The organism is Caldimonas tepidiphila (assembly GCF_003569765.1).
GTDB lineage: Bacteria > Pseudomonadota > Gammaproteobacteria > Burkholderiales > Burkholderiaceae_C > Caldimonas > Caldimonas tepidiphila.
Genome location: NZ_QXMG01000001.1, coordinates 223,878 through 279,344 on the forward strand (window position 1 = coordinate 223,878; position 55,467 = coordinate 279,344).

The 55,467-nt window shown below is 70.7% G+C and carries 51 protein-coding genes (1 of these 51 cut by a window edge); 30 read left to right on the plus strand and 21 right to left on the minus strand.

Going from position 1 to position 55,467, the window contains the following annotated elements; translation table 11 throughout:
- On the minus strand, nt 1-1,006 hold the 5' portion of the coding sequence (locus D3A59_RS05195; RefSeq protein ID WP_119153833.1) for a CobW family GTP-binding protein. The gene continues 35 nt to the left of window position 1, outside the view; 1,006 of the gene's 1,041 nt are visible here — the first part of the coding sequence; its start codon is at nt 1,004-1,006; its stop codon lies off the left edge, out of view.
- A gap of 152 nt (nt 1,007-1,158) precedes the next feature.
- On the opposite strand from D3A59_RS05195, the gene D3A59_RS05200 reads away from it, so the two are divergent.
- The 8 genes from D3A59_RS05200 (at nt 1,159) to D3A59_RS05235 (ending at nt 9,602) form a co-directional block, all read left to right on the plus strand.
- Nucleotides 1,159-2,034 carry an HlyC/CorC family transporter gene (locus D3A59_RS05200; protein ID WP_119153834.1) on the plus strand — a complete coding sequence of 292 codons (876 nt, stop codon included), beginning with the start codon at nt 1,159-1,161 and terminating at the stop codon, nt 2,032-2,034.
- A complete protein-coding gene (gene lnt / locus D3A59_RS05205; RefSeq protein ID WP_119153835.1) occupies nt 2,034-3,554 on the plus strand; it encodes an apolipoprotein N-acyltransferase in 1,521 nt (506 codons plus the stop codon). The genes D3A59_RS05200 and lnt overlap by 1 nt, the downstream gene beginning before the upstream one ends.
- Nucleotides 3,555-3,626: 72 nt before the next feature.
- Nucleotides 3,627-4,571, plus strand: a complete 945-nt coding sequence (glyQ, locus tag D3A59_RS05210) for a glycine--tRNA ligase subunit alpha (RefSeq protein WP_119153836.1) — start codon at nt 3,627-3,629, stop codon at nt 4,569-4,571.
- 2 nt (nt 4,572-4,573) lie between these two features.
- Nucleotides 4,574-6,718: a glycine--tRNA ligase subunit beta gene (glyS, locus tag D3A59_RS05215; protein WP_119153837.1), complete on the plus strand. Its 2,145-nt coding sequence runs from the start codon at nt 4,574-4,576 to the stop codon at nt 6,716-6,718.
- 9 nt (nt 6,719-6,727) lie between these two features.
- A complete protein-coding gene (gene gmhB / locus D3A59_RS05220; RefSeq protein ID WP_119153838.1) occupies nt 6,728-7,348 on the plus strand; it encodes a D-glycero-beta-D-manno-heptose 1,7-bisphosphate 7-phosphatase in 621 nt (206 codons plus the stop codon).
- Nucleotides 7,349-7,382: 34 nt separating this feature from the next.
- Nucleotides 7,383-7,967, plus strand: coding sequence for a D-glycero-beta-D-manno-heptose 1,7-bisphosphate 7-phosphatase (gene gmhB / locus D3A59_RS05225; protein WP_119153839.1), 585 nt, complete (start codon nt 7,383-7,385; stop codon nt 7,965-7,967).
- Nucleotides 7,968-7,971: 4 nt separating this feature from the next.
- On the plus strand, nt 7,972-8,739 hold the full coding sequence (locus D3A59_RS05230; RefSeq protein ID WP_119153840.1) for a lysophospholipid acyltransferase family protein: 768 nt from the start codon (nt 7,972-7,974) through the stop codon (nt 8,737-8,739).
- A 14-nt stretch (nt 8,740-8,753) separates the two neighbouring features.
- Nucleotides 8,754-9,602: a M48 family metallopeptidase gene (locus D3A59_RS05235; RefSeq protein ID WP_240635946.1), complete on the plus strand. Its 849-nt coding sequence runs from the start codon at nt 8,754-8,756 to the stop codon at nt 9,600-9,602.
- A gap of 6 nt (nt 9,603-9,608) precedes the next feature.
- Here D3A59_RS05235 and D3A59_RS05240 read toward each other — a convergent pair whose 3' ends face one another.
- On the minus strand, nt 9,609-10,679 hold the full coding sequence (locus D3A59_RS05240) for an MBL fold metallo-hydrolase (RefSeq protein WP_119153841.1): 1,071 nt from the start codon (nt 10,677-10,679) through the stop codon (nt 9,609-9,611).
- A gap of 130 nt (nt 10,680-10,809) precedes the next feature.
- On the opposite strand from D3A59_RS05240, the gene D3A59_RS05245 reads away from it, so the two are divergent.
- The 8 genes from D3A59_RS05245 to D3A59_RS05280 all read left to right on the plus strand — a co-directional run bounded on the left by D3A59_RS05245 (nt 10,810) and on the right by D3A59_RS05280 (nt 17,977).
- Nucleotides 10,810-11,205, plus strand: coding sequence for a MerR family transcriptional regulator (locus D3A59_RS05245; protein WP_119153941.1), 396 nt, complete (start codon nt 10,810-10,812; stop codon nt 11,203-11,205).
- 128 nt (nt 11,206-11,333) lie between these two features.
- Nucleotides 11,334-11,807, plus strand: a complete 474-nt coding sequence (locus tag D3A59_RS05250) for a PaaI family thioesterase (RefSeq protein ID WP_240635947.1) — start codon at nt 11,334-11,336, stop codon at nt 11,805-11,807.
- 92 nt (nt 11,808-11,899) lie between these two features.
- A complete protein-coding gene (gene can, locus D3A59_RS05255; protein ID WP_119153842.1) occupies nt 11,900-12,583 on the plus strand; it encodes a carbonate dehydratase in 684 nt (227 codons plus the stop codon).
- Nucleotides 12,583-14,388 carry a bifunctional isocitrate dehydrogenase kinase/phosphatase gene (gene aceK / locus D3A59_RS05260; protein ID WP_119153843.1) on the plus strand — a complete coding sequence of 602 codons (1,806 nt, stop codon included), beginning with the start codon at nt 12,583-12,585 and terminating at the stop codon, nt 14,386-14,388. The genes can and aceK overlap by 1 nt, the downstream gene beginning before the upstream one ends.
- Before the next feature lie 70 nt (nt 14,389-14,458).
- Nucleotides 14,459-15,637 (plus strand): acetyl-CoA C-acyltransferase, encoded by a 1,179-nt coding sequence (locus D3A59_RS05265; RefSeq protein ID WP_119153844.1) that lies wholly within the window; start codon nt 14,459-14,461, stop codon nt 15,635-15,637.
- Between the two features lie 11 nt (nt 15,638-15,648).
- Entirely contained in the window at nt 15,649-16,125 is a 477-nt protein-coding gene (locus D3A59_RS05270; protein ID WP_119153845.1) for a hypothetical protein, read from the plus strand.
- Nucleotides 16,122-16,790 (plus strand): SDR family oxidoreductase, encoded by a 669-nt coding sequence (locus D3A59_RS05275; RefSeq protein WP_119153846.1) that lies wholly within the window; start codon nt 16,122-16,124, stop codon nt 16,788-16,790. The genes D3A59_RS05270 and D3A59_RS05275 overlap by 4 nt, the downstream gene beginning before the upstream one ends.
- 50 nt (nt 16,791-16,840) lie before the next feature.
- A complete protein-coding gene (locus tag D3A59_RS05280; RefSeq protein WP_119153847.1) occupies nt 16,841-17,977 on the plus strand; it encodes an acyl-CoA dehydrogenase family protein in 1,137 nt (378 codons plus the stop codon).
- Between the two features lie 26 nt (nt 17,978-18,003).
- Here D3A59_RS05280 and D3A59_RS05285 read toward each other — a convergent pair whose 3' ends face one another.
- Nucleotides 18,004-18,651, minus strand: a complete 648-nt coding sequence (locus tag D3A59_RS05285; RefSeq protein WP_240635948.1) for an energy-coupling factor ABC transporter permease — start codon at nt 18,649-18,651, stop codon at nt 18,004-18,006.
- 127 nt (nt 18,652-18,778) lie between these two features.
- Here D3A59_RS05285 and D3A59_RS05290 point away from each other — a divergent pair, with 127 nt between their 5' ends.
- The 3 genes from D3A59_RS05290 (at nt 18,779) to D3A59_RS05300 (ending at nt 20,508) form a co-directional block, all read left to right on the plus strand.
- Complete coding sequence (locus D3A59_RS05290) at nt 18,779-19,387, plus strand: 2-hydroxychromene-2-carboxylate isomerase (RefSeq protein WP_119153849.1); 609 nt, start codon at nt 18,779-18,781, stop codon at nt 19,385-19,387.
- A gap of 20 nt (nt 19,388-19,407) precedes the next feature.
- The gene (locus tag D3A59_RS05295; RefSeq protein ID WP_119153850.1) at nt 19,408-19,812 is read left to right on the plus strand and encodes a rhodanese-like domain-containing protein; all 405 of its coding nucleotides are present in this window, start codon (nt 19,408-19,410) and stop codon (nt 19,810-19,812) included.
- An 81-nt stretch (nt 19,813-19,893) separates the two neighbouring features.
- Entirely contained in the window at nt 19,894-20,508 is a 615-nt protein-coding gene (locus D3A59_RS05300; RefSeq protein ID WP_119153851.1) for a DUF4126 domain-containing protein, read from the plus strand.
- A 60-nt stretch (nt 20,509-20,568) separates the two neighbouring features.
- Here the strand turns inward: D3A59_RS05300 and D3A59_RS05305 are convergent, their stop codons facing one another.
- Entirely contained in the window at nt 20,569-20,850 is a 282-nt protein-coding gene (locus tag D3A59_RS05305; RefSeq protein WP_157991407.1) for a hypothetical protein, read from the minus strand.
- Nucleotides 20,851-21,072: 222 nt separating this feature from the next.
- Between D3A59_RS05305 and D3A59_RS05310 the strand changes: the two genes are divergently transcribed.
- The 3 genes from D3A59_RS05310 (at nt 21,073) to D3A59_RS05320 (ending at nt 24,031) form a co-directional block, all read left to right on the plus strand.
- Complete coding sequence (locus D3A59_RS05310) at nt 21,073-21,276, plus strand: DUF1289 domain-containing protein (protein WP_240635949.1); 204 nt, start codon at nt 21,073-21,075, stop codon at nt 21,274-21,276.
- A gap of 82 nt (nt 21,277-21,358) precedes the next feature.
- Nucleotides 21,359-23,311 (plus strand): DUF294 nucleotidyltransferase-like domain-containing protein, encoded by a 1,953-nt coding sequence (locus tag D3A59_RS05315; RefSeq protein ID WP_240635950.1) that lies wholly within the window; start codon nt 21,359-21,361, stop codon nt 23,309-23,311.
- A gap of 21 nt (nt 23,312-23,332) precedes the next feature.
- Nucleotides 23,333-24,031 carry a 3'-5' exonuclease gene (locus D3A59_RS05320; RefSeq protein WP_119153854.1) on the plus strand — a complete coding sequence of 233 codons (699 nt, stop codon included), beginning with the start codon at nt 23,333-23,335 and terminating at the stop codon, nt 24,029-24,031.
- Here D3A59_RS05320 and D3A59_RS05325 read toward each other — a convergent pair.
- From D3A59_RS05325 to cyoA, 10 genes are all read right to left on the minus strand, one after another.
- Complete coding sequence (locus tag D3A59_RS05325; RefSeq protein ID WP_119153855.1) at nt 24,010-24,378, minus strand: hypothetical protein; 369 nt, start codon at nt 24,376-24,378, stop codon at nt 24,010-24,012. The genes D3A59_RS05320 and D3A59_RS05325 overlap by 22 nt on opposite strands.
- A gap of 100 nt (nt 24,379-24,478) precedes the next feature.
- Complete coding sequence (locus D3A59_RS05330) at nt 24,479-26,281, minus strand: sodium:solute symporter family protein (protein WP_119153856.1); 1,803 nt, start codon at nt 26,279-26,281, stop codon at nt 24,479-24,481.
- A 9-nt stretch (nt 26,282-26,290) separates the two neighbouring features.
- Complete coding sequence (locus tag D3A59_RS05335; protein ID WP_119153857.1) at nt 26,291-26,551, minus strand: DUF4212 domain-containing protein; 261 nt, start codon at nt 26,549-26,551, stop codon at nt 26,291-26,293.
- A gap of 463 nt (nt 26,552-27,014) precedes the next feature.
- Complete coding sequence (locus D3A59_RS05340) at nt 27,015-27,551, minus strand: response regulator transcription factor (RefSeq protein WP_119153858.1); 537 nt, start codon at nt 27,549-27,551, stop codon at nt 27,015-27,017.
- Nucleotides 27,541-28,914, minus strand: a complete 1,374-nt coding sequence (locus tag D3A59_RS05345; protein WP_119153859.1) for an ATP-binding protein — start codon at nt 28,912-28,914, stop codon at nt 27,541-27,543. The genes D3A59_RS05340 and D3A59_RS05345 overlap by 11 nt, the downstream gene beginning before the upstream one ends.
- Complete coding sequence (locus tag D3A59_RS05350; RefSeq protein ID WP_336470404.1) at nt 28,877-29,674, minus strand: SURF1 family protein; 798 nt, start codon at nt 29,672-29,674, stop codon at nt 28,877-28,879. Before D3A59_RS05350 ends, D3A59_RS05345 begins: the two co-directional genes overlap by 38 nt.
- Nucleotides 29,675-29,676: 2 nt before the next feature.
- Nucleotides 29,677-30,057 (minus strand): cytochrome o ubiquinol oxidase subunit IV, encoded by a 381-nt coding sequence (gene cyoD, locus D3A59_RS05355; RefSeq protein WP_119153860.1) that lies wholly within the window; start codon nt 30,055-30,057, stop codon nt 29,677-29,679.
- The gene (gene cyoC / locus D3A59_RS05360) at nt 30,057-30,680 is read right to left on the minus strand and encodes a cytochrome o ubiquinol oxidase subunit III (RefSeq protein ID WP_119153861.1); all 624 of its coding nucleotides are present in this window, start codon (nt 30,678-30,680) and stop codon (nt 30,057-30,059) included. Before cyoC ends, cyoD begins: the two co-directional genes overlap by 1 nt.
- Before the next feature lie 17 nt (nt 30,681-30,697).
- Nucleotides 30,698-32,701, minus strand: coding sequence for a cytochrome o ubiquinol oxidase subunit I (gene cyoB, locus D3A59_RS05365; RefSeq protein ID WP_119153862.1), 2,004 nt, complete (start codon nt 32,699-32,701; stop codon nt 30,698-30,700).
- Between the two features lie 59 nt (nt 32,702-32,760).
- Nucleotides 32,761-33,819 (minus strand): ubiquinol oxidase subunit II, encoded by a 1,059-nt coding sequence (cyoA, locus tag D3A59_RS05370; protein ID WP_205665120.1) that lies wholly within the window; start codon nt 33,817-33,819, stop codon nt 32,761-32,763.
- A 114-nt stretch (nt 33,820-33,933) separates the two neighbouring features.
- On the opposite strand from cyoA, the gene D3A59_RS05375 reads away from it, so the two are divergent.
- The 3 genes from D3A59_RS05375 (at nt 33,934) to D3A59_RS05385 (ending at nt 38,308) form a co-directional block, all read left to right on the plus strand.
- Nucleotides 33,934-35,301: an MFS transporter gene (locus tag D3A59_RS05375; RefSeq protein WP_119153864.1), complete on the plus strand. Its 1,368-nt coding sequence runs from the start codon at nt 33,934-33,936 to the stop codon at nt 35,299-35,301.
- A 228-nt stretch (nt 35,302-35,529) separates the two neighbouring features.
- Nucleotides 35,530-35,955, plus strand: a complete 426-nt coding sequence (locus D3A59_RS05380; protein ID WP_119153865.1) for a hypothetical protein — start codon at nt 35,530-35,532, stop codon at nt 35,953-35,955.
- Between the two features lie 235 nt (nt 35,956-36,190).
- Nucleotides 36,191-38,308: a 3-hydroxybutyrate oligomer hydrolase family protein gene (locus D3A59_RS05385; RefSeq protein ID WP_119153866.1), complete on the plus strand. Its 2,118-nt coding sequence runs from the start codon at nt 36,191-36,193 to the stop codon at nt 38,306-38,308.
- A 36-nt stretch (nt 38,309-38,344) separates the two neighbouring features.
- On the opposite strand, the gene D3A59_RS05390 is transcribed toward D3A59_RS05385, so the two are convergent.
- Nucleotides 38,345-39,466, minus strand: coding sequence for an ABC transporter substrate-binding protein (locus tag D3A59_RS05390; protein ID WP_119153867.1), 1,122 nt, complete (start codon nt 39,464-39,466; stop codon nt 38,345-38,347).
- A 170-nt stretch (nt 39,467-39,636) separates the two neighbouring features.
- Here D3A59_RS05390 and uvrA point away from each other — a divergent pair, with 170 nt between their 5' ends.
- From uvrA to hepT, 3 genes are read left to right on the plus strand one after another with little or no spacing between them, the layout of a single operon-like run.
- The gene (gene uvrA / locus D3A59_RS05395; protein ID WP_119153868.1) at nt 39,637-45,381 is read left to right on the plus strand and encodes an excinuclease ABC subunit UvrA; all 5,745 of its coding nucleotides are present in this window, start codon (nt 39,637-39,639) and stop codon (nt 45,379-45,381) included.
- Nucleotides 45,381-45,818: a type VII toxin-antitoxin system MntA family adenylyltransferase antitoxin gene (gene mntA / locus D3A59_RS05400; RefSeq protein WP_119153869.1), complete on the plus strand. Its 438-nt coding sequence runs from the start codon at nt 45,381-45,383 to the stop codon at nt 45,816-45,818. Before uvrA ends, mntA begins: the two co-directional genes overlap by 1 nt.
- A complete protein-coding gene (gene hepT, locus D3A59_RS05405; protein WP_119153870.1) occupies nt 45,808-46,245 on the plus strand; it encodes a type VII toxin-antitoxin system HepT family RNase toxin in 438 nt (145 codons plus the stop codon). The genes mntA and hepT overlap by 11 nt, the downstream gene beginning before the upstream one ends.
- A gap of 19 nt (nt 46,246-46,264) precedes the next feature.
- On the opposite strand, the gene D3A59_RS05410 is transcribed toward hepT, so the two are convergent.
- Both D3A59_RS05410 and D3A59_RS05415 read right to left on the minus strand, forming a co-directional pair.
- Complete coding sequence (locus D3A59_RS05410; RefSeq protein WP_119153871.1) at nt 46,265-46,855, minus strand: IMPACT family protein; 591 nt, start codon at nt 46,853-46,855, stop codon at nt 46,265-46,267.
- Nucleotide 46,856: 1 nt separating this feature from the next.
- Nucleotides 46,857-47,471: a YitT family protein gene (locus D3A59_RS05415; RefSeq protein WP_119153872.1), complete on the minus strand. Its 615-nt coding sequence runs from the start codon at nt 47,469-47,471 to the stop codon at nt 46,857-46,859.
- 309 nt (nt 47,472-47,780) lie between these two features.
- On the opposite strand from D3A59_RS05415, the gene D3A59_RS05420 reads away from it, so the two are divergent.
- Both D3A59_RS05420 and D3A59_RS05425 read left to right on the plus strand, forming a co-directional pair.
- Nucleotides 47,781-49,262, plus strand: a complete 1,482-nt coding sequence (locus D3A59_RS05420) for a SulP family inorganic anion transporter (protein WP_119153873.1) — start codon at nt 47,781-47,783, stop codon at nt 49,260-49,262.
- Nucleotides 49,263-49,287: 25 nt separating this feature from the next.
- Entirely contained in the window at nt 49,288-50,157 is an 870-nt protein-coding gene (locus D3A59_RS05425) for a universal stress protein (RefSeq protein ID WP_119153874.1), read from the plus strand.
- Between the two features lie 19 nt (nt 50,158-50,176).
- On the opposite strand, the gene D3A59_RS05430 is transcribed toward D3A59_RS05425, so the two are convergent.
- The 4 genes from D3A59_RS05430 to D3A59_RS05445 all read right to left on the minus strand — a co-directional run bounded on the left by D3A59_RS05430 (nt 50,177) and on the right by D3A59_RS05445 (nt 55,406).
- A complete protein-coding gene (locus tag D3A59_RS05430) occupies nt 50,177-50,788 on the minus strand; it encodes a protein-methionine-sulfoxide reductase heme-binding subunit MsrQ (RefSeq protein ID WP_119153945.1) in 612 nt (203 codons plus the stop codon).
- Between the two features lie 49 nt (nt 50,789-50,837).
- Nucleotides 50,838-51,830 (minus strand): protein-methionine-sulfoxide reductase catalytic subunit MsrP, encoded by a 993-nt coding sequence (msrP, locus tag D3A59_RS05435; protein WP_419187235.1) that lies wholly within the window; start codon nt 51,828-51,830, stop codon nt 50,838-50,840.
- A gap of 94 nt (nt 51,831-51,924) precedes the next feature.
- On the minus strand, nt 51,925-53,271 hold the full coding sequence (ccsB, locus tag D3A59_RS05440) for a c-type cytochrome biogenesis protein CcsB (protein WP_119153876.1): 1,347 nt from the start codon (nt 53,269-53,271) through the stop codon (nt 51,925-51,927).
- Complete coding sequence (locus tag D3A59_RS05445; protein WP_119153877.1) at nt 53,268-55,406, minus strand: cytochrome c biogenesis protein ResB; 2,139 nt, start codon at nt 55,404-55,406, stop codon at nt 53,268-53,270. The genes ccsB and D3A59_RS05445 overlap by 4 nt, the downstream gene beginning before the upstream one ends.
- Nucleotides 55,407-55,467 lie beyond the last annotated feature (61 nt).

Here is a 55,467-nt window from a genome sequence, read left to right on the forward strand (position 1 = left end):
TGTCGCGCGGCAGGTCGATGCCGATGAACACCAGCTTGCTCATCGGCGTCTCGCCCGCGGCCCACTTCGGCCCCAGGTCGCTGCCCATCAGCTGGTGCACGCCCTGGAAGATCACCTTGCGGTCGGTGCCGGCCATGTAGAGCACGCCCTTGTAGCGCAGCATGCGCGGGCCGTAGATCTGCACCAGCGTGCCCAGGAAGTCCTCCAGCCGCGCCGGGTTGAAGGCGCGCTCCGAGCGGAACACGAAGGACTTCACGTCGTCGTCGTGATGGTGGTGGTGCGGGTGGTCGCAGTGCTCGCCATGCTCGTGATCATGGTCGTGGTGCGCGTGGTCGTGCGCGCCCTCGCTCAGGAACTCCGGGTCGATGTCGAGCTTGGCGTTGAGGTTGAAGCCGCGCAGGTCGAACACCTCGGAGATCGGCACCTCGCCGAAATGCACCCGGCGCTGCGGAGCGCGCGGGTTCATGTGCTTGAGCCGGTGCGACAGCGCGTCCGCGGCCGCCTCGTCCACCAGGTCGGTCTTGCTGATGAAGAGCTGGTCGGCGAAGCCCACCTGGCGGCGCGCCTCCTGGCGCTCGTCGAGCTGGCGCTCGGCGTGCTTGGCGTCCACCAGCGTCAGGATCGAGTCGAGCAGGAAGCTCTCGGCGATCTCGTCGTCCATGAAGAAGGTCTGCGCGACCGGGCCGGGGTCGGCCAGGCCGGTGGTCTCGATCACGATGCGGTCGAAGTCGAGCTCGCCCTTGCGGCGCCTGGCGGCGAGGTCGGTGAGCGTGGCGCGCAGGTCCTCGCGGATCGTGCAGCAGATGCAGCCATTGCTCATCTGCACGATCTGCTCCTTCGATTCGGTGACGAGGATGTCGTTGTCGATGTTCTCCTCGCCGAACTCGTTCTCGATCACCGCGATCTTCTGGCCGTGCGCCTCGGACAGCACGCGCTTGAGCAGCGTGGTCTTGCCGCTGCCGAGGAAGCCGGTCAGGATGGTGGCAGGGATGAGGCCTTGGGACATATTGAGACCTTTTTGAATGTGGAAAGCAGCCGCAGGGCCCTGGGCAGATTTTTCAAGTTTACGGAGCCTGTCAAGCATGCGGCCGGTGTGCCTTTTATGCCTTGCCGGCATTCGGGTATCCTAAGCCTCTTTCATCACTCTTCGCGCAAGCGATGTCTGACCCTTATCCTGGTCGAATGTCCCGGCCCGCGGACAAGCGCACCCTGCTGTCTCGCGTGGTCGAATTCCTCTCCCCCGGTCCGGACTCCAAGGACGAACTGATCGAAACCCTCGCGGACGCCGAGGAGCGCGACCTGATCGCGCCCGAGTCGCGCGCCATGCTCGAGGGCGTGCTGCGCATGGCGGACCTCACCGCCGGCGACGTGATGGTCGCGGCGCCGCGCATGGACCTGCTCGACATCGACGCCCCCTACGAGGAGCTGCTGCCGGCGGTGATCGACGCCGGGCACTCGCGCTTCCCCGTCTACCAGGGCAAGCGCGAGAACATCATCGGCATCCTGATGGCCAAGGACCTGCTGAAGCTGCAGCGCGCGCCGGAGCTGAAGCTGCGCACGCTGCTGCGCCCGGCGGTGTTCGTGCCCGAGTCCAAGGGCCTCAACGAGCTGCTGCGCGACTTCCGCTCCAACCGCAACCACCTCGCGATCGTGATCGACGAGTTCGGCCGCACCGCCGGGCTGATCACGATCGAGGACGTGCTCGAGGAGATCGTCGGCGAGATCGAGGACGAGTTCGACGACAAGGACGGCGAGACCGGTCTCTACACGCTCGCCGACGGCAGCCTGCGCGTGGCCGGCGACGCCGACATCGATGCCGTCAACCGCAGCTTCGGCGTGGCGCTGCCGGTCGAGGACTTCGACACCATCGGCGGGCTGGTCGCGCACGAGCTCGGCCACGTGCCGCGCCGCGGCGAGACGGTCGAGGTCGGCGGGCTGCGCTTCTCGGTGATGCTCACGCGCGCCGGCGCGGTGCGCTGGTTCAAGGTCACGCGGGCCGAGCAGGCCGCGCCCGAGACGACGGCCCGCAGCTGATGCGGCGCGGGCTCGAACGCGCCTTCGCCGCCGCGGCGGGCCTGCTGCACGCCCAGTCCTTCTCGCATCCGGCGCTGCATGCGCTGCAGCCGGCGGCGCTCGCGCTGCTGGCCTGGCGCGTCGCTCTGGCGCCGCACGCGGCCTCGGCCGCCTGGCTCGGCGGCCTGTTCGGCTTCGGCTGGCTCGCCGGCGGCGTGTGGTGGCTGTTCGTCAGCATGCACCGCTACGGCGGCATGCCGGCGTGGCTCGCGGCGCTCGCCGTCGCCGCGCTGTGCGCCGCGCTGTCGCTGTATCTCGCGGCCGCGATGGCCGCCCATGTCGCGCTGGTGAAGCGCAGCCGGCTGTGGCCGCCGCTGGTGTTCGCCGCCGCCTGGCTGCTGGCCGAGCTTGCGCGGGCGACGATCTTCACCGGCTTTCCCTGGCTCGCCTCCGGCTACGCGCATGCCGACGGCCCGCTCGGGCGGCTGGCGCCCTGGATCGGCGTCTACGGCATCGGCTTCGTCTCGGCGCTGCTCGCGGCGACGCTCGGCCACCTGTGGGCCCGCCGAGGCTGGCGCAGCGCGGCGATCGCCGCCGCGCTGCTCGTGCTGCTCGGCAGCCTCGCCGGCCTGCTGCCGAACACCCGCTTCACCGAACCCTCGCAGACCCTCTCGATCTCGCTGCTGCAGGGCAACGTGCCGCAGGACGAGAAGTTCTCGGCCGAGCACCTGCCGCAGACGCTGGACTGGTACGTGAACGCGCTGCTCGACGCCGAGGGCGAATTCGTGATCACCCCCGAGACCGCGGTCCCGCTGCTGCCGCAGCAGCTGCCCGAGGGCTGGTGGCAGGACCTGGAGCGGCAGCTGGCCCGCCACGGCAAGAGCGCGCTCGTGGGCGTGCCCCTCGGCAGCTTCGAGGAGGGCTACACCAACTCGGCGCTCGGCCTCGTCGACGGCCGCACCGTCTACCGCTACGACAAGCACCACCTGGTGCCCTTCGGCGAATTCATCCCGCCGGGCTTCCGCTGGTTCGTCGACCTGATGCGCATGCCGCTGGGCGACTTCTCGCGCGGGCCGCTGAACGCGCCGTCGCTGGAGGTGCGCGGCGAGCGCATCGCCCCGAACATCTGCTACGAGGACCTGTTCGGCGAGGAGCTGGCCGCGCGCTTCGCCGACCCGGCGCGCGCGCCGACGATCTTCGCCAACATCAGCAACATCGCCTGGTTCGGCGAGACGGTGGCGGTGCCGCAGCACCTGCAGATCTCGCGGCTGCGCGCGCTCGAGTTCGAGCGGCCGATGGTGCGCGCCACCAACACCGGCGCGACCGTCGTCATCAACCACCACGGCCAGGTGACGCACGCACTCGAGCCGCACACGCGCGGCACGCTCACCGCCCCGGTGCAGGGCCGCACCGGCCTGACGCCCTACGCGCGCTGGATGTCTGCCTGGGGCCTGTGGCCGCTCGTCGCCGGCGCGCTCGCCGTGCTGGGATTGGCAGGGCTGTGGCGCCGCCGCGCCGACACGGAGCGCCCTGCCTCATAGAATCCCGGATTCCGCCCGGCGCCGGCGCGCAAACCGCACGCGGCTCGCCCTTCAAGACCAGAGACCATCACGATGCTGACCTTCCAGCAAATCATCCTGCGCCTGCAGGAGTACTGGGACGCCCAGGGCTGCGCCCTGCTGCAGCCCTACGACATGGAAGTGGGTGCCGGCACCAGCCACACCGCCACCTTCCTGCGCGCGATCGGCCCCGAGCCCTGGCGCGCCGCCTACGTGCAGCCGAGCCGCCGCCCCAAGGACGGCCGCTACGGCGAGAACCCGAACCGGCTGCAGCACTACTACCAGTACCAGGTGGTGCTCAAGCCCGCGCCGGCGAACATCCTCGAGCTGTATCTCGGCTCGCTGCAGGCGCTCGGCTTCGACCTGAGGAAGAACGACATCCGCTTCGTCGAGGACGACTGGGAGAACCCGACGCTCGGTGCCTGGGGCCTGGGCTGGGAGGTCTGGCTCAACGGCATGGAGGTGACGCAGTTCACCTACTTCCAGCAGGTCGGCGGCATCGACTGCAAGCCGATCACCGGCGAGATCACCTACGGGCTGGAGCGCCTGGCGATGTACCTGCAGGGCGTGGAGAACGTCTACGACCTCGTCTACGCCAAGGGCAAGGACGGCGCGCCGGACCTGAAGTACGGCGACGTCTTCCACCAGAACGAGGTGGAGCAGAGCACCTACAACTTCGAGCACAGCGACGTGGACTTCCTGCTGCACGCCTTCGGGGCGCACGAGAAGCAGGCCAGGCACCTGATGGAGCAGAAGCTCGCGCTGCCGGCCTACGAGCAGGTGCTCAAGGCCGCGCACACCTTCAACCTGCTCGACGCGCGCGGCGCGATCAGCGTGACCGAGCGCGCCGCCTACATCGGCCGCATCCGAAACCTCGCGCGCAGCGTCGCGGCGAGCTACCTCGACAGCCGCGCGCGCCTCGGATTCCCGATGGCGCCGAAGGACTGGGCGGCCGAAGTGACGGCGCAGATCGAGAAGAACGAGAAGAAGGCGGCCTGAACATGACGACGAAGAACCTGCTGGTCGAGCTGTTCGTCGAGGAACTGCCGCCCAAGGCCCTGAAGAAGCTCGGCGAATCGTTCGCCGGCACCCTCGCCGCGAGCCTGCAGGCGCAGGGCCTCGCCGCGGCGGACGCGGTCGCGACGCCCTACGCGTCGCCGCGCCGCCTCGCGGTGCACCTCACCGGCGTCGCCTCCAGGGCCGCCGACCGCGCGGTGCAGCAGAAGCTGATGCCGGTCGCGGTGGCGCTCGACGCCGAGGGCCGCCCGACGCCGGCGCTGCTCAAGAAGCTCGCCGCGCTCGGCGCGGACGCCTCCGCGGTGCCCGAGCTCAAGCGCCAGACGGACGGCAAGGCCGAGGCGCTGTTCCTCGACAAGCTGATGCCCGGCGCGACGCTGGCCGAGGGGCTGCAGAAGGCACTCGACGAGGCGATCGCGAAGCTGCCGATCCCGAAGGTGATGAGCTACCAGCTCGAGAGCGGCGAGGGGCCGGACTTCCGGCCGGGCTGGACCACCGTGCACTTCGTGCGCCCGGCGCACGGCCTGGTCGCGCTGCACGGCGCCGACGTGGTGCCGGTCGCGGCCCTGGGCCTGCAGTCCGGCCGCGAGACGCACGGCCACCGCTTCGAGGCCGCCGCCGACCCGGTGGTGCTGCAGGACGCCGACGCCTACGCCGGGCAGCTCGAGCGCGAGGGCGCCGTGATCGCCGCCTTCGAAGCGCGCCGCGCCGAGATCGCGCGCCAGCTCGCCGCGGCGGCCGCGCAGGCCGGCTCCGAGCTGCAGCCGGTGCGCGACGAGGCGCTGCTCGACGAGGTGACGGCGCTGGTCGAGCGCCCGAACGTGCTCGTCGGCCGGTTCGAGGAAGCCTTCCTCGAGGTGCCGCAGGAGTGCCTGATCCTGACGATGAAGGCCAACCAGAAGTACTTCCCGCTGCTCGACCGCGCCGGCAAGCTCACCAACAAGTTCCTGATCGTCAGCAACATCCGCCCCGAGGACCCGTCGGCGGTGATCGGCGGCAACGAGCGCGTCGTGCGCCCGCGCCTCGCGGACGCCAAGTTCTTCTTCGACCAGGACCGCAAGAAGACGCTCGAGTCGCGCGTGCCCGGCCTCGCCAAGGTGGTCTACCACGGCAAGCTCGGCACCCAGGGCGAGCGCATGGAGCGCGTGCGCGCGATCGCCGCGGCGCTCGTCGCCGAGGTCGGCAAGGAGCTCGGCTGCGAGCGGCTGCCCGTGGAGGTGGACACCGCCGCGCGGCTGGCGAAGACCGACCTGCTGACCGACATGGTCGGCGAGTTCCCCGAGCTGCAGGGCATCATGGGCGGCTACTACGCGCGCCACGACGGCCTCGGCGAGAAGGTCGCGCAGGCGATCGAGGACCACTACAAGCCGCGCTTCGCCGGCGACGAGCTGCCGCGCCACCTCGGCGGCGCGATCGTCGCGCTCGCCGACAAGCTCGAGACGCTCGTCGGCCTGTTCGGCATCGGGCAGCTGCCGAGCGGCGACAAGGACCCCTTCGCGCTGCGCCGCCACGCGCTCGGCGTGATCCGCATCCTGACCGAGCAGCGCCTGTCGCTCGAGCTCGAGCCGACGCTGCGCGCCGCCGCGCAGGTCTTCGGCGAGAGGATCACCGACCCGACGCCGGCGCTGTCGGACTTCATCTACGAGCGCCTCGCCGGCAGCCTGCGCGAGCAGGGCTACAGCGCGCAGGAGGTCGACGCGGTGCTCGCGCTGCGCCCGCAGCGGCTGCGCGAGGTCGGCGAGCGGCTTGCCGCGGTGCGCGCCTTCGCCGCGCTGCCCGAGGCCGCGGCGCTCGCCGCCGCGAACAAGCGCGTCGGCAACATCCTCAAGAAAGCCGAGGGCGCGGTCGAGCCGCGCGTGGATGCGGCGCTGCTCAAGGAGCCGGCCGAGGCCGCGCTTGCCGAGGCGCTGGCGCGCGTGAAGCCGCGCGCCGACGCGGCCTTCGAGGGCGGCGAGTACACCGAGTCGCTCAGGGCCCTGGCGGCGCTGCGCGAGCCGGTCGACGCCTTCTTCGACGGCGTGATGGTCAACGCCGAGGACGCGGCGCTGCGCGCCAACCGCCTCGGGCTGCTCGCGACGCTGCACGCGGCGATGAACCGCGTCGCCGACCTCGCGCGGCTGGCCGCCTGAGGACGCGCCATGCCGAACATCGACCGTGCGCTGAAGCTGGTGATCCTCGGGCGCGACGGCGTCATCAACCGCTTCCGCGAGCAGCATGTGGCCTCGCCGGACGAGTGGGAGCCGCTGCCCGGGGCGCTGGAGGCGATCGCACGGCTCAACCATGCCGGCTGGCACGTGGTGCTCGCCACCAACCAGCCGGGCCTGGGCACCGGGCTGCTCGACATGGCCGGGCTCAACGCGGTGCACCTGCGCATGAACGAGCTGCTCGCGCAGCACGGCGGCCGCATCGACGCGGTCTTCATCTGCCCGCACACCGCGGAGGACGGCTGCGACTGCCGCAAGCCGGCGCCGGGCCTGCTGAAGAAGATCGGCGAGCGCTTCGGCGTGCCGCTCGCCGGCGTGCCGGTGGTCGGCGACACGCTGCGCGACCTGCAGGCCGCGCAGGCGGCCGGCTGCGAGCCGCATCTGGTGCGCACCGAGCGGGCCTCCGAGCTCGACGACGCGGAGCTCGGCGCGCTCGCGGCGCAGGTGCCCGGCACCCGCGTGCACACCGACCTCGCCGCCTTCGTGCAGTTCCTGATCGAGCGCGACGCCGCCTCGCGCGGCGTGCCGCTGCAGGCCGGGCTCGACAACGACTGATGCCCCGCTCCCCTGCCCTTCCCCGCCCCGCCGCATGAAGCTCATCGTCCTGGACCGCGACGGCACGCTCAACGAGGACCGCGACGACTTCGTGAAGTCCCCCGACGAGTGGCTGCCGCTCCCCGGCGCGCTGGAGGCCGTCGCGCGGCTCAACCGCGCCGGCTTCACCGTCGCCGTCGCCACCAACCAGTCGGGCCTGGCGCGCGGGCTGTTCGACCTCGCGACGCTCGACGCGATGCACGGGAAGATGCAGTCGCTGCTGGCCGCGCACGGCGGCCGCGTCGACCGCATCGCCTGGTGCCCGCACGGGCCCGAGGACGGCTGCCGCTGCCGCAAGCCCCGCCCGGGGCTGTTTGAGCAGCTCGCCGCGCACTACGGCCTCGCGACGCTCGCCGGCGTGCCGGTGGTCGGCGACACGCTGCGCGACCTGCAGGCGGGCACGGCCGCCGGCGGCGAGCCGCACCTGGTGCGCACCGGCAAGGCGGCGCAGATGGGCGAGGCGCGGCTGGCGCAGCTCTGCGCGCAGGTGCCCGGCACCCGCGTGCATGCCGACCTCGCCGCCTTCGCGGACTGGATCATTGCGTCGCAGGGAGCCGGCTCCCGCGGCGCGCAAGGATGAAGCTATGAATTTCCTGCGTTCGGTGCTGTACGCGCTGTGGCTGGCCGTCACGGTGGTGCCGGTGGCCGTCGTCGCGATCGTGATGTCGATCTTCGTGCGCGGCGAGCGGCTCTACTGGGTCTGCGCCTTCTGGCTGCGCCTGGCGGTGTGGGGCGCCAAGGTCATCTGCGGCGTGCGCTACCGGGTGCGCGGCATGGAGCACCTCGCCGGCTTCGACCGCCGCGACGGCGTGGTGCTGCTGCCCAAGCACCAGTCGGCCTGGGAGACCTTCGCCTTCCCGGTGCTGATGCCGCACCCGCTCGCCTACGTCTTCAAGCGCGAGCTGCTCTACATCCCCTTCTTCGGCTGGGCGATGGCGCGCCTGGACATGATCCACATCGACCGCGGCCGCCGCGCCGAGGCCTGGCGCAAGGTCGCCGAGCAGGGCAAGAAGTTCATGGCCCAGGGCAACTGGGTGATCATGTTCCCCGAAGGCACGCGCACGCCGCGCGGCAGCCAGGGCGAGTACAAGACCGGCGGCACGCGGCTGGCGATCACCGCCGGCGTGCCGGTGGTGCCGATCGCGGTGACCTCGGCGCGCTGCTGGCCCAAGAACGCCTTCGTGAAGAAGCCGGGCCTGATCGAGGTCTCGATCGGCGCGCCGATCCCTTCCGCGGGGCGCCGCCCGGACGAGCTGATGCGCGAGGTCGAGGCCTGGATCGAGGCCGAGATGCGCCGCCTCGACCCCGAGGCCTACGGCGACCTGCCCGAGGCGGCAGTGCGCGCGGCCTGAGAGGCGCGCCCCCCTTGTCCGCTGGCGAACGCGAGGCCGCGCATGCGCGGCAGTCCGGCCTGTTCGGCGACGCGCCGGGCGGCAGCCCGGGCGAGGCGCTGCCGCAGGCGCCGCAGCACCCGCGTGCCAACCGCGAGCTCGCGCTCGGCACGCTGCGCCTGCGCTACGAGCTGCGCCGTGCGCAGCGCCGCAGCATCGGCTTCACGGTCGGTGCCGAGGGCCTGAGCGTCAGCGCGCCGCGCTGGGTCACGCAGGCGGAGATCGAGGCGGCGCTGCACGCCAAGGGCGCCTGGATCCTGCGCAAGCTCGCCGAGCAGGCCGAGCGCCGGCAGCAGCAGGCGCGCATCGAGTGGCGCGACGGCGCGGCGCTGCCCTTCCTCGGCGCCCCGCTGGTGCTGCGGCTCGTGCCCGAGCGCGGCCTGCGGCTCGACGGCCCGGCACCCGCCGGCGCCGCGGACGGGACACCCGCCGTGCTGCGCGTCGGCCTGCCTGCGGATGCGGAGCCGGCGCGCATCGCCGTCGCGGTGCTGCGCTGGCTGCAGCGCGAGGCGCGCACGCTGTTCGAGGCGCGGCTGGCGCACTTCGCGCCCCGGCTCGGCGTGCGCTGCACGCGGCTGGCGCTGTCGTCGGCGCGCACGCGCTGGGGCAGCGCGTCGGCCGACGGCTCGATCCGGCTGAACTGGCGCCTGGTGCATTTCCCGCTCGAGCTCGTCGACTACGTGGTCGTGCACGAGCTCGCGCACCTGCACGAGATGAACCACGGCCCGCGCTTCTGGGCCCATGTGGCGGCGGTGATGCCGGACTACCTGCGGCGCCGCGCGGCGCTGAAGGCGAGCCAGGCACCGCTGCTGCCGGCCGGCTGAGCGCGCTCAGGCCGGCGCGAAGCGCCACACGCCCTGCGCGTCGCGGCGGCGCGCGAGGCGCCCCTCGTGCCACAGCGCATGCAGGTGCGCGATCGCCTCGCCCATCGCGAAGGTGGTCTGGTGCAGGTCGAGCTCGCGCCGGAACAGCACCGGCAGGATGTCGGCGGCGCTGCAGGGCTTCTCCCCGCAGGCGGCCATCACGTCGGCGAGCCGCTCCTCGTGGTGCGCGAGCAGCTGCGCGATGCGCCGGTGCAGCCCGGCGAAGGGCCGGCCGTGCGAGGGCAGCACGAGCGTGTCGTCGGACAGCGCGCGCATGCGCTCGAGCGACGCGGTGAAGAGCGCGAGCGGGTTCGCCTCGGGCTCGATGTCGATCACGCTGACGTTGGTCGAGATGCGCGGCAGCACCATGTCGCCGGAGATCAGCACGCCGAGCGCCTCGCAGTGCAGCGAGATGTGCTCGGGCGAGTGGCCGTGGCCGACGATGCAGCGCCAGCCGCGCCCGCCGATCCCGACCGAGGCGCCGTCGAGCAGGCGACGGAAGCTCGCCGGCACCTTCGGCACCATCGAGCCGTAGTAGTTGCCGCGCGCGCGCACCTTCTCCAGCGAATCCGCATCGAGCAGGCCGTGGCTGCGGAAGTGCGCGGCCGCCGCCTCGCCGCCGAAGCCGGTGGTGCGCGCGCTCGCGACGCAGGCGGCGTTGTAGTCGGTCGCGCTGATCCAGAGGCGACAGGGGTGCTCCGGCGTGCTCCAGCGCTCGCACAGCCAGTGCGCGAGGCCGATGTGGTCCGGGTGCATGTGCGTGACGATCACGCGCAGCACCGGCAGGCCCTCGAGCCGCGTCGCGAACACCTGCTCCCACGCCTCGCGCGTCGGCGCGGTGTCGATGCCGCAGTCCACCACCGTCCAGCCCTCGCGGCCGTCGATCGCGTCGCGCAGCAGCCACAGGTTGATGTGGTCGAGCGCGAAGGGCAGGCCCATGCGCAGCCAGCGCACGCCGGGCGCGACCTCCAGCGTCTCGCCGGCGCCCGGCAGGCGTTCGCCGAGCGGGTAGTGCAGTTCCTGTTCGAGGGAATTCATGCGGTGGGGCCTTCGCGGTGCTGCCGCGCTGCACGCGGCACGTTTCCTTGATTTACCATGACGTAAACGTCAATCCGCCCGAGTATAGGAAGTCATGCCGCCGTCTGCTGTCCCCTCCGCCTCCGCGGGCATGCAGCCCACCTACACGATCGGCGAACTGGCCCGCGAGTTCGACCTGACGACGCGCGCGATCCGCTTCTACGAGGACTGCGGGCTGCTCGCCCCCCAGCGCAGCGGCCCGAGCGGCCGCAACCGCGTCTACACCGCACGCGACCGCACGCGCCTGAAACTCACGCTGCGCGGCAAGCGCCTCGGCCTGAGCCTCGCGGAGGTCAAGGAGCTCGTCGACATGTACGAGTCGCCGCGCGACACGATGCCGCAGCTCAAGAAGTTCCTCGTCGTGCTCGCCGCGCACCGCGAGCAGCTCGAGCAGCAGCTCGCCGACCTGCAGATCACGCTCGAGGAGGTGCGCGCGCACGAGAAGGAGGCGCGCCGGCTGCTGGCCGAGGGCGAGCGGCGGCGCTGAAGGCGCGGCGCCCGGGCGACCCGGCCGGATTCTGGTTTGTGCCCATGCCCGCCGCCCGTTCCGCGCCCTAACATTGACGTTGACGTAAACGTCAATCCAAGCCCACCGTTCCACGGAACCCGTCGCCGATGAAGCCTCACGCCCTGCCGCCCTCCCCGTCCGCCGACGCGCCGCTGAGCGAGGAGCGCCGGCAGGCGGTGCACGCGAGCTTCGCGCGCCAGGGGCTGATGCGCCAGCTCGGCGCCGAGCTGCTGAGCGTGGAGGCCGGGTGCGTGGAGCTGCGCCTGCCCTGGTCGGAGCGCGTGACGCAGCAGCAGGGCGGCTTCCACGGCGGCGCGATGGGCGCGCTCGCCGACATCGCGGGCGGCTACGCGGCGATGACGCTCGTCCCCGAGGGCAGCGAGGTCACCACCGCCGAGTACAAGATCAACTTCCTCGCCGCGCATGCCGGCGGCGAGCTGCGCGCGCGCGGCACGGTGGTGCGTGCGGGCCGGCGGCTGATCGTCACGCAGGCCGAGGTGGTGCATCTCGACGAGGGCGGGCGCGAGTCGCCCTGCGCGCTGATGCAGCAGACCATCGTGCCGGTGGCGCGGCAGTACTGAGCCGAGGGCGGGCGGAGAGCGCCGGCCGCGTCAAGCCGGACGTCAAGCAGGCTCAATACACTCGGAAGCCCCCCTACGCCGCAGACCCGATCATGACCCAGCCCCTCCAGCCACTCTTCGACAGCAACCGCCGCTGGGCGGCCGAGACCGAGGCCCGCTCGCCCGGCTTCTTCACGCGGCTGATGCAGCAGCAGCGGCCGCAGTACCTGTGGATCGGCTGCGCCGACAGCCGCGTGCCGGCCAACCAGATCGTCGGCCTGCTGCCGGGGGAGCTGTTCGTGCACCGCAACGTCGCCAACGTCGTCGTGCACTCCGACCTGAACTGCCTGTCGGTGGTCGAGTTCGCCACCGGCGTGCTCGGCGTCGAGCACGTGATGGTGGTCGGCCACTATGGCTGCAGCGGCGTGAAGGCGGCGATGACCAACACCCGCATGGGCCTCGCCGACAACTGGCTGCGCCACGTGCAGGACGTGCACGAGAAGCACCTGGACTGGCTTTCGTGCATCGGCGACGGGACGATCCGCCACCAGGCGCTGTGCGAGCTCAACGTGCTGGAGCAGGTCCTCAACCTGGGGCGCACCACGGTGATCCAGGACGCCTGGGCGCGCGGCCAGCAGCTGATGCTGCACGGCTGGGTCTACGGCCTGCACAACGGCCTGGTGAACGACCTGCAGATGAGCGTGGCCGACCCCGAGACGATGGCGCAGACGCACCGCGCGGCGGTCGAGGCGCTCAAGCGGCGCTATGCCGAGGCCGTCGTGCCGGAGGCCGCGTGATGTTCCCGCAGGAGCTGACCGATCCGCGCGCCTTCGCGATCGCGAGCACGATGCTCGAGGGCTTCAACCGCCACTACCGGCTGTTCCGCGAGTCGAGCGCGGCGGCCAAGCAGCGCTTCGAGGCCGCCGACTGGCACGGTCAGCAGCGCGCGCAGCGCGAGCGCATCGAGTTCTACGACATGCGCGTGGACGAGGCGGTCGAGCGGCTGCGCCGGGAGCACCACGCGCACGAGGTGCCGATGGACGTGTGGCAGCAGGCCAAGCTGCACTACATCGGCCTCTTGACCAACCACCACCAGCCCGAGCTCGCCGAGACCTTCTTCAACTCGGTGACGACGAAGATCCTGCACCGCAGCTACTTCCACAACAACTTCATCTTCGTGCGCCCGGCGGTCTCGACCGAGTACATCGAGAACGACGAGCCCGCGTCGCTGCCGACCTACCGCGCCTACTACCCGACGCGCGAGACGCTGCGCGAGACGCTGCTGCGCATGGTGACGAACTTCCAGCTGCAGCGCGAGTTCGAGGACCTGGAGCGCGACATCGACGACGTGCTCGAAGCGCTGCTGGCCGAGCTGGGCGACTTCCGCATCCGCGCGAACTTCCAGATCCAGGTGCTGAGTTCGCTCTTCTACCGCAACAAGGGCGCGTACCTGGTGGGCAAGGTGATCAACGGCTTCCGCGAGACGCCGCTGGCGCTGCCGATCCTGCACAACGCGCAGGGCCGGCTCTACATCGACGCGGCGCTCTTCGGCGAGAACGACCTGCAGATGCTGTTCAGCTTCGCGCGCGCCTACTTCATGGTCGACATGGAGGTGCCCTCGGCCTACGTGCAGTTCCTGAGGTCCCTCATGCCGCGCAAGCCGCGCAGCGAGATCTACAGCGCGCTCGGCCTGCACAAGCAGGGCAAGAACCTCTTCTACCGCGACTTCCTCTCGCACCTGCGCCACTCGAGCGACAAGTTCCGCATCGCACCCGGCATCAAGGGCATGGTGATGCTCGTCTTCGACCTGCCGTCCTTCCCCTTCGTCTTCAAGGTCATCAAGGACTACTACCCGCCGCAGAAGGACACCACGCGCGAACTGATCAAGAGCAAGTACCTGCTCGTCAAGCAGCACGACCGCGTCGGGCGCATGGCCGACACGCTGGAGTACAGCAACGTCGCCTTCCCGCGCGCGCGCTTCGAGGACGAGCTGATCGCGGAGATCGAGAAGTTCGCGCCGAGCCAGATCGAGATCTCCGACCGCGACGGCGACGGGCACACCGAGCTGATCCTCAGGCACGTCTACATCGAGCGGCGCATGATCCCGCTGAACATCTACCTGCAGGAGGCCACGCCCGAGCAGGTCGGGCACGCGGTGGTCGAGTACGGCAACGCGATCAAGGACCTGGTGGCGGCCAACATCTTCCCCGGCGACATGCTGTGGAAGAACTTCGGCGTCACGCGCAACGGCAAGGTCGTCTTCTACGACTACGACGAGATCGAGTACCTGACCGACTGCAACTTCCGCCAGGTGCCCGCCGCGCGCTGCGAGGAGGACGAGATGTCGGGCGAGGTCTGGTACGCGGTCGGCCCGCGCGACGTCTTCCCCGAGACCTTCGGCCCCTTCCTGCTCGGCAACCCGGCAGTGCGCGAGGTGTTCATGAAGCACCACGCCGACCTGCTCGACCCCGCGTTCTGGCAGACGCACCAGCAGCGCATCCGCGCCGGCCACGTGCACGACGTCTTTCCCTACGAGCCCGAGAAGCGCTTCGCGTGGCGGCGCACGCACGCCAGGCGCGAGACGCCGGAGTGCGTCGCATGAGGCCGCCCGCCCGCGGCGGCGCCTGAGCCGCCCCCCGTCCCGACATCCCACCCACCGCAAGGAGACTCCCATGATCGATCCCGTCGTCATCGTTTCTGCCGCCCGCACGCCGATCGGCGGCCTGCTCGGCGACTTCGCCGGCCTCAGCGCCTCGCAGCTCGGCGCGGTCGCGGTACGCGCCGCGGTGGAGCGCGCTGGCGTCGCCGGCGACCAGGTCGACGAGGTGCTGCTCGGCTGCTGCCTGATGGCCGGCCAGGGCCAGGCGCCGGCGCGCCAGGCGGCGCTCGCCGCCGGCCTGCCGCAGTCCGCGGGCGCCGTGACGCTGTCGAAGATGTGCGGCTCGGGCATGCGCGCGATGATGTTCGCGCACGACATGCTCGCCGCAGGCTCCGCTCGGGTGCTGGTCGCCGGCGGCATGGAGAGCATGACCAACGCGCCGCACCTGATGTTCGCGAGGAAGGGCGTGAAGTACGGCGCCGCGGCGATGTTCGACCACATGGCGCTCGACGGGCTGGAGGACGCCTACCAGCGCGGCCGCGCGATGGGCGAGTTCGCCGAGAACTGCGTCGCCCACTACTGCTTCAGCCGCGAGGAGCAGGACGCCTTCGCGGTCGCGTCCACGCAGCGCGCGATCGCCGCCAACAACGACGGCAGCTTCGACTGGGAGATCGCGCCGGTGACGCTCGCGGGCAAGGGCGGCGACACCGTCGTGAAGCGCGACGAGCAGCCCTTCAAGGCCAAGCTCGACAAGATCCCCGGGCTCAAGCCCGCGTTCAAGAAGGACGGCACGATCACCGCCGCGAACGCGTCGAGCATCTCCGACGGCGCCGCCGCGCTCGCGATGATGCGCGCCTCCACCGCCGAGGCGCTCGGCTGCCGCCCGATCGCGCGCATCGTCGCGCACTCGGTGCATGCGCAGGCGCCGGAATGGTTCACCACGGCGCCGATCGGTGCGATCGACAAGGTGCTGGCCAAGGCGGGCTGGAGCACTGCCGAGGTCGACCTCTGGGAGATCAACGAGGCCTTCGCCGCGGTGACGATGGCGGCGATGCGGGAGCAGAAATTGCCCCATGAGCGTGTCAACATCCACGGCGGCGCCTGCGCGCTCGGTCACCCGATCGGGGCGAGCGGCGCCCGCATCGTCGTGACGCTGCTCGGTGCGCTGCGCAAGCAGGGCCTGCGCCGGGGCGTGGCGGCGCTGTGCATCGGCGGCGGCGAGGCCACCGCGCTGGCCGTGGAGATGCTCTGAGGAGGACAGTCTTGGGCACTCTGGCGCTCAGCTCCGACGCCGGCGACGGCGGGCCGCGCAAGGAACTCGTGCAGGTGGGCGAAACCTTCGGCAGGACCGTGCGCTACGGCGCCGACGAGATCGCCGCCTTCGCGGCGTCCTGCCACGACGGCAGCCCGCTGCAATCGGCGACCGGCGCCGAAGGCAGCGACGGCACGACCGCGAGCTGCGCCCACACCAGCTCGATGCTGATCGGGCTGGCGGCCTCGCACCTGTCGCGCCGCAACGACGGGCTGGCGCGCCGGATGACCGGACTGAACTTCAACTTCGCCTTCAAGGCGCCGATCCATGCCGACGAGGACATCCACCTGCAGTGGAAGGTGGCCTCGGTGCAGTGGAGCGCGCGCCTCGGCGGCTACCTGGTGCAGCTCGACGGCAATGCCGCGACGCTGCGCTCCGGCGTCGCGCTGGTCGCGCGCGGCACCGTGCTCGTGAAGGAGGCGCCATGAACGTGCTGGTGATCGGCGCGTCGCGCGGCATCGGGCTCGAGTTCGCGCGCCAGTACCGCGCCGACGGCGAGCGCGTCGTCGCCACCGCGCGCGACGAGGCGGGGCTGGCGCGGCTGCGCGCGCTCGGCTGCGAGAGCCTCGCGCTCGACGTCAGCGACGGCGCGAGCGTCGCCGCGCTGGCGTGGCGCCTCGACGGCGAGCGCTTCGAGCTCGCGATCGTCAACGCCGGCGTCTACGGCCCCGATACCCAGGGGCTGGAGCCGCCCGCGCAGGCCGACTTCGACGCAGTCATGCACACCAACGTGCTCGGGCCGATGCGCGTGATCCCGGCGCTCGCCCCGACGCTCGGCGCCGGCTCGCGGCTGGCGGTGCTGTCCTCGGCGATGGGCTCGATCGGCCAGCGGAGCGGCAGCGCCGGCTGGCTCTACCGCGCGTCGAAGGCGGCGCTGAACTCGGTGCTCAAGGACGCGTCGCTGACGCTCGCGCCGCGCGGCGTGGTCTGCGTCGCGCTGCACCCCGGCTGGGTGCAGACCGACATGGGCGGCGCGCAGGCGACGCTGACGCCCGAGCGCAGCGTCGCCGACCTGCGCCGGCTGCTCGCGGACCTCGAGCCCGGCGACAACGGCCGCTACCTCGCGCACGACGGCAGCCCGATCGCGTGGTGAACGCGACGACAAGGACAACGAAGAACTTCAACGACCGAGAGGAGACCCCCATGCTGCTGAGCCCGGAACAGGAAATGGTGCGCGACGCGGTGCGCGCCTACGTCGAGGAGCGCATCCGGCCCGAGGCCGCGCGCTGGGACCGCGAGCATGTCTTCCCGAAGGACGTGCACCGCGGCCTCGCCGAACTCGGCACCTACGGCGTCTGCGTGCCGACCGAGTACGGCGGCGCCGGACTCGATTACCTGACCCTGGCACTCGTTCTGGAAGAAATTGCCGCCGGCGACGGCGGCACCAGCACCGCGGTGAGCGTCAACAACTGCCCGGTCTGCGCGATCCTGATGCGTTACGGCAGCGAGGCGCAGAAGCGCCGCTGGCTGACGCCGCTCGCGCAGGGCGAGCTGCTCGGCGCCTTCTGCCTGACCGAGCCGCATGTCGGCTCCGACGCGTCGGCGCTGCGCACCACCGCGCGGCGCGAGGGCGACGAGTACGTGATCGACGGCGTCAAGCAGTTCATCACCAGCGGCCAGAACGGCCAGCTCGCGATCGTGATCGCCGTGACCGACAAGGCCGCCGGCAAGAAGGGCATCAGCGCCTTCATCGTGCCGACCGCCACGCCCGGCTACCAGGTGGCGCGACTGGAAGAGAAACTCGGCCAGCACTCCAGCGACACCGCGCAGATCCTGTTCGAAGGCTGCCGCATCCCGGCCGAGAACCTGATCGGCGCCGAGGGCGAGGGCTACCGCATCGCGCTGTCGGCGCTCGAGGGCGGGCGCATCGGCATCGCCGCGCAGAGCATCGGCATGGCGCGCGCGGCCTTCGACGCAGCGCTCGCCTACGCGAGGCAGCGCGAGAGCTTCGGCAAGCCCATCTTCGAGCACCAGGCGGTGGGATTCCGGCTGGCCGAGATGGCCACGCGCATCGAGGCGGCGCGGCAGCTCACCTGGCACGCGGCCTCGCTGCGCGACGCGGGCCGCCCCTGCCTGAAGGAGGCGGCGATGGCCAAGCTCGTGGCCAGCGAGATGGCCGAGCGCGTCTGCTCCGACGCGATCCAGATCCACGGCGGCTACGGCTACGTCAGCGACTTCCCCGTCGAGCGCATCTACCGCGATGTGCGCGTCTGCCAGATCTACGAGGGCACGAGCGACGTGCAGAAGATCCTGATCCAGCGCGCGCTCGTGGCCGGCTGAGGCCGGCATGGCGCGCCGCCGCGCGCTCAGCGCTTGCGGCGGTCGTCGGGCAGGTAGAGCCGGTCCGAGTAGGTCAGCAGCCAGTCGGGGCGGAAGGCGACGAAGACCGCGGTCAGCATGCCGGTGGCCACCGCCTCGCCCCAGGCCATCAGCCAGTGGCCGATGACCATGTCGCCGAAGCTCAGCGTCTCGGGCCCGCCCTGCCACAGCAGCCCCGCGATGCTCGCCGCGCTCAGCGCCACCGCGGTGCCGAGGAAGCTGCGCGCGAGGATGTAGACGAACAGGTGCTGCGGCAGCCAGCGTCGCGTGGCCCAGCCCACGCCGAGCGCCAGCGTCGCCGGCACGATGCCGTTCCAGGTCAGCAACCCGAGGCTCAGCCCCGCGTCCAGCCCGCCGAGCCAGGCGCCCAGCGCCGCGATCGGCGGCAGGCTGACCACCGCCAGCGGCCAGCCGAACATCAGCACCAGCAGGCAGGCGCCCGACATCTGCAAGAGCGTGCCGCCCGGCATCGCCGCGTGCAGGCTCCACACCCAGGGCAGCACCACCATCGCCGCGAGCCAGGGATGCTGCAGGTGCGTCGCACGCAGCACCCGCCAGGGCCGCAGCCACAGCGCGACCAGCACGGCCGGCAGGACCAGGGCGGATTCGAGCAGGAGTTGAACGGGCGCGTCCATCGGAACCTCCATCGTAACGACCGCCGCGGCACGGGCGATCGGAGGGTGCGCTCCGTCCTCATGCAAGCCGGGTGCCTGCGGGTTGCCCTGGGTGCCGACCCGGGGGGTGATGGGTTAGCCTAGTCCCATGAATGCAGCCCGCCCGATCGAATTCTTCTTCGATTTCTCCTCGCCCTATTCCTACATCGCGTCGGAGTGGATCGACGCGCTGGCGGCGCGGCACGGACGCACCGTGCGCTGGAACGCGATCCTGCTCGGCGTGACCTTCCAGGCCGCGCAGCTCAAGAGCCCGGTGTCCTACCCGCTCAAGCGCGAGTACTCGCTGCGCGACTTCACCCGCTCGGCGCGCTTCGAGGGCCTGCCCTACTGCCTGCCCGAGCGCTTCCCGATCCCCTCGCACAACGCGGCGCGGGTGTTCTGGTGGCTCGACGAGAGCGACCCGCAGCGCGCCGTCGGCTGGGCCCACGCCTGCTTCCGCGCCTTCTTCGCGCAGGGCCGGGACCTGTCGGACACGGACACGCTGGCCGCGCTCGCGACGGAGTTCGGGCTCGACGCGGCCGAGGCGCAGGCAGTGTGGAGCGACCCGGTCTGGAAGGACCGCCTCAAGCAGGCCAACGAGGCGGCGGTAGCCGCCGGCGTGTTCGGCGCGCCCTTCTTCCTGGTCGACGGCGAGCCCTTCTGGGGCAACGACCGCAAGCCGCAGATCGAGCGCTGGCTCGCGCAGGGGCCGTACTGAAACCACCCCGGGAGGCAGGAATGGCACTGAGGAAGGGATACCGCGCGCTGGTGGACGAGGCGATGGCCGAGATCCGCACCTACACCGTCGAGGAGGCGCGCGAGCGCCTCGGCCAGCCGGACGTGCAGTTCGTCGACGTGCGCGACGTGCGCGAACTCGAGCGCGAGGGCGTCGTGCCCGGCGCAGTCCATGCGCCACGCGGCATGCTCGAGTTCTGGGTCGATCCCGAGTCGCCCTACCACCGCCCGGTGTTCGCGCAGGACAAGGAGTTCATCCTGTTCTGCGCTGCCGGCTGGCGCTCGGCGCTGGCGACCAAGACGCTGCAGGACATGGGGCTCGAACGCGTCGCGCACGTCGAGGGCGGCTTCGGTGCCTGGAAGCAGGCCGGCGCCCCGGTGGCCGCGCGGCAGGACAAGGGCGCCTGAGCTCCGGCGGCCCGCGGCCCGCCTCCCAGCCCCGCCGCCACAAGGGCAGGACGCCGGCATCCCGCTTGCAGATCCCGGCCGATGGACCTCGACACCTCCCAGCTCCTCGCGCTGGCCGCCGCGCTCGGCTGGGCCAGCGGGCTGCGGCTGTACGCGGTGGTCTTCCTCACCGGGCTGGCGGGCTCGACCGGCTGGGTGGAGCTGCCCGAGGGGCTGAAGCCGCTCGGCCATTCGCTGGTGCTGGGCGCAAGCGGCACGATGCTGGTGGTCGAGTTCCTCGCCGACAAGATCCCCGGCGTCGACTCGCTGTGGGACGTGCTGCACACGCTGATCCGCATCCCGGCCGGCGCCGCGCTGGCGGCCTCGGTGTTCGGCACGGACGAGGCCACCTGGTCGCTGGTCGCCGCGCTGCTCGGCGGCAGCCTCGCCGCGACCAGCCACCTCTCCAAGGCCACCACCCGCGCCGCGATCAACACCTCGCCCGAGCCCTTCAGCAACGTGGGCGCCTCGCTGCTGGAGGACACGCTCGCGCCCGCGGCCCTCTGGCTCGCGATCGGCTCGCCCACGCTGTTCCTCGCGCTGCTGGTGCCGGCGGTGCTCGGGATGCTGTGGCTGATGTGGGTGCTGGCCGGCTACCTCAGGGGCCTGCTCGCCCGCCTGCGCGGGCTGCGGCGCAGCGGGGCGCCGCCGCGTTGACGTCCCCGGCTGCCGAAGGCGCCGCCCGGAGCCGGTGCGCGTGGAAACAAGCCCGTCCTGCTACACGCTGCCGCGGCGGCTGAAGACGTCGAGCGGATCGAGCCAGGAGCGGTTGCGCTGGGCGGCCGGCGCCCCGCTGGGGGACGAGGCGACCCTCGCCGGCGCCTCGACGAAGCGGTCGGCGAGCGACCTGAGCTCCTCGACGCCGCTGACGCGGCACTGCTGCAGGATGTCGTGCGCATAATCCTCGCGCTTGAGCATCGCCTCGACGTCGATGCCGCGTCCGCGATAACGCCTGAGCGCGTCGGAGATTTCATGAACCAGTTCGATCCTCTCGCGCATCGGCATCGCTTCCTCCCGAAATCCGCAACATCTGTGCGGGATGCACGCAGCGTTCATCCTGCCGGCATCCCTCGAGCAAGTGACAGGACGTGAGTTTCAGCCGGCGGCCCCTCGTTTTCCCCGATGTGCCAGCCTTTCCGACAGGCATTTGAGAAAGTTGTCATCTTGAAGAGCGCCGCATCCGAAGGAGAAGTCCCCAGCCCCTGCACAGGCGTGTGCCGCATGGACGAGCGCACCGGCTGGTGCCTGGGCTGCCACCGCACGATCGACGAGATCGCCGCCTGGACGCGACTGTCGAGCGAGGACAAGCGCGCCGTCCGGGCGCAGCTGGCGCACAGGCGGGAGCGCGCGGAAGCCGGTACCCCGGCGGCCGCGCCCGCTCCGTCGCGAATGCCGCCTGGCAAGGGCAGCGACGAGCTTGAGTGAGGACAATGAGCGGCCCGGGCACGATCTGGCACGATGAGGCACCGTGCCTGCAGGGTACGGCCGAACCTGGAGGAGACCCGCCTTGCTCCCGAAAAACCGCAAGCCCGCGAATGCGCAGACACCGGCCCCCCCCGCTCATCCGGCGACCGCGAGCCCGGCGTCCAGCCTGATCGACAACCTGCGCCAGCTGCTCGGCCGCTACGTGCCGTTCTCGCAGATGCAGCCCGAGCACGTGGACTTCTTCATCACGCATGCGCGCGAGGCCTATTTCGCCCCCGAGGAGCAGGTGCTCAGCCCGCAAGACGGGCCGGTGCGGCAGCTCTACTTCATCCGGCAGGGCGCCGTGACCGGCGTGCGGGGCGTGACCGAGCTCTACGAAGGCAGCTTCCAGTACGAGTCCGGCGACATGTTCCCGGTCGCGGCGCTGATGGGCCGACGCGCGGTGACGGCCACCTACACCTCGATGGAGGACACCTTCTGCTTGCTGCTGCCGCAGGAGGCGGTCAGCGAGCTGATGTCCCTCAGCGCCCCCTTCGCCGACCTGCTGAACCGGCGCATGCTGCAGTTCATCGACGCGGCCCGGCGCTCGCTGCAGTCGGCCTACTCGTCGCAGACGCTGGCGGAGCAATCGCTGGAGAAGCGCCTCGGCGAGGTCTGCAGCGCCAAGCCCAAGAGCTGCCGCCCCGACACGCCGATCGTCGAGGCGCTGCGGACCATGCACCAGCACCGCATCGGCTCGATGCTGGTGACCGACGACGAGGAAAGGCCGGCGGGCATCCTGACCCGCTACGACATCCTCGGGCGCATCACGCTGCCGCAACTGCCGCTGTCGGCGCCGATCTCGGCGGTGATGACGCAGCCGGTGCAATCGCTCACGGTCGACCACACCGCGCAGGACGCCGCGCTGCTGATGTCGCGCCACGGTGTGCGCCACGTGCCGGTGACGGCGGGCGGCAGGCTCGTCGGCATCGTCTCCGAGCGCGATCTGTTCGTGATGCAGCGCCTGTCGCTCAAGCAGCTCAGCACCACGATCCGCGCCGCCGAGGATGTCGACACGATGCAAGTGGTCGCCGCCGACCTGCGCCAGTTCGTGCGCAACCTGCTCGGCCAGGGCGTGCAGGCCAAGCAGCTCACCGAGCTGATCAGCCACCTCAACGACGTGCTGTGCCAGCGCCTGGTGCAGATCATCGCCGCCCGGCACCCCGTCGACCTCGACGACGCCTGCTGGCTGGCCTTCGGCTCCGAGGGCCGCTCCGAGCAGACCATTGCCACCGACCAGGACAACGGCCTGATCTTCAGGAGCGAGGATCCTGAGGCCGACCGCCCGCGCTGGCTCGCGCTGGCACGCGAGGTCAACGAGGCGCTCGACGCCTGCGGCTACCCCCTGTGCAAGGGCAACGTGATGGCGAGCAACCCGGAATGCTGCCTCACGCTCGAGGAGTGGTGCGCGCGCTTCGAGCGCTGGATCGAGCAGGGCTCGCCCGAGGACCTGCTGAAGGCCAGCACCTACTTCGACTTCCGCCCGGTCGCCGGCAATCTCGCGCTGGCCGAGCCGCTGCGCGAGTTCGTCAGCCAGCGCGCCCGCTCGCCGCGTTTCTGCCGGCTGCTGGCGGAGGACCTGCTGCGCACCAGGGCGCCGCTGAACTGGATGGGCAACATCGACACGGTCGTCGTCGACGGCGTCGAGACGATCGACCTGAAGATGCGCGGCACCGCGATCTTCGTCGATGTCGCCCGCCTGCACGCGCTGCGGCTCGGCGTGCCGGAGGTCAACACGCGCCGCCGCTTCGAGGCGCTCGCTCACGCGGTGAGCGCCGAGGAGCATCACAGCGAGGCCTGGATCAGTGCCTTCGAGTACCTGCAGATGCTGCGGCTGCGCGCCCAGCTCGAAGGCCCGCCGTCGCCGCCCTCCACCGGCAATCCGAACATCCTCCGGGTCGACTCGCTCAACGACATCGACCGCCGCATCCTGAAGGAGTCGTTCCGGGTCGCGCGCCGACTGCAGCAGCGCATCGAGCTCGACTTCATGCGCTGACAGGCGCCGAGACCCGAAGACATGCTGCAGTTCCTGCACAGCCTCCTCGGCCGGGAGCCGGCCGCCGGCCCGGCACTCGACGACAGCCGCTGGATCGTCGCCGATGTCGAGAGCAGCGGGCTCGACACGCGGCGCGACCGGCTGATCGCGATCGCCGCGGTGGCGCTGCACTTCCCGCCGCCCCCCGAGGAGGGCCAGTCACCCCGGCCGCGCCACCCCGGCATCGCGCTCGGCGACAGCTTCGAGGTGATACTGCGCCAGCCCGAGCAGACGGGGCTCGCGATGGACAAGCGCAACATCCTGCTGCACGGCATCGGAGTCGGCGCCCAGAGCCGGGGCATGCCGCCGCCGGAGGCCCTCGGCGCCTGGGAGTGCTTCGTGGGGCGTTCTCCGCTGGTCGGCTTCCACAGCGCCTTCGACCGCGCGATGATCGACCGCGCGATGCAGGGCACGCTCGGCCGGACCCTGCCCAATCCCTGGGTCGACCTCGAGCACCTCCTCGCGGTGCTGCACCGCGACCACATGCGGCGCAGTCTCGATCACTGGATGCAGCGCTACGGCATCGAGTGCGCGCAGCGCCACCAGGCCGCCGCCGACACGCTCGCCACGGCGCAGCTGCTGCTCAAGCTGTGGCCGCGGGTGCTCGCGCGCTGCAGCGGCGGCTTCGAGGAGGTCAGCGCGCTGGCACGCCAGCAGCGCTACTTGCCCGGGCGGGACTGAAGGTCCCGCTTGCCCTGCACGTGCGCGCGCCGTGCCAGCAGGTGCAGCGCGAACAGGTAGATCCACAACGTCAGCCCCACCGTGCTCGACCAGGTCGAGAACGGTGCCAGGCCCAGCAATGCCGCCAACACCGAGGCCAGCACGACCGCGCCCGCCACCAGGTGGATGACGGCCGCATAGGGGGCCCATCGCGCGGGATCGGCCGGCGCCTGGCCTTGCCGCACCGCCACTTCGGCAAAGTTGCGTCTCACGAGGATGGTCCAGGCGCGGCGGAAGCACAGCGCGGCGAGTGCAAGGGCCAGCAGCAGCAGAAGCCAGGCGAAGACGACGGAAGCAGGAAGTTGCATGGTGTGAATGTCCGAGGGAAAGAGAGTGTGCCCCATGCCGGGCCCACAAAGAGAAAAGCTCCCGCCGCGGCGGGAGCTTCCTTCAGGTCAGGCGACCCGATCAGTGGGCCTGGGCCGTGCCCGCGCCGCGCGGGGTGCGCATGTCGTCCACCAGGTGCTGGATGTGCGCCGGCGGAGCGGCGGTCACCGCGCTCAGGCCGAAGGCCACCGCGAAGTTGACCAGCGCGCCGACGGTGCCGAAGGCCTCCGGCGTGATGCCGAAGAAGCCGTTGGCGCCGCCCACCAGGCTCAGGTACTCCGTACCCTTGACGAAGAAGATGCCCTTGTGAGCGAACACGTAGAACAGCGTGACGAACAGGCCGGCGAGCATGCCGACGATGGCGCCCTGGCTGTTCACGCGCTTGCTGAAGATGCCCATCATGATCGCGGGGAACAGCGTCGAGGCTGCGATGCCGAAGGCCAGCGCCACGGTACCTGCGGCGAAGCCCGGGGGGTTCAGGCCCAGCCAGCCGGCCAGCACGATCGCGCCCGCCATCGAGATCTTGCCCGCGAGCAGCTCGTTCTTCTCGCTGATCTTCGGGTTGAACACGCCCTTGATCAGGTCATGCGAGATCGCCGACGAAATCGCCATCAGCAGACCGGCAGCGGTGGACAGCGCGGCAGCCAGACCACCCGCGGCGACCAGCGCGATCACCCAGTTGGGCAGCTGCGCGATCTCGGGGTTGGCCAGCACCATGATGTCGGGGTTGACGGTCAGCTCGTTACCCTTCCAGCCGGCGGCATCGACCTTGGCCTTCACCTCGGCACTGGTGGTCTTGTCGTTGTAGTACTGGATGCGGCCGTCGCCGTTCTTGTCCTCGAACTTCAGCAGGCCGGTCTTCTCCCAGCGCTTCATCCAGTCCGGACGGGCTTCGTACTGCAGGCTCGCGTTGGTGGCGTACAGGTCGCCGCCGCTCTTGACGGCCTCGTTGACGGTGCCCATCAGGTTGAAGCGGGCCATCGCGCCCACGGCCGGAGCGGTCGTGTACAGCAGCGCAATGAAGACCAGCGCCCAGCCGGCGGACGAGCGGGCGTCCTTGACCTTCGGCACGGTGAAGAAGCGCACGATCACGTGGGGCAGGCCGGCGGTGCCGATCATCAGCGAGATCGTGTAGAAGACCGTGTTGAGCGGGCTGCCAGCGTAGGCGGTCGTGTACTGGTTGAAGCCGAGGTCCGTCACGACCTGGTCCAGGCGGGCCAGGATCGGGGTGTCGGAGCCGGTCAGGTTGGAGCCCAGGCCTAGCTGCGGCAGGGGGTTGCCCGTCAGGTTCAGCGAGATGAAGATCGCCGGCACCGTGTAGGCGAAGATCAGCACCACGTACTGCGCGATCTGCGTGTAGGTGATGCCCTTCATGCCGCCGAACACCGCGTAGGCGAACACGATCGCCATGCCGATGTAGATGCCCATGTCGGCCGTCACGCCGAGGAAGCGCGAGAACGCAACGCCCACGCCGGTCATCTGGCCGATCACGTAGGTGATCGAGGCGACCAGCAGGCAGATCACCGCCACGGTGCTGGCGGTCTGGCTGTAGAAGCGGTCACCGATGAACTGCGGCACGGTGAACTTGCCGAACTTGCGCAGGTACGGTGCCAGCAGCATCGCCAGCAGCACGTAGCCGCCGGTCCAGCCCATCAGGAAGACCGAGCCGCCGTAGCCCATGTTGGCGATCAGGCCGGCCATCGAGATGAAGGACGCGGCCGACATCCAGTCGGCCGCCGTGGCCATGCCGTTGGCCACCGGGTTGATGCCGCCGCCGGCGACGTAGTATTCCTTCGTGCTGCCCGCACGCGCCCAGACGGCGATGCCGAGGTAGAGCGCGAAGCTCAGACCCACGACGATGTAGATGGTGAGTTGCAGATCCATGACGCTGCCTTATTCCTCGTCAACGCCGTGAGCGCGGTCGATGTCGCCCATCTTCTTCGCATAGAAGAAGATCAGCGCGATGTAGATGTAGATGGCTCCCTGCTGGGCGAACCAGAATCCCAGCGGATAGCCGCCGAGATGGATGCTGTCGAGCATCGGCTTCAGGATGATCCCGAAGCCATAGGACACGACAGCCCACACGATCAATATCGGTATCAGCAGTCGCAGGGTCGCCTTCCAGTAGGCGTCATTCTTGGATTGCGTCGTCATCTCCGTCTTCCTTCTTCATGGGATGGCTTGGCGGGACGAAGACCCGCCCGCTTCTTGCACTTTCGACCTGTCGCAGGGGTTGCGACTTTGAGCGCGGGCTCCACATTTGCGGTTTTTGCTTACGTGAAACTTAGCCCTAAAACGAAGGGTCGGACCCAGGAAGCCGCGGATGCCCGTAAGACGTTGAAAACATTGAGTTTTCACCCTACCTAGTGAAACTCCTAGCTGGGGATACCCCTTGGTATTGAAAAACCGTCGACAGCCCCAGGCGAGGGTCTGAAACGCCGCTCCGATCGCGAGAAATTACCGTCCGGTCTCGAGACCCGGAAGCTGCTGAGAGCCGGAAAGGCGCGATGAACCGGCCTCGGCCGCGAGGCATGGCTGCTGCGCGCCGGCCCGGGTTTGATGCGGCGCAGGAGCGGGGACCGCCCAGGTGCCGGCCGGGCCGGCGCGCCTGCCCGCGCTACTTGACCCGCTGCTTCTCGAGCTTGCGCGCGAGCGTGCGGCGGTGCATCCCCAGTCGGCGCGCCGCCTCGGAAATGTTGAAGCCGGTGGCGGCGAGCGTCTCGTGGATGTGCTCCCACTCCACCGTCTTGATCGACGTGGTGCGCTCCGTCAGGTCGACGCTGGCATCGCCCTGCTCGCGCCCGAAGGCCGCCTCGATGTCGTCGGTGTTGGCGGGCTTGGCGAGGTAGTGGCGTGCGCCGAGCTTGATCGCCTCGACGGCGGTGGCGATGCTGGCATAGCCGGTCAGCACCACGATGACCATCTGCGGGTCCTTCGCGTGCAGGAACTGCACGCACGACAGGCCTGAGCTGCCGCCCGCGAGCTTGAGATCCACGACCGCGTAGCCGGGGCGGTGCGACTCCGTCAGGGCCTGCACCTCGTCCAGCGTGGCGGCCCGGAGCACCTTGTAGCCGCGGCGCTCGAAGGAGCGCGCCAGCGTGCGGGCGAAGGCCTCGTCGTCCTCCACGACGAGCAGTTCGCGTTCAGCGCTCATCGCCCCCCTCCTCGTCAGCGTCGCCTGGCAGCACGAGCGAGGCCAGCGGCAGCCGGATCTCCACCTCGGCGCCGCCCTCGGGCCGGTTGCGCGCGGCGATGTGCCCGCCGAGCGTGCGCGCGACGTTGACCGACAGGAACAGGCCGAGCCCGCTGCCCGGCCGGCCCTTGCTGGACTGGTAGGGCTTGCCGAAGTGCGCCAGCATCTCCGGCGCGAAGCCCGGCCCCCGGTCCTGCACGCGCAGCACCAGCGTCTCGTCCTCGCAGTGCGCGAGCAGGGCCGGCGGCGCCTGCGGCGCCGCCTCCAGGGCGTTGTCCAGCACGTTGTCGATCATCTGCTTGAGCGCGGTGTCCGAGATGATGGGCAGATCGGGCAGTTCGTGCCGCTCGTAGCGGAATTCATGCGCCGGGCGGGTGGCACGCCATTGCGCCACGAGCTCGTCCAGGAAGGCGTGCAGCCTGGTCGCCACCGGCGCCTCGCCGCGCGTCTCGCCCGCCGACAGCAGGATGCCGGTGACGATGGCCTTGCAGCGGCGCAGCTGGACCTGCATCTCCTCGATCTCCTCGCGCAGTTCGGGGTCCTCGGTGAAGGGCGGCATGCGCGCCCAATCGCCCAGGATCACCGACAGCGTGGCGAGCGGCGTGCCCAGCTCGTGCGCGGCGCCCGAGGCGAGCAGGCCCATGCGCAGGATGTGCTCCTCCTCGGCGGCGCGCTGGCGCAGGTCGGCGAGCCGGGCGTCGCGCTCGCGCAGGTTGCGCCCGATGCGCACGATGAAGAACACCAGCAGCGCGGCGTCGAGCGTGAAGCACAGCAGCAGCCCGTCGATGTAGTACGAGGACAGCACCGCGCCGGGTGCGTCGGGCAGGGCGAGCGGGCGGTGCCACTGCGTCAGCGCGAGCACGCACAGGATGGTCAGCACCACCATCGCCCAGCTGTAGTGCGGCTTGAGCAGCACCGCGCCCACCGCGACCTGCAGCAGGAACAGGAACAGGAAGGGGTTGTTGACGCCGCCGCTGTAGAACAGCAGCCCGCTGAGCACCGCGACGTCGACCAGCAGCCCGGCGAACAGCTCGCCGTTGCTGACGCCGCCGGCGAGCCGGTTGCGCACCCAGCACAGCGAGTTGAACAGCACCAGCGCCGCCAGCAGCGTCAGCATCTCGACCAGCGGCAGCCGGATGCCGAGCCCGAACTCCACCGTCAGGATGGTGGCGAGCTGCCCCGCCACCGCCAGCCAGCGCAGCTGGATGAGCTGCAGCAGGTTGTTGCGGCCGGCCCGGTTCTCCGGGGCGGCCTGCCCGCTGTCGCCCGCCTGCGGCGGGGCGGCCTCAATCCCGGGCGCCGCCACGCTCGGCATCTCCGGCATCGCGGCGCAACTGCCGCTCCTCGCGCAGCAGGTAGGCCGTCGCGGCCGCCACCATCAGGGCCAGCGCGAACCAGGTGAGCGCGTACACCAGGTGGCTGTTGCTGAAGCGCAGCACCGTCAGGCCCGGGCGGGGCCAGGCCTCGGCCGCAGCGGCGTCGGCCGCCGCGTCGATGAAGTAGGGCGCGACCGCCCCGGCCCGCTCGGCGCCGCCCAAGCCGCGCGCGGCCGCGATAGCCTGCACGTCGCGCGAGTACCAGCGCCCGGCTGCAGGGTCGTTGTCCTGCAGCAGCCGGCCACCGGGCTCGGTGAGGCGCAGCAGCCCGCTCACCTCCTGCTCGGCGGCGGGCTCCTCGCCACGGCTCGCGCGCTCGCGCCGCTCGGGCGGAACGAAGCCTCGGTTGACGAGCACCCAGAACCCGTCCTCGCTGCGCAGCGGCGTCAGCACCCAGAAGCCGCTGCCGAGCACCGTGTTGGCCTGCACCAGCGTCTCGAGCTCGTGCGCGAAGCGCCCGCGCACCTGCACGCGGCGGTACTCGTCCTCGGCCCGGCTCAGGCCCGGCCAGTCCGCGGGCCCGGGCGCCGGCACGGGCGCGGCCTGCTGGTGGCGCTCGATGCGGGCGATCAGGTCCTGCTTCCATGCCAGGCGCTGCACCTGCCACATGCCGAGCGCGACGAAACCCAGAAACAGCAAAGCCGCGATGCTCAGCATCGCGGCCAGGGTGGCGGGCCGCCGGGGCCCGCGGATGTCTGCGTCGGACACGGTCACATGGATTGCATGTCGTGGACGGGCATCATGTTGGTGTTGAGGTGGTACATCACCCAGATCGACCCCGCCAGCATGATGAAGATGACCACCGCCGTGAAGATCAGGGCGAGCATCGACCAGCCCCCCTCCACCTTGGTGTTCATGTGCAGGAAGTAGACCATGTGGACGACGACCTGCACCGCCGCGAAGCCCAGGATCACCAGCGCGGTGGCGGTGGACGAGGGCAGCACCTTGTTCATCACGAGCCAGAACGGGATCGCGGTCAGCACCACCGACAGCAGGAAGCCGATCGCGTAGCCCTTGTAGCTCGCGTGGTAGCCGACGTCGTCGTGGTCGTCGTGGTGAGAGTCGTCGTGGTGGTGGTGTGAGTTGCCCATTACAGCACTCCCATCAGGTAGACAAAGGTGAACACGCCGATCCAGATCACGTCCAGGAAGTGCCAGAACATCGACAGGCAGACCAGGCGGCGCTTGTTTTCCTTGATCAGGCCGAGCTTCTGGACCTGGAACATCAGCGTGACGAGCCAGATGGTGCCGAAGGCCACGTGCAGGCCGTGGGTGCCGACCAGCGCGAAGAAGGCCGACAGGAAGGCGCTGCGCTGCGGACCCGCGCCCTGCTCGATCAGGTGCGCGAACTCGTAGATCTCGATGCCGAGGAAGGCCAGGCCGAACAGGCCGGTGACGCCCAGCCAGGTGAGCACGCCCTTCTTGTTGCCCTTGAGCATCGCGATCATCGCGAAGCCGTAGGTGATCGACGAGAACAGCAGCATCGCGGTGTTCGCCGCGATCAGCTTCAGGTCGAACAGGTCGGCCCCCGAGGGGCCGGCCGCGTAGCTCTTGCCCAGCACCGCGTAGACCGCGAACAGCACCGCGAAGATGAGGCAGTCGCTCATCAGGTACAGCCAGAAGCCCAGGAGCGTGCCGTGCTGCGGGTGGTGGTCGCCCTTGTCGTAGAAGAGCGGCGCCGGGCCGCCCGCCGTCAGAGTGGTGGATTGACTCATGTTGTTTCTCGCTCGGCTCAGGCCCGCGCCGCCGCCAGCGCCAGGCTGCGGGCGTTCTCGGTGCGCGCCACGTCCTCGGCCGGGATGTAGAAGTCGCGCTTGTAGTTGAAGGTGTGCACGATGCACGCGACCACCGTCACGGCGAACGACACCGCGGCCAGCAGCCACATGTGCCAGATCAGCGCGAAGCCGAGGACCGTGCTCAGGCCCGCGATCACGACGCCGGCGGCGGTGTTCTTGGGCATGTGGATCGGCTTGAAGCCGCTCTCCGGGCGCTGCGCGCCGCGCTTCTTCATGTCGGCCCAGGCGTCGATGTCGTGCACCACCGGCGTGAAGGCGAAGTTGTACTCCGGCGGCGGCGAGGAGGTGGACCACTCCAGCGTGCGGCCGCCCCAGGGGTCACCGGTGACGTCGCGCAGCTGCTCGCGGCGGAAGTAGCTCACCACCAGCTGGAGGATGAAGGCGGCGATGCCGATCGCGATCAGCACGGCGCCGAGCGCGGCGATCTGGAACCAGATCTGCAGCGACGGGTCCTCGAAGCGGCTCATGCGGCGCGTCACGCCCATCAGGCCCAGCACGTACAGCGGCATGAAGGCGAGGTAGAAGCCGATCAGCCAGAACCAGAACGAGACCTTGCCCCAGAACGGGTCGAGCTTGTAGCCGAAGGCCTTCGGGTACCAGTAGGTGATGCCGGCGAAGATGCCGAACAGCACGCCGCCGATGATGACGTTGTGGAAGTGCGCGATCAGGAACAGGCTGTTGTGCAGCACGAAGTCCGCCGCTGGCACCGCCAGCATCACGCCGGTCATGCCGCCGATCACGAACGTGACCATGAAGCCGATCGTCCACAGCATCGGCACCTCGAACTCGATGCGGCCGCGGTACATCGTGAACAGCCAGTTGAAGATCTTCGCGCCCGTCGGAATCGAGATGATCATCGTCGTGATGCCGAAGAAGGCGTTCACGCTCGCGCCCGAGCCCATCGTGAAGAAGTGGTGCAGCCACACGACGTAGGACAGGATCGTGATCACGACCGTGGCGTAGACCATCGACGCGTAGCCGAACAGCTTCTTGCGGCTGAAGGTCGACACCACTTCCGAGAAGATGCCGAACACCGGCAGAACCAGGATGTAGACCTCGGGGTGGCCCCAGATCCAGATCAGGTTCACGTACATCATGGCGTTGCCGCCGAGCTCGGAGGTGAAGAAGTTCGTGCCGACGTAGCGGTCGAGCGTCAGCAGCGCCAGCACCGCGGTCAGGATCGGGAACGCGGCCACGATCAGCACGTTGGTGCACAGCGAGGTCCACGTGAACACCGGCATCTTCATCAGCGTCATGCCCGGCGCGCGCATCTTGACGATGGTCGCGATCAGGTTGATGCCTGACAAGGTTGTCCCGACCCCCGACAACTGCAGGGCCCAGATGTAGTAGTCCACCCCCACGCCCGGACTCTGCAGGATGCCCGACAGCGGCGGGTAGGCCAGCCAGCCGGTGCGCGCGAACTCGCCCAGGAACAGCGACACCATCATCAGGATGGCGCCGCTGGCGGTCATCCAGAAGCTGAAGTTGTTCAGGAAGGGGAAGGCCACGTCGCGCGCGCCGATCTGCAGCGGCACCACGTAGTTCATGAAGCCCGTGATCAGCGGCATCGCCACGAAGAAGATCATGATCACGCCGTGGGCGGTGAAGATCTGGTCGTAGTGGTGCGGCGGCAGGAAGCCGGCGTTGTCGCCGAAGGCGATGGCCTGCTGGGCGCGCATCAGCAGCGCGTCGGCGAAGCCGCGCATCAGCATGACCAGGCCCAGGATCATGTACATGATCCCGATCTTCTTGTGGTCGATGCTGGTGATCCAGTCGCGCCACAGCGGGCCCCAGACCCGGTAGTAGCTCATCGCGGCCAGCAGGGCGATCCCGCCCAGCACGACGGCCACGAAGGTCATGTGAACGATGGGATCGTGGGGTATCGCCTCCCAACTGAGGCGCCCCAGGATTAGCTTGCTGAGTTCGGGATGGTCGAACATCTTGGTTCTCTAGGAGAGTACGGGAGGCGTACCGGCGGCCTGAGGCCGCCGATGCCGAATCAGGGCTGGGTGCTGTCGCTGAGGGTCTGCGCGACGCCGAGCGGGTTGTTCGGCGTGCACAGCGAGGCGACGACGGTGCGCTGCGTGTCGCGCCACGGCTGGCTCGTGGTGCCGGCAATGCCGGCCTTGCCCAGGCCGCCGCGGGCGTCGATCGCCATCATCTGGTCCATGCACATTTTCGTGCCGTCGACGCAACGGTTCAGGATGGCCGTGTACAGACCCTTCTCCACCTCGGAGTAACGGCGCACCGGCTCACGCTCGCTCGGCTTTTCGAGTTGCAGGTAGGCGTCGCGGCTGAGCATCTGGCCCTGCTGCTTGTTGAGCGCCACCCAGCTCTCGAAGTCGGACTCGCTCAGGCCGCGGAACTTGAAGCGCATGTGCGAGAAGCCGTCGCCGCTGAAGTTGCCCGAGAAGCCGTCGTAGCTGCCGACCTTGTTGATCACGGCATGCAGCTTGGTCTCCATGCCCGGCATCGCGTAGATCTGCCCCGCCAGCGCCGGGATGAAGAAGGAGTTCATCACCGTCGACGAGGTGATCTTGAACTGGATCGGACGGTCGATCGGCGCGGCCAGCTCGTTGACCGTGGCGATGCCCTGCTCCGGATAGAGGAACAGCCACTTCCAGTCCAGGGCCACCACCTCGACCACCAGCGGCTGCATGCCCGCCGGGATCGGGCGCTGCGCGTCGATGCGGTCCAGCGGCCGGAAGGGATCGAGCTTGTGGGTGCTGATCCAGGTGATCGTGCCCAGCGCGATGATGATCAGCAGCGGCGCGCCCCAGATCACCAGCTCCAGCTTCGTGGAGTGGTCCCAGTCGGGGTCGTAGGTGGCGGACTTGTTCGACGCGCGGTAGCGCCACGCGAAGAACAGCGTCAGGAAGATCACCGGCACGATGATGATGAGCATCAGCAGCGTGGAGGTGACGATGAGGTCCGCCTGCTGAGCGGCAATGTCGCCCGAGGGCTTCATCACCACCATGTTGCAGCCGGCCAAGGACAGCGCCACGGCCATCAGGCCGAGGCGAGCCCAAACTCTATGGATCAGGTTAGTGGGTGACATCAGTGATTCCGCTCGGTCGGGAAAACGCTAGTTGCGAACCGCGCGCGAATGTAACCTGATTGAGCCAGATCAAGGATTGGACATTTTGTCTCACCCCCCCTGCCCCACTCCGCCATGACAAGTCCCACCTTCGCTTCCCCCGCCCCGCTCCCGCCCCTGTCACGCCCCCAGCACGACCGCTCCCGGCCGCCCGACGCAAGCCGGGACGACGCGAGCGTCGCCCCGGGCGACATCGCCGTCGGCGTGGTGATCGGCCGGGCGTCCGAGTACTTCGACTTCTTCGTCTACGGTATCGCCTCGGTGCTGGTCTTCCCCGCGGTGTTCTTCCCCTTCGCGAGCCGGCTGGAGGGCACGCTCTACGCCTTCGTGCTGTTCGCCTTCGCCTTCGTCGTGCGGCCGATCGGCACGCTGGCCGGCATGGAGATCCAGCGCCGGCTGGGGCGCAGCACCAAGCTCGCCGTCTCGCTCTTCCTGCTCGGGGGCTCCACCGTCGGCATCGCGCTGCTTCCGAGCTACCAGACCCTGGGCATCTGGGCCGTCGCGATGCTGGCGCTGTTCCGCATCGGGCAGGGCCTCGCGCTCGGCGGCTCCTGGGACGGGCTGCCGTCGCTGCTGGCGCTGAACGCGCCGGAGAACCGGCGCGGCTGGTACGCGATGCTGGGGCAGCTCGGCGCGCCGCTCGGCTTCCTGGTCGCCTGCAGCGTGTTCGCCTACCTCTGGAGCAACCTGTCGAGCGCCGACTTCCTCGACTGGGGCTGGCGCTTCCCCTTCTTCGTCGCCTTCGCGATCAACGTGGTGGCGCTGTTCGCGCGGCTGCGCCTGGTCGTGACGCACGAGTACGAGCGCGAGCTCGAGGCGCACGAGCTCGAGCCCTGCGACGAGCGCGAGTTGCTGAGCACCCAGGGCCACAACATTTTCGTCGGCGCCTTCGCCGCGCTGGCGAGCTACGCGCTGTTCCACATCGTCACGGTGTTCCCGCTGTCGTGGGTGATGCTGTACTCGGAGCAGTCGATCGGCGACTTCCTCGGCACGCAGATCATCGGCGCGCTGCTGGCCGCCGCCGCGATGCCGGTCTCGGGCCTGGTGGCCAACCGCATCGGGCGGCGCAGCACGCTCGGCAGCTTCGCGCTGCTCGTCGCGGTGTTCGGCCTGTTCGCGCCGCTGCTGCTCGACGGCGGCACGCTCGGCCAGAACCTGTTCATCCTGATCGGCTTCGTGCTGCTGGGCCTGTCCTACGGCCAGGCCGCCGGCGCGGTGACCTCCAACTTCCTGCCGCGCTTCCGCTACACCGGCGCTGCGCTGACCGCCGACCTCGCCTGGCTGATCGGCGCGGCCTTCGCGCCGCTGGTGGCGCTCGGCCTGTCGGTGCGCTTCGGGCTCGGCGCGGTCACCGTCTACCTGCTGTCCGGCGCGGTCTGCACGCTGCTGGCGCTGCGCACCAACCGGGTGCTCTCGCGCCGCAAGGCCGGCTCGGACGAGTAGTAAGGGGCAGGAGCAAGGTGCGCTGCCGCCGCGGAGGGCGGCAGCGCCTGCCGCCGAGGCATCGGGCCCGGGGATCTCGCGATCCCCGGGCCCGATGCGCTTGGCAAGCGCCGCAAGGAGGCCCCAGCCCCCGGCAGGGCAGGCGCGGCGCGCCTAACATCGGGCCTGCCGGGGCCCCTCTTCCGGGGCGGCGGAAACGACGACGGTTCGACGATCAAGGAGAAGGACGTGGCGATCGGCTGGTTGAGCGCGCTGAAGGTGATTCCCTGGGGACAGGTGATCCAGCATGCGCCGGATGTACTGCAGGGCGCGCGGCGGCTGATGGAGCGCCAGCGCGGCGAGGCGCCGCCCCCGCCGCCTGCGCCCCCCATGGCGCGCACGGAGGGGGTGCCGCCCTCGCCGGGCACGCCGGGCCTGCAGGAGGCGCGCCTCGCGCAAGTCGAGGCGGGGCTGTCGGATCTGCACTCGCGGCTGGCGGCCCACGCGGAGCAGCAGCGACGCGGCGACGAGCTGCTGGCGGCGCTGGCCGAGCAGAACGCGAGCCTCGTCGAGGCGGTGGACGTGCTGCGCGCGCGCAACCGCCTGCTGCTCGGCGCCACGGCGGTGCTCGCGGTCGCGGTCGTCGCGCTCGCCTGGCGGGTGCTGGGCGGCTGAGTCCCCGGGCCCGCGCCGCTCGCCGCGGCCCTCGCCTCCCCCCGCTTTCGCGGGGGACTCCTCTCCCTCCCCGTGCCTGCAGGCTCTCCAGCCGATCCGCGCTGCGGCATCGTGGGGCGGCCGCGCGCTGCCGCGGCGCAAGCCGGGCCGGCCTTCCCCGCGATGCCGCCACCGCGGACCGGGGGGGCGGCCCTCCGATCGCGAAGAGCGAGTTCACGACAAGAGGAAGTGGACCATGGAGACGAACTTCGAACCACGGGCCCGCCTGCGCAACATTCCCCGCGCCGTCGCCGCGCTCGGCGCGCTGCTGGCGCTGGCGGCGCAGGGCGCCGCAGAGGCCCGCCCCGCGGGGCTGCCGGAAGGCGTGCACCAGGTGCGCAAGAGCGCCTACGACGGCACGAGCGACGACCTGCTGACGGCCGGGCTCGGCCATTCCGGCCTGGCCTCCCCGTTGGCACCGCCGGTCTCCGACCCGCCCACCGCGGCGGAGCTGCGCCGCCTCGCGATCTACACGAACTACCGCGCGCTCGTCGACATGACCCCCGCGGGCGGCTACGGCAGCTTCTACGGCCCCGCGGTGGACCTGCAGGAGCGGCCCACTGGCGGCGAAGGCAGGATCGCCGGGGTCGAGTACCTCGCCTACGCGAAGGGCACCTCCTGGCAGAACGCGACGCTGATGGTGCAGATCCCGGCCCACTTCGACCCGCAGCGGCCCTGCATCGTCACCGCCACCTCGTCGGGCTCGCGCGGCGTCTACGGCGCGATCTCGACCGGCGAGTGGGGGCTCAAGCGCGGCTGCGCGGTGGCCTACACCGACAAGGGCACCGGCGGCGCGCCGCACGACCTGAGCAAGGACACGGTGCCGCTGATCGACGGGCTGCGCGTCGGGGCGGGCGACGCGGACAAGGAGAGCGTCGCCTTCGAGGCCCGGCTCAACGCGCAGCAGCTGGCGAAGTTCAACGCCGCCACGCCGCAGCACTTCGCCTTCAAGCATGCGCACTCGCAGCGCAACCCGGAGAAGGACTGGGGCCGCTTCACGCTGAAGGCGGTGGAGTTCGCGTTCTGGGCGCTCGACGACCACTTCGGGCGGCCGGCCGGCGTGGCGCAGCCGTCCTTTCGCCCCGCCAACACGCTGGTGATCGCGTCGAGCCTGTCCAACGGCGGCGGCGCGGCGCTGGCGGCGGCCGAGCTCGACACCGGCGGCCTGATCGACGGCGTCGCGGTCAGCGAGCCCTCGGTGCAGCCACCCGCCTCGCCGGCCGTCACGGTGCTGCGCGGCGGCCGGCCAGTGGCGCGCTCGGGGCTGCCACTGTACGACTACATGAGCTGGGCCAACCTGATGCAGCCCTGCGCGGTGCTCGCGCCGGAACTCTCGCAGGCGCCGGGCCTGTCCTTCGTGATCGCGGCCTTCGCGGTGAATCGCTGCGCCGCGCTGAAGGCGGCCGGCCTCGTGTCCGGCGACACCCCCGCGGCACAGGCCGCTTCGGCGCTGGAGCGCCTGCTCGAACACGGCTGGGAGCCGGAGGCCGGCCCGCTGCACGCCTCGCACGCGGCCTTCGAGGTGGCCTCGGCGGTGACGGTCACCTATGCCAACGCCTACTCGCGCGCCAGCGTGACCGAGCGGCTGTGCGGCTTCGGCTTCGCGGCAACGGGGACGGGCGGCGCGATCGTGCCGCTGGCGCCCGCCTCGCTCGCGTCGATGTTCGCCACCGGCAACGGCGTGCCGCCCTCGGCTGGGGTCCAGCTCGTCAACGAGAACGCCCCGGGCGGGCCGCGGCGCAGCCTGCTGTCGGCCTCCGCGAGCACGGGGCAGGCGGACTTCAACACCGACGGCGCGCTGTGCCTGCGCGCGCTGCTGACGGCCGACACGCCGCGCGCGCAGGCGCTGCGCACCGGCATCGACGAGACGCGCCGCAGCGGGCGGCTGCACGGCAAGCCGGCGCTGATCGTGCACGGCCGTGCCGACGCGCTGCTGCCGGTCAACCACACCTCGCGGCCCTATGCGGCGCTCAACCGCGCGGTCGAGGGCGACGCGAGCCGGCTGTCCTACATCGAGGTGACGAACGCGCAGCACTTCGATGGCTTCATCGGCCTGCCCGCGCTGCTGCCCGGCCTCGACACCCGCTTCGTGCCGTTGCACGTCTACCTGAACCGGGCGCTCGACGCGATGTACGCGCACCTGAGCGAGGGCCGGCCGCTGCCGCCCAGCCAAGTGCTGCGCACGCTGCCGCGCAGCGGCACGCCGGGCGCTGCCCTCCCCCTCACGAGCGCGAACCTGCCGCCCTTCGCTGCGCAGCCGACCGCGGCCGACCGCATTCGCATCGAGCCGGGCCGCATCGACGTGCCGAACTGAGCCGCGCCGTCCGCCCCGGCTGCCGGGGCGGCGCGCTCAGCGCTGGAAACGCCCATCGGGCCCGATGACGGACAGGTCGGCGAACTCCACGCCACTGCGATCGCCGGGGCCGAAGCTCAGCTCCAGCCCGCCGAGGTCGTAGCGGCGCAGGCCCTCGAGCGCCTGCACCAGCCTGGCCGGCGTCACGCCGGGGCCGGCGCGCCGCAGGCCCTCGGTCAGCACCTTGGCGGCCGTGTAGCCCTCGAGCATCGCCGGCGTCAGCTCGGCGATGCCGCGGGTGCGCGCCAGGTCGGCCGCCTCCTTCACCAGTGGCGAGGCCATCGAACGCTCGTACGGGAAGACCTGGGTAACGATCGTGCCGCGCGCGTGCTCGCCCATCAGCCTGATGAAGCCGCCCGAGGCGTTGTTCGACAGAGTGACTACCTGCGCGCGCGAGCCCGCCTGCCGCAGCACCTGCGTGCCGGATGCGACGGAGGCGGCCGCGCCGATGAACATCACCGCCTGTGCCTGCTCCTGCATCACGCGCTGCGCGATGCGGCTGAAGTCGGGCCGGGCGCGGTCGAATTTTTCTAGGAAGAGCGGCTGCAGCCCGACCGCTTCCAGCCCGCGCAGCGCGCCCTGCACCGCGTCGGCGCCGAAGGAATCGTCGGTCTGCAGCAGCGCGATGCGCTGGATGCCGATCTGCGCGAGGTGGCGCACCGCGCGCTCGGCCTCGCGCTGGTAGGGCGCGCGCACGTTGAACACCAGCGGATGCGCCGGCCGGTGCAGCAGCATCGCGCCGGTCGAGGGAGCCACCAGCGGCACCTTGAACTCGTTGATCACCGGCAGCAGCGCCTCGGCGTGCGGCGTGCCGCGGTTGAGGAAGAGCGCGACCACCCCCTGCTCGGCGATCAGTTTGCGGCCGAGCTCGGCGGTGAGCTTCGGGTCGAACTTGTCGTCCGCCGTCAACAGCTCGATCTTCTGGCCGTGGATGCCGCCGCGTTCGTTGACAGTGTCGAACCACAGCCGTGCGCCCTGGGTGTTCTCCTGCACCCCGGTCGCCACCGCGCCGGTGAAGCCCGAGGGCTGGCCGATGCGGATCTGCGCCTGCGCCGGCCCGTCCCCTGCCGCCAGGGACAAGGAAGCGCCGAGTGCGAACAGTCGGAACAGACGTCTCATGGAAAACCCTTGGTTACATGAAAGACCGGCAGTGTTCCACCGCGCCGGGCCGGCCCCGATGTGGAAAACCGCAGCCTGCCTGCACGCGGCAAGGGGGCTCCCGGACGGCGCCGGCAGCGCCGGGACGCGCTTCCTAGAATGGCTGCCCCTCCTCCATCGAGCCCAGCCTCATGTCCTCCGGAGTCATCCGCATCCGCGGCGCGCGCCAGCACAACCTCAAGAACCTCGACCTCGACCTGCACACCGGCGAGCTGACGGTGGTCACCGGTCCGAGCGGCTCGGGCAAGTCGAGCCTGGTGTTCGACACGCTCTACGCCGAGGGCCAGCGCCGCTACGTCGAGACCTTCAGCGCCTATGCGCGCCAGTTCCTCGACCGCATGGACCGCCCTGCGGTGGACAAGGTCGAGGGCGTGCCGCCGGCGATCGCGATCGACCAGACCAACCCGGTGCGCACCTCGCGCTCGACGGTCGGCACGATGACCGAGCTCAACGACCACCTGAAGCTGCTCTACGCGCGCGCGGCGCAACTCTTCGACCGCGTCTCGGGCAAGCCGGTGCGGCAGGACGACCCGGAGTCGATCTATGCCACGCTGATGGCGCGCACCGCGCCGCTCAACCCGCGGCTGGTGGTGACCTTCCCGGTCGAGCTGCCGGCGCAGACCTCGCAGGAAGAGATCGAGCAGTGGCTGTCGGCGAGCGGCTTCACGCGCGTGCAGGCCGAGCGCGAGGTGGCGACGCCGACCGGGCCGCGCAAGCTGCTCGACGTGGTCGCCGACCGCTTCCGCATCCAGACCACCGAGAAGGCGCGCGCGATCGAGGCGCTGGAAGTGGCGCTCAAGCGCGGCAGCGGGCGCGTCAACGTCTACGTGTTGCAGGAGGAGGGCGAGCCCGAGCTGTGGCGCTTCTCGTCCGGCCTGCACTGTCCCGACAGCGACCTGCGCTACTCGCAGCCCTCGCCTGCGATGTTCTCGTTCAACTCGGCCTTCGGCGCCTGCGAGGCCTGCCGCGGCTTCGGCCGCGTGATCGGCGTGGACTGGGGCCTGGTGATCCCGGACCACCGCAAGACGCTGCGCTCGGGCGCGATCAAGGCGATCCAGACGCCGGCCTGGAAGGAGATCCAGGCCGACCTGCTGAAGTACGCCGGCGCGGCCGGCATCCCGCGCGACACCGCGTGGAGCCAGCTGTCGGAGGAGCACCGGCACTGGGTCATCGAGGGCGGCGCGGACTGGAAGGGCGACTGGAACCGCCAGTGGTACGGCATCCGCCGCTTCTTCGAGTACCTCGAGAGCAAGGCCTACAAGATGCACATCCGCGTGCTCTTGTCCAAGTACCGCAGCTACACGCCCTGCCCGGCCTGCGGCGGCGCGAGATTGAAAACCGAGGCGCTGCAGTGGCGGCTCGGCGACAAGGCCGGCGCTGACGCGGTGCTGCCGCCCGCGCAGCGCTTTCTCCCCGTGGGCGTGTCGTGGAGCCGCGCGCAGCTCGAAGCGTTTCCGGGCCTGAGCCTGCACGACCTGATGCTGCTGTCGATCGAGCGGCTGCGGCGCTTCTTCGACACGCTGACGCTTCCGAGCACGATGCTCGACGAGGCGCTGGAGCTGCTGCTGCTGGAGATCCGCACGCGGCTGAAGTACCTGTGCGACGTGGGCCTGGGCTACCTGACGCTGGACCGCCAGAGCCGCACGCTCTCCGGCGGCGAGGTGCAGCGCATCAACCTGACGACCGCTCTGGGCACCTCGCTCGTGAACACGCTCTTCGTGCTCGACGAGCCGAGCATCGGGCTGCACCCGCGCGACATGAACCGCATCGTCGAGGCGATGCAGCGCCTGCGCGACGCTGGCAACACGCTGGTGGTGGTCGAGCACGACCCGGCGGTGATGCTCGCCGCCGACCGCGTGCTCGACATGGGCCCGGGGCCGGGCGCCGCCGGCGGCCAGCTCGTGTTCGACGGCTCGCCGGAAGAACTGAAGGCCGCGCCGACGCTGACCGGCACCTACCTGGGCGCGCGCCGGCAGGTCGGCATCGGCCTGCGCCGGCTGGTGGACGCGAGCACGCCCAAGCTCGTGATCGAGGGCGTGCGCGAGCACAACCTGCGCAATGTCTCGGTGGAGTTCCCGCTGCAGCGCCTGGTGTGCGTGACCGGCGTGTCCGGCTCGGGCAAGAGCACGCTGATGCAGGACGTGCTGTTCCCGGCGCTGGCGCGCCACTTCGGCCAGGCCACCGAGACGCCGGGCGAGCACGACCGGCTGCTCGGCGCCGACTGGCTCACCGACGCGGTCTTCGTCGACCAGTCGCCGATCGGCAAGACCGCGCGCTCGAACCCCGCGAGCTACGTCGGCGCCTTCGACACGATCCGCGCGCTGTTCGCCGACTCGTCGCTCGCGCGCGAGCGCGGCTACGGCGCCGGCATGTTCAGCTTCAACGCCGGCGACGGGCGCTGCCCGACCTGCGGCGGCTCGGGCTTCGAGCATGTCGAGATGCAGTTCCTCTCCGACGTCTACCTGCGCTGCCCGGATTGCGACGGCCGGCGCTACCGCGCCGAGATCCTCGAGGCGACGATCGAGCGCGGCGACAGGGCGCTCAACGTCGCCGACGTGCTGGAGCTGACGGTCGCCGAGGCGGTGAAGCTCTTCGGCGCGGACCGCGAGGTGGTGCGCGCGCTGCAGCCGCTCGCCGACGTGGGCCTGGACTACGTCAAGCTCGGCCAGCCGGTGCCGACGCTGTCGGGCGGCGAGGCGCAGAGATTGAAACTCGCCGGCTTCCTGGCCGAGGCGGCGAAGAACGCCACGGCGAGCAAGCAGAAGCTCGCGAGGAAGGGGACGCTGTTCCTCTTCGACGAGCCGACCACCGGCCTGCACTTCGACGACATCGCCAAGCTGATGCGCGCGTTCAGGAAGCTGCTCGACGCCGGCCACTCGCTGATCGTGATCGAGCACAACCTCGACGTGATCCGCGCGGCGGACTGGCTGGTCGACCTCGGCCCCGAGGGCGGCGAGGCCGGTGGCGAGATCGTCTGCACCGGCACGCCCGACGACGTGAAACAACACCCCACCTCGCACACCGGCGCCGCGCTGCGCGACTACGACAAGGCGCTCGGCCAGGGCGGCCTGGCGGTCGAGGAAGGCCGGCCGCTGCAGAGCGTCGCGCTCGCGCGCCGCCGCGAGGCGCGGCAGGCGGGTGAAGAGGTGATCCGCATCGTCAACGCCCGCGAGCACAATTTGAAATCGCTCGACGTGGACATCCCGCGGGGGAAATTCAGCGTCGTCACCGGCGTGTCGGGCTCGGGCAAGTCCACGCTCGCCTTCGACATCCTGTTCAACGAGGGCCAGCGCCGCTACCTCGAGTCGCTCAACGCCTACGCGCGCTCGATCGTGCAGCCGGCGGGCCGGCCCGAGGTGGACGCGGTCTACGGCATCCCGCCCACCGTCGCCATTGAACAACGCCTGTCGCGCGGCGGGCGCAAGAGCACGGTGGCGACCACCACCGAGCTGTACCACTTCCTGCGCCTGCTCTACGTGAAGCTCGGCGTGCAGCACTGCCCGGTGTGCACGCCGGACGCGCGCGTGCCGGTGCAGCCGCAGACGGCGGAGTCGATCGCCGCGCAGCTGATGCGCGACTACCGCGGCCGCCACATCGGGCTGCTGGCGCCGCTGGTCGTCAACCGCAAGGGCGTCTACACCGACCTCGCGAAATGGGCCAAGGCGCGCGGCCACACCCACCTGCGCGTCGACGGCGCGTTCCTGCCGGTCGATCCCTGGCCGCGGCTGGACCGCTTCAAGGAGCACACGCTCGAGCTGCCGGTCGGCGACATCGTCGTCGCGCCGGCCAACGAGGCCGAGCTGCGCGCGCTGCTGGGCCAGGCGCTCGAGGCCGGCAAGGGCGTGCTGCATGTGCTCAGCTCCCTCGACGGCCTGCGCGAATCGATGGCCGAGGGCGGCAGCGGCGCCGGCATCGGCGAGCTGCGCGTGTTCTCCACGAAGCGCGCCTGCCCGAGCTGCGGCACCAGCTTCCCCGAGCTGGACCCGCGCCTGTTCTCCTACAACAGCAAGCACGGCTGGTGCGGCGACTGCGTCGGCACCGGCGTCGCGCTCACGCGCGAGCAGCGCCGCGCGCTCGACGACTCGATCCGCGACGACGGCGAGCGCGGCCGCGAGCAGAGCTTCGCCGAGCCCGAGGTCGAGGACGTCGGCGAGCAGCCCTGCGGCACCTGCCACGGCGCGCGGCTGAACGCGACCGCGCTCGCGGTGCGCTTCCATGGCGAATCGATCGCGCAGATCGCGGCGCGCTCGGTCGAGGAGGCCCGCGACTGGGTCGAGGCGCTGCCCCTGGGCGAGCGCGAGCAGGCGATCGCGCGCGACGTGGTCAGCGAGATCCGCAACCGGCTCGAGTTCCTCGGCGACGTGGGCCTGGGCTACCTGACGCTCGACCGCGCCGCGCCGACGCTGTCGGGCGGCGAGGCGCAGCGGATTCGCCTCGCGGCGCAGCTCGGCTCCAACCTGCAGGGCGTGTGCTACGTGCTCGACGAGCCGACCATCGGCCTGCACCCGCGCGACAACCGCATCCTGCTCGATGCCCTGGAAAAGCTCGGCAGCCTCGGCAACACGCTGGTGGTGGTCGAGCACGACGAGGACACGATCCGGCGTGCCGACCACATCATCGACATCGGCCCCGGCGCGGGCAAGCGCGGCGGCCGCGTGGTCGCCCAAGGAACGGCCGCGGAGCTGGCGCGCCACGAGGACTCGCTCACCGGCCGCTTCCTCGCCCGGCCGCTGCTGCACCCGCTGCAGCCGCGGCGGCCGGTCGCGCGCGACAGCGCGCGGCTCGTCGTGAAGGGCGCCGAGCTGCACAACCTGCGCAAGGTCGATGCCGGGGTGCCGCTGCACCGGCTGGTCGCGGTGACCGGCGTGTCCGGCTCGGGCAAGTCCACGCTCGCGCGCGACGTGCTGCTCGCCAACGTGCAGGCCATCATCGCCAGCCGGGGCAAGGGGCTGCCGGCGCCGCAGGGCTGCAAGTCGGTCGAGGGCTGGGAGCTGATCGACCGCGTGCTGGAGGTGGACCAGACGCCGATCGGCAAGACGCCGCGCTCCTGTCCGGCGACCTACATCGGCTTCTGGGACATGATCCGCAAGCTCTTCACCGAGACGCTGGAAGCCAAGGCGCGCGGCTACGCCGCGAGCCGCTTCAGCTTCAACACCGGCGCCGGCCGCTGCCCGGCCTGCGAGGGCCAGGGCCTGCGCACGATCGAGATGAGTTTTCTCCCTGACGTGAAGGTGCCCTGCGACGTCTGCCACGGCGCACGCTTCAACGCCGAGACGCTGGCCGTCACCTGGCGCGGCAGGAACATCGGCGAGGTGCTGAACATGGAGGTCGACGAGGCGGTGGAGTTCTTCGCCTCGATGCCCTCGATCGCGCACCCGCTGCAGCTGCTCAAGGACGTGGGCCTGGGCTACCTGACGCTGGGGCAACCGTCGCCGACGCTGTCGGGCGGCGAGGCGCAGCGCATCAAGCTCGTCACCGAGCTGTCGAAGGTGCGCGACGACGTGACGCGCCGCGGCAACAAGGCGCCGCACACGCTCTACGTGCTCGACGAGCCGACGGTCGGCCTGCACATGGCCGACGTCGAGAAGCTGATCCGCGTGCTGCACCGGCTGGTCAACGGCGGGCACAGCGTGGTGGTGATCGAGCACGACCTCGACGTGATCGCCGAGGCCGACTGGGTGCTCGACCTCGGCCCCGAGGGCGGCACCGGCGGCGGCCGGATCGTCGTCGCCGGCACGCCCGAGCAGCTGGTCGCGTCGGGCAGCCACACCGGCGTGTCGCTCGCGCCGGTGCTGGCGCGGCAGGCGCCGGCGGAAGAACAGGACGAGGGGACGACGGACACACACGAGGCGCCCTTGGCGCAACAATCCCGGTGATGGACTCCACTGCCTCCCCCCCCTTGCCTGCCGGACTGCTCGACTGCGAGGGCACCCTGGTGCAGGCGCTGCGCGCCTCGATCCCGCGCCTGATGGCGGTCTATGCCTTCGGCAGCCGGATCTCGGGCGATGCCGGCCCCGACAGCGACCTGGACCTCGCCGTGCTGGTCGAGGGCTATGCCGATCCGCTCGTGCTGTGGGAGTTGTCGGGAACGCTGGCCGATCTGGCCGGCTGCCCGGTGGACCTGCTGGACCTGCGGGCCGCTTCGACGGTGATGCAGCACCGGATTCTCACCACCGGCCTGCGCCTGTGGGCGCGCGACGTGCAGGCGGGCCTGTTCGAGAGCTTCGTGCTGAGCGAGAAGACCGCGCTCGATACGGCCCGGGCCGGGCTGCTGGCCGACATCGCGAAGGATGGGAGGATCCATGGCGGATGACGTGCTGCTCAACAAGGCCGCGACGATCGAGCGCTGCGTGGCCCGCGCCCGCGAGGAGTACGCGCGCGGGCCGGACAGCTTCGCCACCGACTACACACGCCAGGACGCGGCCATCCTCAACATCCAGCGCGCCTGCGAGGCGGCGCTGGACATGGGCCAGCACCTGGTGCGGCGCGAAAGGCTGGGGGTGCCGCAGAGCGCCCGCGACGTGTTCGCTCTGCTGTCGCGGGCCGGATGGATCGAGCCGGCGCTCGCCGATGCGCTCAAGCGCATGGTGGGCTTCCGCAACGTGGCGGTGCACGACTACCAGGCCTTGCAGTTGCCGATCACCGTCAAGGTCATCACTGAGCACCTGGACGAGTTTCTCGACTATTCGCGGGCCCTGCTGCTGAAGGACGGGGACAGGGCGGGCCCGTCGTCCGGCTGAAAGCCGCAGGCGCAGGAATTCATTGCGGCTGCAGCCAGCCCACCCGCCCCTGCCCCGCCTCGCCGACGCGCCTGACGAAGGCGTCCGCCGCGTCCTGCGGCAGGCTGATGCGCAGCTCGACCTGGCTGCCGTGCGCCACGTCGAGCAGCACCGCGCCGGCCGCGTCGATCTCGCGGCGCAACAGGCCCTCGAGCGCGTAGGGCACCGTGCAGCGCAGCGTCGCGAGCTTTCGCAGCGGCACCTTCTGCGCCTGCAACAGCGCCTGCGCCACCGCGTCGGTGTAGGCGCGCACCAAGCCGCCGGCGCCGAGCTTCACGCCGCCGTAGTAGCGCACGACGGTGGCGAGCACGCCCTCGAGGTCCTGGTGGCGCAGCACGTCGAGCATCGGCCGCCCGGCGGTGCCGCCGGGCTCGCCGTCGTCGACCGCAGCCGACTGGCCGCCGGCGAGCAGCGCCCAGCAGACATGCGCCGCCCCCAGATGCTCGGCGCGCAGCTGCGCGACGCGCCCCTGCGCCGCGGCGCGGTCGGGCACCGCCTCGACGCAGCCGAGGAAGCGGCTCTTCTTGATCGTCAGGTCGCTATGGACGGCAGAAGCGAGCGAGAACGGCACCTCACATCCCCAGGTAGCGGCCGGGCCGGTGGTTGATCGCCAGCACCAGGTTCAGCGCCACCGCGCCGAGCACCGACAGCAGCACGCGCTGCGGCTCGACGGTCGAGAAGGCCGCCAGCACGATCACGCCGTCCACCGCCATCTGCACCTTGCCGGCGCGCCAGCCCCAGCGCTCCTGCAGGTAGAAGGCGACGATGCCGACGCCGCCGAGGCTGGCCTTGTGGCGGAACAGGATCAACAGGCTGGTGCCCATCAGCAGCCCGCCGATCACCGCCGCGTAGAGCGGCTCCAGCCGCTCGATGCCGAGCACCAGCGGCTGCAACTCGGCGAACACCGACAGCAGCGCCACCGCGGCGAAGGTCTTCACCGTGAAGGCCCGCCCCATGCGGCGCAGCGCCAGCCAGTAGAAGGGCAGGTTGACGAGAAAGAAGACCGGGCCGAAGCCGAGGCCGCTCCAGTAGTGCAGCAGGAAGGCGATGCCGGCGGTGCCGCCGGTCAGCAGGCCGGCATGCGCGTAGAGCGCGAGGCCGAGCGACAGCATCAGCGTCGCGACGACGAGCGCCTGCGCGTCCTCGAGGTGGGTGTGGCGCACGGCGGGCGGAGGGGAGGCTTGCATGGGACGGAGCGACGCGGAAAGGACGGGGGCGAAGAATCAGGGATTCTCGCAGTTGACAGGCGGCCCGCGCCTCGATCGCGGGCCGCCGCTAGAATGATGCGATGCAACATCCCCCCGCCCTTCCCCAGGGCCCGGCCGCGCGGACCTGTCCGCCCTAGCGGGCGGCCCGCGCCGGGAGTCCGCCGCAGGACTCCGTCCCGGCCGCGCCGGGACCGAACCCGTCTCTCCGCTCGACACCGCCCCGGTGTCCCCCTGTCGTCCGCGTCCGGCTGCCGCGCGCGGCGATGCGATCCATTGCGAGCTCCCTTCATGTCCCTCGACTCCATCCGCCAGGAGTGGTTCTCCAACGTGCGCGGCGACCTGCTGTCCGGCCTCGTCGTCGCGCTGGCGCTGATCCCCGAAGCCATCGCCTTCTCCATCATCGCGGGCGTCGATCCGAAAGTGGGGCTCTACGCCTCCTTCTGCATCGCCGTCGTGATCGCCTTCACCGGCGGGCGCCCGGGCATGATCTCGGCCGCCACCGGCGCGATGGCGCTGGTGATGGTCACGCTCGTCAAGGAGCACGGCCTGCAGTACCTGCTCGCCGCGACGTTGCTGACCGGCGTGCTGCAGATCGCTGCCGGCTATCTGCGCCTCGGCGTGCTGATGCGCTTCGTGTCGCGCTCGGTGGTCACCGGCTTCGTCAACGCGCTGGCGATCCTGATCTTCATGGCGCAGCTGCCCGAGCTCACCGGCGTGAGCTGGGTGGTCTACGCGATGGTCGCCGCGGGCCTGGCGATCATCTACCTGCTGCCGCTGCTGACGCGCGGGGTGCCCTCGCCGCTGGTGTGCATCGTGGTGCTGACGGCGGCCTCGCTCGCGCTCGGCCTGGACGTGCGCACCGTCGGCGACATGGGCGAGCTGCCCGACAGCCTGCCGGTGTTCCTGCTGCCGGACGTGCCGCTCACCTGGGAGACGCTGCGCATCATCGCGCCCTACTCGGTCACGCTCGCGGTGGTGGGCCTGCTCGAGTCGCTGATGACGGCGCAGATCGTCGACGACCTGACGGACACGGCCAGCGACAAGAACCGCGAGTGCAAGGGCCAGGGCATCTCCAACATCGCCGCCGGCCTGCTCGGCGGCATGGCGGGCTGCGCGATGATCGGCCAGTCGGTCATCAACGTGAAGTCGGGCGGGCGCGGGCGGCTGTCCACCTTCGCCGCGGGCGTGCTGCTGCTGATCTTCGTCGTCTTCCTCGGCGACTGGGTGGGGCGCATCCCGATGGCGGCGCTGGTCGCGGTGATGATCATGGTGTCGATCGGCACCTTCAGCTGGGCCTCGCTGCGCGACATCCGGCGCCTGCCCTGGAGCTCGAGCGTGGTGACCTTCGCCACCGTCGCGGTGGTGGTCGCGACGCACGACCTGGCGCAGGGCGTGCTGGTGGGCGTGCTGCTGAGCGGCCTGTTCTTCGCGCACAAGGTCGGCCGCGTGCTGCACGTCGGCTCGCGCCTGGAGGACGGGGGCCGCGAGCGCGTCTACACCGTGGTCGGGCAGGTGTTCTTCGCGTCGGCCGACGCCTTCGCCGCGGCCTTCGACTTCAAGGAGGTGGTGCCGAAGGTGCGCATCGACGTGAGCCGGGCGCACTTCTGGGACATCACCGCGGTGAGCGCGCTCGACCGCATCGTGCTGAAGTTCCGCCGCGAGGGCACGACGGTCGAGGTGACAGGACTGGACACGGCGAGCGCGACGATGGTCGACCGCTTCGGCGTGCACGACAAGCCGGACGCGGACGCGCGGCTGATGGGCCACTGAGAAACCAGGAAGCAAGGAGACCGTGATGGACAAGGTGATCGCCTGCATTGCCGACCGGGCCGACGGCGACGACGTCTGCGCGCACGCCGCCTGGGCTGCGACGCGGCTCGGCACGCCGCTGGAGCTGCTGCACGTGCTGGACCGGCATCCCGAGACCGCGCCGGTGCAGCCGCAGGACCTGAGCGGCAGCATCGGCGTCGATGCGCAGGAGGCGCTGCTCGCGCAGCTCGCGACGCTCGACGAGCAGCGCGCTCGCGTCGCGATGGAGCACGGCCGGCTGCTGCTGCAGTCGGCACGCGAGGCGGCCGAGCGCGCCGGCGTCGCGCAGGTCGAGACGCGGCAGCGCCACGGCGCACTGGTCGACACGCTGCTCGAGCTCGAGCCGGGCACGCGGCTGTTCGTGCTCGGCGCCGGCCGCCACCACCGCGAGGACGGCCCGGGCGGGCGGCTGCACCTGGACCACCGGCTCGAGCGGGTGGTGCGCGCGGTGCAGCGGCCGGTGCTGGTCGCCTCGCGCGGCAGCTTCACGGCGCCGGCGAGCGCGCTGATCGCCTTCGACGGCAGCGCCACCGGCCGCGCGATGGTCGAGCGCGTCGCGGCCAGCCCGCTGCTGCGCGGCCTGCCGCTGCACGTGGTGATGGCCGGCGGCGAGCGCGCCGGCCGCGAGGCGCTGGACTGGGCGCGAGCCCGGCTCGAGGCCGCAGGCTTCGACGCTCAGGCCGCGCAGCTCGCGGGCGAAGCGGAGACGGCGATCGGCGACTACCAGCGCCGCCACGGCCTGTCGCTGCTGGTGATGGGCGCCTACGGCCACTCGCGCATCCGCCAGCTGATCGTGGGCAGCACGACGACGACGATGCTGCGCACCAGCGCCGTGCCGGTGTTGATCCTGCGCTGAGCCGACGGCGCGGCCCGCCTCAGCGGCGGGCCGCCTTGCGCCGCAGCGCCTGCCACAGCCGCCAGCCCAGCAGCAGCGCGACGATCGCCGCGTAGACCGCCACCTCGGCGAAGTCGTTCTTGCCGGCGCGCATCCAGAAGAAGTGCAGCAGCGCGAGCAGCGCCACCGCGTAGACCGCGCGGTGCAGCGCCTGCCAGCGCGCGGCGCCCAGCGCCTTGATCGCCCGGTTGAACGAGGTCGCCGCCAACGGCAGCATCAGCGCCCAGGCGGCGAAGCCGACCAGGATGAAGGGGCGCTTGGCGATGTCGCGGGCGATCTCGTCGGGGTAGAGCCCCATGTCGAACCAGGCGTAGGCGAGCAGGTGCAGGCTGGCGTAGAAGAAGACGAACAGCCCGAGCATCCGGCGGAAACGCGCCAGCGCCGGCCAGCCGAAGCCCTGGCGCAGCGGCGTGACCGCGAGCGCGATGCACAGCAGGCGCAGCGTCCAGTCGCCGAGCGAGCGGATCAGGGCCTCGGCCGGGTTGGCGCCGAGCCGGTCCGCCGCCACGCTGAAGAACAGCCAGACCAGCGGCGCGAGCGCGAGCAGAAACAGCGCCGGCTTCGCGGCGCGGTGCAGCAGCAGCCGGTTCACGCCGGCGGCCCGGGCAGCCGCGGCGGCGACGGGACTCGCCACCCGGGCCTCAGAAGAACCTGCGCAGGTCCATGCCGGCGTAGAGCGAGCCGACCTGCGCCTCGTAGCCGTTGAACATCAGCGTGCGCCGCTTGCGCGCGAACAGCCCGTCCTCGCCGATGCGCCGCTCGGTCGCCTGGCTCCAGCGCGGGTGGTCGACCTCCGGGTTGACGTTGGAGTAGAAGCCGTACTCCTGCGGCGCGGACTTCATCCACGCGGTGGTCGGCTGCTTCTCGACGAAGCGGATCCGCGCGATCGACTTCGCGCTCTTGAAGCCGTACTTCCACGGCACCACGAGGCGCAGCGGCGCGCCGTTCTGCTTGGGCAGCACCTCGCCGTAGAGGCCGAAGGCGAGCAGCGTCAGCGGCTGCATCGCCTCGTCCATGCGCAGCCCCTCGACATAGGGCCAGTCCAGCACGCGGGAGCGGAGTCCGGGCATCTGCTTCGGGTCGGCGAGGGTGTGGAACTCGACGTACTTCGCGTTGCCGGTCGGCTCGACGCGCCGGATCAGCTCGGCGAGCGAGTAGCCGACCCAGGGAATCACCATCGACCAGCCCTCGACGCAGCGCAGCCGGTAGGTGCGCTCCTCCATCGGCGCGAGCTTCAGCAGCGCGTCGAGGTCGAAGGTGCCGGGCTTCCTGACCTCGCCCTCGACCACCACGGTCCACGGCCGCGTCTTCAGGGCCTGGGCGTGGCGCGCCGGGTCCTCCTTGTCGGTGCCGAACTCGTAGAAGTTGTTGTAGCCGCTCACGTCCTCGTAGGCGGTCGGCTTGTCCATCGTCACCGCGCCGGGCACCGTGCTGCGTGCGCCGGGCAGCGGCGGCAGCTTTCCGGGGGGCGCGGCCTGCGCGAAGGCCTCGCGCCCGGCCCAGGCGGCGAGCGCCGCGCCCGCGCCGCCGGCGGCCATCCAGCGCAGCCAGTCGCGGCGCTGCTCGTAGACGGCGCGCGGCGTGATCTCGGACGACAGCGGGTGCTCGAAACCCCGTTCCTTGCGCTTGGACATCAATGACTCCTGCGGCGTGTGGGACTCCCGCCGGTGGGTGGAAGGATCAGGTTCGACATGCCGCGGGAGCGCCGGTTCCGGCCGGGGACGGGAATCAGAGCTCGCCGTAGGAGTGCAGCCCCGACAGGAACATGTTGACGCCGAGGAAGGCGAAGGTCGTGACGACCAGGCCCACCAGCGCCCACCAAGCGGCGACCGTGCCGCGCAGGCCCTTCATCAGCCGCATGTGCAGCCAGGCCGCGTAGTTGAGCCAGACGATCAGCGCCCAGGTCTCCTTCGGGTCCCAGCTCCAGTAGCCGCCCCAGGCCTCGGCGGCCCACAGCGCGCCGAGGATGGTGGCGATCGTGAAGAAGGCGAAGCCGACCGCGATCGCCTTGTACATCACGTCGTCGAGGACTTCCGGCGCCGGCAGCCGCTCGGCGATGCGCCGGCGCGCGGCGAGGATGCCGCCGACGATCAGCGCCGAGATGCCGAAGTACAGCGCCCAGTAGGTGCTCAGGCCCCCTTCCGCGCCGGGCGACTTGCGGAACACCAGCGGCTCGAAGCAGAGGATGACGCCGAGCAGCCACAGCGGCGCGAGCTTCCACCAGCGCGTCTCGCTCGCGTGCTGGCGCACCAGGTAGGCGAAGGCCACCATCGCGGCGATCGCGAAGGTGCCGTAGCCGATGAAGTTGGCCGGCACGTGCAGCTTCATCCACCAGCTCTGCAGCGCCGGCACCAGCGGCTGGATCGCATGCGCCTCGCGCTCGACCGTGTACCACAGCAGGAAGCCGGTCGCGGCGCTGACGACGAGCATCACGAAGGCGCCGAGCGCGCGGGTGCGGTAGTGGTGCTCGTAGTAGAGGTAGAACAGCGCCGTCATCCAGACGAACATCACGAACACCTCGTAGAGGTTGCTCACCGGGATGTGGCCGATGTCGGGCCCGATCTGGTGGCTCTCGTACCAGCGCACCAGCGTGCCGACCAGCGCCATGAATACCGCGGCCCAGGCCAGGCGCGAGCCGATCGTCTGTGCGGTGCCTTCGGTGCCGCGCCCGAAGAAGCCGATCCAGTAGAACGCCGTGCTCATGAACACGAGCATGCTCATCCACAGGATCGCGCTCTGGCTCGACAGGAAGTACTTCAGCAGGAACACGTTGTCGGCCTGCGCGAGGTCGGCGCCGAAGGCGTCGGGGGTGCGCCCGTAGAGCGCGATCGCGAGCAGCGACGCGGCGGCGACGCCGAGCATCAGGGGTTTCAGCCGACCCCAGAACCAGCCGAGCCAGATCAGCGACGGCGCGCTGCCGGCGAGGATCCACTGCTCGTACTCGTTCATCGCGCCGCTGTAGCGGCTGAAGGCGAAGCCGGTACCGGCGATCACCAGCGCGGCGAACAGCCAGTCGAACCAGCTGCGGCGGGCGAAGTAGCCCGGGGCGTTCAAGTCGAGGGTCGTGGTGGTCATGCGGCCTCCGGGGGGCGCTGGGCGGCGCGGGTATCGAGCAGGTGCCGGCGCAGGTCCTCGAACTCGCGGTCGAGGTCCAGCGTCTGGCGCGTGGTGGACAGCGCGGCAGTGAGCTGGGTGGAACCCTCGCCGGCCGGCTGCAGCCAGATCCACAGCCGGCGCTCCTTCACGTAGAGCATCGCGAACACGCCGATGACGAGGAACAGGCAGCCGAGGTAGACCAGCGTCTTGCCCGGCGCGCGCGCGAGCTGGAAGACGCTCGCCTGCACCTGCGTGAAGTCCTTGAGCTGGAACAGCACCGGCGCGGGATAGAAGAAGGAGTCGCTGAGCGACAGCACCGACTGCGTCATGAAGGCCTGCGTGACGCCGTCGGGCGGCAGCGGCTTCAGGCCCGCCTGCTCGCGGCTGAGCTGCAGCAGCTCGAACAGCACGCCGTTCATGATGCGGATCAGCACCTCCGAGGCGCGCGCGCGCTCGGCCTCGGGCACGTTGGCCTCGATGAAGTCGGAGATCGCCTGCAGGCCCCCCGGCGCCGCGTCGCCGGACTTCACCGGCTCGGCGCCGGCGAACAGGTTCATGCTGCGCCGCGCCGAGACCGCGAGCTGCTCGGCGAGCTCGGGCCGGCCCTCGGGCAGCGCCTGCGCGACGTAGCGCGCCACCGCGCGGTCGCGCAGGCGCGGGTCGTGCAGCGCGTCGCGCAGCCGCATCCAGCCCTCGAGGCTGCCGCTCTCGTCCGCCGGGATGCGCAGGTAGCGGAAGGGCTCGGCCGGCGTGTCGCGCATGCCGGCGAGGAAGACGCGCTGGCCGTCGATCTCGATCGGCAGCATGTAGTTGTTGAACTCGCGCGCCTGGCCGCTCGCGTCGCGCAGCTTGTAGCTCACCGAGGGGCCGACGTTGCTCAGCTGTCGCTCGGTGCGCGTCTTGACGCCCGAGCCGAGGTGGCTCTCGAGGCTGCGCGCGAGGTCGACCTTGCGCACGTCGGCGCCGCTGCCGCCGCCGTTCGCCCCGTCGCTCATGTTCTCGACGTTGACGACGCGCAGGCCGACGAACTCGAGCGTGAGCTTCTCGTCGCGGTTGGTGAGCACCGTCGAGCCGCCGATCTCGCCCTCGACCTCGAAGCGCTGCCCGCCCTGGCGCAGCGGCCAGCCCTGCAGCGTGAGCCGGGAGCCGCCGTCGTCGAAGCTCGACTGGTAGATCGCGATGCCGCGGTGGTAGGCCGGCTCGTTGACCTTCACGGTGGCGGGCCTCTTCTCGCCGGTCTCGTGGTCGTGGATCACGATCTCGCTCGCGAAGAGCTTGGGCATGCCGGTGTCGTAGTACTCGACGATGAACTTCTTCAACTCGATCGAGAACGGCAGGTCCTGGATCACGACGCCGTCGGCAAGGTTCAGGATCGCCGCGTTGCCGACCGCACCCTCGGGCACCAGCATGTTGCCGCGGAAGGTCGGGTTGGTGGCGGCGAGGCGGTGCTGCGCCGGCACGTCGCGGATGAAGCCGCCCCCCATGTAGGGCGTCTTGTCGGCGAGCGCCATCTGCGCGCGCACGATCAGGTCGCCGTCGAGCAGGCCGCCGACGCAGATCAGCACGATCGCCGAGTGCGCGGCGATGTAGCCGAGCTTGTTGGCCGCGCCCTTCTTGGCCGCGACCATCACGCCGTGCTCGCGCACCTGCGCGCGCGCCTTCCAGCCGTTGCGCTGCAGCAGGCGCGAGAGGCGGTCGAGCGCCTGCTGGGGCGTCTCGGCGAGCGAGCCCGAGGTCTTGTGGTGGAAGGCCGACAGGCTCTGCTCGCGCACGTGCTCCTTGTAGGTCTTCAGGTCCGCGAGGATCTTCGGCGTGTGGCGCGCGATGCACAGGCTCGTGGAGATCACGAGGAAGGCCAGGATCAGCAGGAACCACCACGCGCTGTAGACCGCGTACAGGTTCAGCGCGCCGAACACTTCGGCCCAGAAGGGACCGAACTGGTTGACGTAGTTGTTGAAGGGCTCGTGCTGCTTGACGACGGTGCCGATCACCGAGGCGATGCAGATGATCGTCAGCAGGGCGATCGCGAATCGCATCGAGGACAGCAGTTCCACTGCATCGCGCAGCTTGCGCGATCCGGATCGCACTTCAAGACCGGTGGTGGAGGCTGACATGGATCAATTATCCCGGGTGGCGAAAAACCACCGCAAAAAAAAAGGCGGGCACCCTTTCACA

Excerpts from the sequence above, each read along its gene's own strand:
- D3A59_RS05200 (WP_119153834.1), top strand. The coding sequence starts at position 1,159 with ATGTCTGACCCTTATCCTGGTCGAATGTCCCGGCCCGCGGACAAGCGC.
- lnt (WP_119153835.1), top strand. The coding sequence starts at position 2,034 with ATGCGGCGCGGGCTCGAACGCGCCTTCGCCGCCGCGGCGGGCCTGCTG.
- glyQ (WP_119153836.1), top strand. The coding sequence starts at position 3,627 with ATGCTGACCTTCCAGCAAATCATCCTGCGCCTGCAGGAGTACTGGGAC.
- glyS (WP_119153837.1), top strand. The coding sequence starts at position 4,574 with ATGACGACGAAGAACCTGCTGGTCGAGCTGTTCGTCGAGGAACTGCCG.
- gmhB (WP_119153838.1), top strand. The coding sequence starts at position 6,728 with ATGCCGAACATCGACCGTGCGCTGAAGCTGGTGATCCTCGGGCGCGAC.
- gmhB (WP_119153839.1), top strand. The coding sequence starts at position 7,383 with ATGAAGCTCATCGTCCTGGACCGCGACGGCACGCTCAACGAGGACCGC.
- D3A59_RS05230 (WP_119153840.1), top strand. The coding sequence starts at position 7,972 with ATGAATTTCCTGCGTTCGGTGCTGTACGCGCTGTGGCTGGCCGTCACG.
- D3A59_RS05240 (WP_119153841.1), bottom strand. The coding sequence starts at position 10,679 with ATGAATTCCCTCGAACAGGAACTGCACTACCCGCTCGGCGAACGCCTG.
- D3A59_RS05245 (WP_119153941.1), top strand. The coding sequence starts at position 10,810 with ATGCAGCCCACCTACACGATCGGCGAACTGGCCCGCGAGTTCGACCTG.
- D3A59_RS05250 (WP_240635947.1), top strand. The coding sequence starts at position 11,334 with ATGAAGCCTCACGCCCTGCCGCCCTCCCCGTCCGCCGACGCGCCGCTG.
- can (WP_119153842.1), top strand. The coding sequence starts at position 11,900 with ATGACCCAGCCCCTCCAGCCACTCTTCGACAGCAACCGCCGCTGGGCG.
- aceK (WP_119153843.1), top strand. The coding sequence starts at position 12,583 with ATGTTCCCGCAGGAGCTGACCGATCCGCGCGCCTTCGCGATCGCGAGC.
- D3A59_RS05265 (WP_119153844.1), top strand. The coding sequence starts at position 14,459 with ATGATCGATCCCGTCGTCATCGTTTCTGCCGCCCGCACGCCGATCGGC.
- D3A59_RS05275 (WP_119153846.1), top strand. The coding sequence starts at position 16,122 with ATGAACGTGCTGGTGATCGGCGCGTCGCGCGGCATCGGGCTCGAGTTC.
- D3A59_RS05280 (WP_119153847.1), top strand. The coding sequence starts at position 16,841 with ATGCTGCTGAGCCCGGAACAGGAAATGGTGCGCGACGCGGTGCGCGCC.
- D3A59_RS05285 (WP_240635948.1), bottom strand. The coding sequence starts at position 18,651 with ATGGACGCGCCCGTTCAACTCCTGCTCGAATCCGCCCTGGTCCTGCCG.
- D3A59_RS05290 (WP_119153849.1), top strand. The coding sequence starts at position 18,779 with ATGAATGCAGCCCGCCCGATCGAATTCTTCTTCGATTTCTCCTCGCCC.
- D3A59_RS05295 (WP_119153850.1), top strand. The coding sequence starts at position 19,408 with ATGGCACTGAGGAAGGGATACCGCGCGCTGGTGGACGAGGCGATGGCC.
- D3A59_RS05300 (WP_119153851.1), top strand. The coding sequence starts at position 19,894 with ATGGACCTCGACACCTCCCAGCTCCTCGCGCTGGCCGCCGCGCTCGGC.
- D3A59_RS05305 (WP_157991407.1), bottom strand. The coding sequence starts at position 20,850 with ATGCGCGAGAGGATCGAACTGGTTCATGAAATCTCCGACGCGCTCAGG.
- D3A59_RS05310 (WP_240635949.1), top strand. The coding sequence starts at position 21,073 with ATGGACGAGCGCACCGGCTGGTGCCTGGGCTGCCACCGCACGATCGAC.
- D3A59_RS05320 (WP_119153854.1), top strand. The coding sequence starts at position 23,333 with ATGCTGCAGTTCCTGCACAGCCTCCTCGGCCGGGAGCCGGCCGCCGGC.
- D3A59_RS05325 (WP_119153855.1), bottom strand. The coding sequence starts at position 24,378 with ATGCAACTTCCTGCTTCCGTCGTCTTCGCCTGGCTTCTGCTGCTGCTG.
- D3A59_RS05330 (WP_119153856.1), bottom strand. The coding sequence starts at position 26,281 with ATGGATCTGCAACTCACCATCTACATCGTCGTGGGTCTGAGCTTCGCG.
- D3A59_RS05335 (WP_119153857.1), bottom strand. The coding sequence starts at position 26,551 with ATGACGACGCAATCCAAGAATGACGCCTACTGGAAGGCGACCCTGCGA.
- D3A59_RS05340 (WP_119153858.1), bottom strand. The coding sequence starts at position 27,551 with ATGAGCGCTGAACGCGAACTGCTCGTCGTGGAGGACGACGAGGCCTTC.
- D3A59_RS05345 (WP_119153859.1), bottom strand. The coding sequence starts at position 28,914 with ATGCCGGAGATGCCGAGCGTGGCGGCGCCCGGGATTGAGGCCGCCCCG.
- cyoD (WP_119153860.1), bottom strand. The coding sequence starts at position 30,057 with ATGGGCAACTCACACCACCACCACGACGACTCTCACCACGACGACCAC.
- cyoC (WP_119153861.1), bottom strand. The coding sequence starts at position 30,680 with ATGAGTCAATCCACCACTCTGACGGCGGGCGGCCCGGCGCCGCTCTTC.
- cyoB (WP_119153862.1), bottom strand. The coding sequence starts at position 32,701 with ATGTTCGACCATCCCGAACTCAGCAAGCTAATCCTGGGGCGCCTCAGT.
- cyoA (WP_205665120.1), bottom strand. The coding sequence starts at position 33,819 with ATGTCACCCACTAACCTGATCCATAGAGTTTGGGCTCGCCTCGGCCTG.
- D3A59_RS05375 (WP_119153864.1), top strand. The coding sequence starts at position 33,934 with ATGACAAGTCCCACCTTCGCTTCCCCCGCCCCGCTCCCGCCCCTGTCA.
- D3A59_RS05385 (WP_119153866.1), top strand. The coding sequence starts at position 36,191 with ATGGAGACGAACTTCGAACCACGGGCCCGCCTGCGCAACATTCCCCGC.
- D3A59_RS05390 (WP_119153867.1), bottom strand. The coding sequence starts at position 39,466 with ATGAGACGTCTGTTCCGACTGTTCGCACTCGGCGCTTCCTTGTCCCTG.
- uvrA (WP_119153868.1), top strand. The coding sequence starts at position 39,637 with ATGTCCTCCGGAGTCATCCGCATCCGCGGCGCGCGCCAGCACAACCTC.
- mntA (WP_119153869.1), top strand. The coding sequence starts at position 45,381 with ATGGACTCCACTGCCTCCCCCCCCTTGCCTGCCGGACTGCTCGACTGC.
- hepT (WP_119153870.1), top strand. The coding sequence starts at position 45,808 with ATGGCGGATGACGTGCTGCTCAACAAGGCCGCGACGATCGAGCGCTGC.
- D3A59_RS05415 (WP_119153872.1), bottom strand. The coding sequence starts at position 47,471 with ATGCAAGCCTCCCCTCCGCCCGCCGTGCGCCACACCCACCTCGAGGAC.
- D3A59_RS05420 (WP_119153873.1), top strand. The coding sequence starts at position 47,781 with ATGTCCCTCGACTCCATCCGCCAGGAGTGGTTCTCCAACGTGCGCGGC.
- D3A59_RS05425 (WP_119153874.1), top strand. The coding sequence starts at position 49,288 with ATGGACAAGGTGATCGCCTGCATTGCCGACCGGGCCGACGGCGACGAC.
- msrP (WP_419187235.1), bottom strand. The coding sequence starts at position 51,830 with ATGTCCAAGCGCAAGGAACGGGGTTTCGAGCACCCGCTGTCGTCCGAG.
- ccsB (WP_119153876.1), bottom strand. The coding sequence starts at position 53,271 with ATGACCACCACGACCCTCGACTTGAACGCCCCGGGCTACTTCGCCCGC.
- D3A59_RS05445 (WP_119153877.1), bottom strand. The coding sequence starts at position 55,406 with ATGTCAGCCTCCACCACCGGTCTTGAAGTGCGATCCGGATCGCGCAAG.